Genomic DNA, 53,652 nt, shown 5'->3' on the forward strand with positions numbered 1-53,652 from the left:
ACCGCCACCGGCGTGGTGCGCTTCCAGGGCGGCCACAACGCGGGCCACACACTCGTCATCAACGGTGTGAAGACCGCGTTGCACCTCATTCCCAGCGGCATCATGCGCGCAGGCGTCAAGTGCTACATCGGCAATGGCGTGGTGCTCTCCGTGGGCAAGCTCTTCGAAGAAATCGCCGGCCTGGAGAAGGCCGGCGTCGAAGTGCGTTCGCGCCTGCGCGTGAGCGAAGGCTGTCCGCTGATCCTGCCGTTCCATGCCGCGATCGACATCGCGCGCGAGGCCGCGAAGGTGAAGGCCGGCGCGGAAAAAATCGGGACCACGGGTCGTGGCATCGGCCCGGCCTATGAAGACAAGATCGCCCGCCGTGCGCTGCGCGTGCAAGACCTGAAATACCCCGAACGCTTCGCCGCCAAGCTGCGCGAGCTGCTCGACCTGCACAACCACGTGCTCACCAGCTACCTCCACTCGGCCGACTTTGCCTGGGACGAGAAGCTCAGCGCCTACATGAAAGACGGCGCGATCCAGTTCGAACCGGTGTACGCCGAGGCCATGCAACAGGCCGAACTGCTCAAGCCCATGATCGCCGACGTCTCGCGCGAACTCAACGAAGCGCACAAGGCCGGCGCCAACCTGCTGTTCGAAGGCGCGCAAGGCACGCTGCTCGATATCGACCACGGCACCTACCCCTTCGTCACCTCCAGCAACTGCGTGGCCGGCAACGCCGCCGCCGGCGCGGGCGTGGGCCCGCAACTGCTGCACTACGTGCTCGGGATCACCAAGGCCTATTGCACCCGCGTGGGCGGTGGTCCGTTCCCCACCGAACTGGAATGGGAAAAGGAAGGCACACCGGGCTACCACATGGCCACCGTGGGTGCCGAGAAGGGCGTGACCACCGGTCGCAGCCGCCGCTGCGGCTGGTTCGACGCGGCCTTGCTCAAACGCTCGGCGCAGGTCAACGGCCTCTCGGGCCTGTGCATCACGAAGCTGGACGTGCTCGATGGCCTGAAGGAATTGCGGTTGTGCACCGGCTACGAGCTCGATGGCGAAACCATCGACATCCTGCCCATGAGCGCCGAAGACATCGCGCGCTGCAAACCGATCTACGAAACCCTGCCGGGCTGGAGCGAAACCTCGGTAGGCGTGACCCGTTACGAAGACCTGCCGAAGAACGCGCAGGCCTACCTTACGCGCATTGCCGAGACCACCGGCGTGCCGATCCACATCGTCTCCACCAGCCCGGACCGGGACCACACCATCCTGCTGCAACAGCCCTACCATGGGTGAAACCCCCCAGACCGGCGCGCAGCCGTTTGTGCAGAATCCCCACCGATAGATCGATCCCTCCCCCGGAGTCCGCATGCTGACCGAAGACGGCAAACACCTCTACGTCTCCTACGACGAATACCACAACCTGATCGAGAAGCTCGCGCTCAAGGTCTACCAGTCGGGCTGGGAGTTCGACACCATCCTGTGCCTGGCGCGCGGCGGCATGCGCCCCGGCGACATTCTTTCGCGCATCTTCGACAAGCCGCTGGCCATCATGTCCACCAGTTCCTACCGCGCCGCCGCCGGCACGCAGCAGGGCAACCTGGACATCGCGCGCTACATCACCACGCCCAAGGGCGAGATCGCGGGCAAGGTGTTGCTGGTCGACGATCTGGCCGACTCCGGCCACACGCTCAGGGCCGTGATCGAGATGCTCAAGAACAACTACAAGCCCATCACGGAGATGCGCAGCGCGGTCATCTGGACCAAGCAGTTGTCGACTTTCACCGCAGACTATTCGGTGGAATTCCTGCCCACCAATCCGTGGATCCACCAGCCTTTCGAGGGCTACGACAGCATGCGCCCCGCACAATTGCTGGAAAAGTGGAAACTTTAGAACCGACTGGCTGAATGAACCAAGACGACGACCTGAGCACCCGACTGATCCACCACCCCTACAAGCCCCCGCAGGGCTTCGAGGCGGTTGCTCCGGGTGTGCACAAGGCGTCCACGGTGCTGTTCCCCAACGTCGAGGCGCTGCGCACCTACGACTGGAAGAACAAGAGCGGCTACACCTACGGCCTGCACGGCACACCCACCACCTTCACGCTCGAGGAGCGCATCGCCACCCTCGAAGGTGGCGAGCATTGCATGCTCGCGCCCAGCGGCCTGGCGGTGATCACGTTGGTGGACATGGCCTTGCTGCGCCAGGGCGACGAAGTGCTGCTGCCCAACAACGCCTATGGCCCGGGCACGGTGTTCGCGCAGGTCGAGCTGGCCGCCTGGGGCATCACGCACCGCTTCTACGACGCCCAGGACCCGGCCGACCTGGCGCGCCAGATCGGCCCCGCCACCCGCCTGGTGTGGCTGGAGGCCGCGGGCTCGATCACGCTCGAATACCCCGACATCCCGGCTCTGGTGGCTTGCGTGCGCGAGGCCAATGCCCAGCGCAGCGGCGAGCGCACCATCGTCACCGCGCTGGACAACACCTGGGGCGCGGGCATCGCCTTCAATGCCTTCGAGCTGGGGGTGGACGTGTCGGTGCAGGCGCTCACCAAGTACCCCAGTGGCGGCGCCGACGTGCTCATGGGCTCGGTCGTCACGCGCGATCTCGCCTTGCACCGCAAGATCCTGCTCACCCGCATGCGCCTGGGTACGGGTGTGGGCGCGAACGACGCCGAACTGGTGTTGCGCGGCCTGCCCAGCATGGCGCTGCGCTACCACGCGCAAGACGCCGCCACCCGCGAACTCGCCACCTGGATGCAATCGCAACCCGGCGTGCTGCAGGTGCTGCACCCGGCCTTGCCCGGCTCGCCGGGGCACGAGGCCTGGAAGCGCGATGCCAGCGCCGCCGCCTGCCTGTTCAGTGTGGTGTTCGATGCGTCCGTGACACAGGCGCGCATCGATGCCTTCTGCAACCGCCTGCGCCTGTTCCGGCTGGGCTGGAGCTGGGCCGGCCCGATCAGCCTGTGCGCCACGTACGACCTGGCTTCGCTGCGTACCAGCGGTGGCTGGCAAAACGCCGGGGGTCTGGTACGCTTTGCCGTGGGTCTGGAGTCGGTGGACGGCTTGCGCGCCGACCTGGCGCAGGCTTTGGCCGCGCTGCACGACTGACCCGATTTCTTCACCTCCTGTTTGAAAGACTGATTTGGCCACTCCCAACTACGGATACGAAAAACGCCAGCGCGAGCTTGCCAAGAAGAAAAAGAAAGAGGAGAAGCTCAAAGCCAAGGCTGCTGGGCGCCAACACCCGAACGACGGCGATGCCGCGGGCGAGAATCCCGAGGGCGCGCCCCAGGAACCCGGCGGCTCACCCGACAGCGACGGCAGCGCCTCGAACTGAGCGCGCCGCCCGTGCCCCGCGACCGCTCCTGGCCGTCGCGTTCACGCCATTGGCGGTGGCGTCTCACTGGCGATCAGCGTCTGCGCGGCGCTGGCCAGTGACAGGGGCGAGCGGTCGCGCAGCGCCAGCGGCGCGGCCTGCGCAAATCGCACGAAGTTGCGCCCGATCGATTGGGCGTACGTCGGGTCGTAGTGGCCCTTGAGCAATTCCAGCACCACCTCGGGTGTGCGGCCTTGTCGGACCTTCTCGCTCCACGCCGCCACCACCGCTTTGCCCTTGAGTTCGGTCAACGCGGTCAGCCGCTCGCAGAAGGCGATCGGGTTCTGCACAAAAAAATCGTAGTCTTCCAGCAGCAGCGCCACGCGCTCGGCGTCGTCCAGTTGCAAGTCGATGCAGGGACTGGCCCGCATGGCGTCCATCAGCGCTTCGGGCACGCGCAGATTGCCGACCTTGCGGCTTTCGCTTTCCACGTACACCACACGCGCCGGATCGAAGCCCCGCAGTGCATCCCACACCAGGGATTCGAAACGTTTCTGCCCAGGCTGCGGCAGGCCGGGAATCTGGCCCAGCACCGAGCTGCGGTGGTTGGCCAGCGCCTCCAGGTCGAGCACTTGCGCGCCCTGGTCGGCCAGCGCATGCAGCAGGCGGGTCTTGCCGCTGCCGGTGGGGCCGCAGACCACGCGGTAAGAGAGCCGCTGGGCCAGGGCCGGCAGTGCCATCACCAGGGCCGCGCGCCAGGCCTTGTAGCCCCCTTCGATGAGCGTCACCCGAAAGCCGATGGCGCCCAGGATGGTGGCCAGCGCCCCGCTGCGCTGGCCGCCGCGCCAGCAGTAGACCAGCGGTTGCCAGCCCTTGGGTTTGTCGAGCACCTCGCGCTCCACGTGGGCCGCGATGTTGCGTGCCGCGATCGCCGCCCCACGCTTGCGCGCCTCGAACGGGTTGACCTGCTTGTACAGCGTGCCGATCTCGATGCGCTCCTGGTTGTTCAAAGTGGGCCAGTTCAGCGCGCCCGGCACGTGGTCGAGCGTGTGCTCGGCCTCGGAGCGGGCATCGATGATGGTGTCGAAGTCGGCGAGACGGGCGAGCGCCTCGGTGGCGCTCAGGGTGTGGACGGGCATGCGCCGATTATCCGGCGCGCTGTCCCGCCAATAGCTTGCGCAATTCGGGCCAGACGTTGTCGCGCATGGTGGCCTGCGCGGCCTCGTTGGGGTGGATGCGGTCGGCCTGGAACAACGCGGTCGGGTCCTTCGTGTCTGCCACGCCCTTGAGGAAGAAGGGCACCAGCGCCGTCTTCTCGGCCTTGGCCACGGTCGTGAACACCTCGCGGAATTCCTGGCCGTACTTCGCGCCGTAGTTGGGCGGCATTTCCATGCCCACCAGCAGCACCTTGGCGCCGGTCTCGCGCGAGAGGCGGGCCATGGTGGCCAGGTTCTCGCGCGTCATGTTCAGCGGCAGGCCGCGCAGCGCGTCGTTGCCGCCGAGTTCGATCACCACCAACGCGGGCTTGTGCTGGCGCAGAAGCGCCGGCAGGCGCGAGCGGCCGCCTGAGGTGGTGTCGCCGCTGATGCTGGCGTTGACCACGCGGGCCCGAACTTTTTCCTGTTGCAGTCGCTCTGTCAGCAAGGCCACCCAGCCGGTGCCGCGTTTCAGCCCGTATTCGGCGCTGAGCGAATCGCCCACCACAAGGACGAGCGGATCGGCAGCGGAGGTGTTCTGCGCATGGGTGAAGCCTGAAGACCCGGCCGCGGCCAGTGCGCACAGCGCGGTGGCCAGCGCGTTAAAGTGACGGCGTTTCAACTTGAGAAGTCCTTTCCATGTCCGATGTGATGATCGCGGTCCAGCACGTGTTCAAGTCCGTGACCGACTCCACCGGTTCCCTGACGATTCTGCGCGATATCGATTTCACCTTGCACAAGGGCGAGACGGCCGCCATCGTGGGCGCGTCCGGCTCGGGCAAGAGCACGCTGCTGTCGATCGTTGCGGGTTTGGATACGCCCAGCAGCGGCACAGTTCACATCGATGGGGCCGATTTGTTCGCCATGGACGAGGACCAGCGCGCCGCGCTGCGCGCACAGAAGGTGGGCTTCGTGTTCCAGAGCTTCCAACTGCTGGGCAACCTCACGGCGCTGGAGAACGTGATGCTGCCGTTGGAGTTGGCCGGTCGGCGCGATGCGCGCGCCACCGCCACGCAGATGTTGCAGCGCGTAGGTCTGGGCGAGCGGCTGACCAGCTACCCCAAGGTGCTCTCGGGCGGCGAGCAGCAGCGCGTGGCGCTGGCGCGCGCCTTCGTGGTGCAGCCGGCCGTGCTGCTGGCCGACGAACCCACTGGCAGCCTCGATTTCGCCACCGGCGCCAAGATCATGGAGCTGATGTTTGAGCTGAACCGCGAGCAAGGCACCACGCTGGTCCTGGTGACGCACGACCGCGGCATCGCCGAGCGCTGCGAACGGCGCATCACGATCGAGGCCGGGCAGGTGGCGGCGATCGCCGAGGCCACGCCGGTCTAACGCAGGCGCTGCCACAGCGCGGCCACGTCGCCGTCGACAGCCGCAGCGTGTTCCTGCGTGGCGAGGGATTCGACCAGGCGCTTGACCAGCTCCGCCTTGGGCAGCACCGACCCGAAGAACAGCACCCGATCGCCCCGGCCCACGAGCAGCGTGGGCAAGGTCTCGACATCCAGGTCACCCAGCAGATCGGCTTCGTCCTCGATGTCGAGCCAGCGCCAGCGCACCTGCGGGTGCGCCCGTGCAAGCGCATCGATCACTGGCCGCCAGTCGCGGCAGGTGCCGCACCACTCGGCGCACAGGCAGACGACTTGCATCTCAGTTGTCACCAGTTGTCGTCCCCGAGGTACTGATCGGTCCAAGGGCCGGCGAGCTCGTCTGGCTCTTCGCGCTCCAGGGCGTCGGCATCGTGCGATTCCGTTGCGGCGTTTGTCGTTGGGGTTCCCGCGTTGGTGTTGGTGTTGGTGTTGGTGTTGCTCGAGGGTATGGTCAGCTCATTCCCCTGGCACATCGGCCCGATTGAGAAGGTGCTACTCAGCAATTGCGCGCAGGTGTAGCTGGTGGGGGTGTAAGCGTTTGGAAACCCCTGAAACTGGCCCGGCCGCGAAAAAGGAGCGCTGGGTACCGCGTTCATCGGCATGCGGGGTCCAGCGTCAGATGCGATACCCAGAAGCGAAGCGACAGAGATACCAAGTGTTTTACTTCTCGTTGCGGCGCTACTGCTGTTGCTTGTAGCGATTGGCGGTGGAGGCTGTCGAACCCACTGGGGCGCTGGCACAGCAGAAAAGTTGCCGCTGACCAGTTCCCTCGAGGTGTAGCTGGCGCGGATGTGGGCACTTGGATGTTGCTGGCGTTGGTGTACGTGCAAGAACGACTGCTGGGGCGACGGGTGGGGAGGCATGTTGGTTGGCATGACAACTTCGGAGCCCGATGTCATGCCAAGCAGCGAGGCCACAGATACCCCGTCTAACAACATCGGCGATCCGAAATGACCATTGAGGAAAGTTGCGGGGATGCTGGTAGGTTCTATGTCGTCCGAAGTTCTGGCTTTCTTGTTGGCGTGCTCATGGTCTGCGCCATCGCGTTTGCGTTTGACGTCCTTTTCGTTTTGAAAGGAACGGGTTTCGAACGGATGCAGGCTGTGTGCTGGCCCCCGATGCCGATGTGCATTGCCTTCCAGTGTGATCAAGGCAGCTTGCAAAGTCGAGATCAGCGATCCAGGTTGGGATTTCGCGTGTCTTAATTTTTGTGCCAAAGGCAAAGCGCAATACTCAGGCAGGAGCGCTCCCTTGAGGCTGGAGACGATTGCCGCGCATTCCTTTTGATCCGATTGCGCCGCGTCATGCGCATCACGCAGAACCGCAAAAAGGCGCTGAATTTCTTCATCAATGTCCGAACTCAGCTCGGCAATGCTTCCGTCGCTCATGTTGCTCCAGGGGATTTGCAGCCAACTCAGATAGACCAGAACGGCCTGCAGAGTCCGTGCTCGCCGATCGGGTGTGAGCAGAGCCGCTTGATGTGATGCAACGACTTCGCTTTTTGACTTCTTTAAGGGTATGCAGCGCAGGAGCCGTATCAAGGGCAACGGGTAGCGTCCCTCGCCAAAGTATTGGCAGCCCGCCTTCATGTGCGCCATCACAACGGGGTCGTCGTGTGAAGACATCGCGTTGACGAGCATCTGGGCGGATGGCGAAACGGATGCCCGCATCGATTTGCCGTGGTCATCTTTCTGCAGGAGCAGGAATTCTTCGATTTCCTTGCTCAATGCACGGATACGCTCGTTCAACCGATCCCAGCGACAGTCCGTCAAGGCCTTCTGGATGTCGTCGGCCGCCGTGTTCACAAGCGTGTATGACTGGTTTTTCATTTCCTCCGCTGCCGCGACAATCGACAGTTGCAAATGGAGGTGTGGCGGTGCGGGAAGGGGCGCCGGCTTTTCACTGGGTGCAGGACGCTGAGCGGTCCAATGCCACTGAAGTCGGTATTGGCGTGGCCCGCCCAGGGGGTTTTTCTTGTTCACAATCGTTCCGGGCGGAACAATGTCGCGCAGTTTATCTATCACTTGGTATGTGCAAGCGATGGAGAACCTGCACGCGTTGGCCAGTTCTTGCGCAGACAAGCCGGTATTTCCTGCTTCATGAAGTTTTTGCAGAACATGGAATTGCCGCTCTGTCAGCGGTTTTTCAATACCTTCGATCCACAAGGCCCGGGGGCTCTCCTGAAGAAGGTACTGTCCGGCGGGGTCCAGCGCGATTCTGTTTGCTGTGACAACAGGTTCTTGGCTTTCTGCCATGGGTATGCCGATCTGGGGCTCATTCATGACCCAGGACCTCACCCCCGTTTGTTCGTCTTTTTTGTAACTGATGTTGAACCGCTTGGGTAACTGGCCCATGCATGTGCTGAGATACGCGTCGCTGCGAATGTCAGTAACCTGCATGAGTTCTGCGCAGGTGAACCATGTGCCCTTGTGCTCGTCCAGATAGGTCGCGAGCTCGACGTGCCGTCTCCCCAGGCCCTTGAGTTTCCGTCCCTCGGGACTAGAGATCTCTGCACGCTGCAGTTTGTAGCCGGCGATGACGCGGGTCTGAGCGTTGTGGAGCACCGGGGCGACGCCATGGACGGGCACCGTCTGATCAGAGATAGCTCTGGAAGAGAGCTGCGGCACGCTGTTTTGCGTGGTCGCTGGCGCATGTTGATGCACGTAGGGTGGCCACGGGGGGAGTGCCTGAACGCTTTCTGAGCCCTGTTGGATGGGCTGGTGGACCGGCGCGTTTGGCCGAGGTGCGTGGGGGTCAGCGCGGTGCATTTTGATTCCTCAACGAAGTGGGCTGCCGCTTTGGTCTAGATGGGTGCCGCGACGGTGGGTAACGCGCGCGCCGCCATGGTTCTAACGGCGGCGGCAAGTCGGGCTTCGCAGAGAAGCACCGGTCGGTACGTTGCCGCCGAGCCAAACACCGCCTACACCGGGTACACCACGCAGTTCGGTACCACCACCGGATCGAAGATGCAGTCGCGCGACTTCAGAGCAGGCTATCGCCGTGCTGTTCGCGCCGTTGTGGCAGGGCACGCGAAGATGCGCTGGTCGGTCTAGATCAATCGGGAATCTCCAACGGGTTGTCAGGCCAGCGCAGGTCGGCGAAGCGTGAACCGCAACGCATGAAACGACGCCATCCAGAGGCACCAAGGGACGGCTTGTATGGTTGAGGTGTTGGGGTGGAGGGCCTGGAAGTACGGCTATCGGCTTGGACCGACTGGCGGAGATTGCCCCCACCCCGCCTTTCAGCGTCGATAAGGAACTGAGCGGCACCCAGTAGCGCCGATCTTGAAGCAAGCTAACGCGGCTGGCGGGAATTTCCACCCCAACACTTGCCATTCTTTCTCGCAGGAGGTTGCCATGCAAGAAGTCCATGTGTTCATCGGGGTAGATGTGGCCAAGGCCGAACTCGTCGTCGCCACGGCCTCCCAACCAGGATGCCGCAGCATCGCCAACGAGGTCGGCGCCATCAGCGCCTGGCTGCGTGAGCTACCAGACAACACCCTTGTGGCCATGGAGTCCACCGGGCGCTACCACCAACTGCTCGCCACCCTGGCACACGCAGCGGGTCTGCAGGTGTTCGTGCTCAACGCCCGCGATGTGTTCTTCTACGCCCGCGCCCTGGGCGCTCGGGCCAAGACCGATCGGCTCGATGCCCATGTGATCGCCCGTTACCTTCTTGAACATCATGAGCACCTGCACCCCTGGCAGGCTTGCTGCCCCGCGCTCGCTCAGGTCAACACCCTGCTCGCGCAGCGTTGGACGGTAGTGACCAAACGCACCGCGCTGCACCAGTCGCTACAGGGCTGTGATGCAGCCATCGCTGCCGAGCTAGGGGCCCTGGATGCGGCCTTCGCCACGCTGCTCAAGGCCATGGATGCGCGCATCGCAGCACTGTTCGCAAAGGATGCCCGCTTGGCAGAGCAACGGGCTCTACTGCAAAGCATCGTGGGCGTGGGCGCGCAAAGCAGTGCATTGCTGGCCAGCGTGCTGGCCCAGCTGGACTTTGCCAGCGCCGATGCCTTGGTGGCCTACAGTGGGCTGGACCCGCGTGCCTGTGATTCGGGCCGCAGCCGAGGCCACCGAAGGCTCTCAAAACGCGGACAACCGGCTCTACGACGCCAGATGTACCTCGCCGCCATGTCGGCCTGCCACACCAAGACATTTGAAGCCACTTACAAGGCTTTGCGCCAGCGCGGCCTGAAGACCACCGAAGCCCTCGTTGTACTGGCTCGCAAGCTCCTGCGTATCGCCTTTGCCGTCTGGCGCTCTGGCAAACCATTCGAGCCTCAGCGATATGCACCCAGCGCTTGACTTCTATCCATAGAACCTCCGCCGGCCCAAGGCGGGGCAGGCGGGTGTTTCATCTCAGCGGTCCGCGCATTTGTTGCACGTCCAGCGAGCTCACCGGCTCGGCCTGGTTGCCCCACTGGGTGCGCACATAGCTCAGCACCTCGGCCAGCTCGCTGTCGCTCATCTGCAGCACGAAAGGCGGCATGCCGAAGGGGCGGGGGTGGCCCCGCGTGACCGGCCCGAAGCCGCCATTGAGCACGATCTGCACCAGGTTGGCGGGCGAGGCCATGGTGACCGTGCGGTTGCCGGCCAGCGGCGGGTAGGCGATGGCGCCGTTGTGGCGCACACCCTCACCCTGGGCGCCGTGGCACTGCGCGCAATGCTGTTCGTACTGCTTGGCGCCCGCGCTGAGGGTGCGCGAATCGGGCGCGCTGGGCGCCTGGCGGCGGGTGGTGTGTTCCACCGGCAGTTGCTGGAGGTAGCGCGCCATGGCCTGGAGGTCTTCGGCCTTCCAGTGTTGCGTGCTGTGCTGCACCACCTCGGCCATGGGGCCGCTCACCAGCGCGTCGCGCGCGCGGCCGTCCTTGAACAGCGCCACGATCTCGTCGACCGACCAGTTCTGCACGCCGGCCTCTGCCGGGTCGAGCAGTGAAGGCGCGTACCAGCGCTGCATGGGAATGAGGCCGCCGGAGAGACCGAGCAGGTCGCTTTGACCACCCAGGGCGTCGCGCGGCACGTGGCAGGCGCTGCAGTGGCCAGGGCCGTTGACGAGATAGGCCCCGCGCAACAACTCGGCCGACGAGGCGCCTGGCTGCGGCGGCGTGTAGGCCTCGGCCCGGAAGTACAGCGTGCGCCAGGCCTTGAGCGCGAACTGCGTGTTGTAGGGCCAGCGCAGGTCGTGCGCGGGCACCACCTTGTCGCTGGCGGGCAAGCTGCGGAAGAAGGCGTAGAGCGCGTCGCTGTCTTCGCGCGTGAGGTGCGTGGTGTTGTTGTAAGGGAAGGCCGGGTTGAGCCAGCGGCCATCGCGTGCCTGGCCGTGGTGCAGCGCGCGCCAGAAGTCGTCGGCGCTCCATGCGCCCAGGCCGTCGCTGCCGGGCGTGAGGTTGCTACCGTAGACCGTGCCAAAGGGCGTGACGATGCCCATGCCGCCCGCGAACGGCGTGCCGCCGCGTGCGGTGTGGCAGGCCTGGCAGTTGCCCAGCACCGAGAGGTAGCGCCCACGCTCGATGGTGTGCGGGTCGTTCAGCGGGACCGTGGTGGGTGCGGGTTCGATCGCGATGGGTTGGGCGGGCCAGGCCAGCCAGGCGAACGCGGCCACGCCCGTGAGCACCAATGCGCCCAGTCCTTGTGTGAGTTTGCGGCGCAGGCTCACGGTCGGCCTCCCGTGGGGAGCAACGCGCTGCCGCATTGCAGCGGCAGTGGGGTGGCCGAAGGTGCGACGGCGTGCGCGTCGGCGGGCACGGGCTGGGTGGCCAGCCAGGCGCTCACGGCGGCAATGTCGCTCGCGCCGAGGCCGCGGGCGATGTCGGCCATGCAGTCGGGCGCGTGCGCCTTGCGCAGGCCAGCGCGCCACGCACCGAGCTGGGCGTTGAGGTAGTCGCGCGGCAGGCCGAGCAGGCCCGGGGTGGCTGGCTTCACGCCGGTGAGCGCACTGCCGTGGCAGGCCACGCAGGCGGGCAGGTTGCGCGAGGCGTCACCGCGCAGGGCGAGCTGTTCGCCGCGCTGCAGGTCTTGCGGCGAGGCGTTCACGCGGACCGGAGCGGGGTAGGGCACCTCCATGGCGGCGAAGTGCTCGGCGATCTCCTGCAGGTAGGTGTCGTTCAGTGGGGTGAGCAGGTGCGTCATCAGCGGGTACACGCGCCGGCCGTCGCGAAAGTGCAGCAACTGGTTGTAGAGATAGCCTGCGGGTTTGCCCGCCAGGCGCGGGTAGTAGCCATCGGGCGCGGCGCGGCCCTGGGCGCCATGGCAAGCGGTGCAGGCGAGCAGGCGCTGGGCCATGCTGTCTTCGAAGCGCACGGTTTGCGCGGTGGCCGGCAGCAGCATGCAGCCGGCCGCGAACAACAGGGCTTGCGGCCAATGTCGGCGCGCAGACAAGCGGGAGAGGAAGCTCATGGGGTTCGTGGTGTGGTGGTGGTGGTGAGCGGTCGTGGGTCGGTTCGGTTCCAGTCGGTGGCATGTGGCCAGCAGGCGCTCAAGGCCATGGCCACGGGCGCCACGCGTTCGGGTAGATCCGGGCCGCACAGCCACTCGTCTTCGCGGAAATACACCCGCTCCAACTGGAGTGTGGCGGTGAGCGTGGCTGCGGGCGTGCCGACCCCCGTGTCCGGCACGGGGCCCAGGCCTTCTTCTTCGTTGCGCAGCATCACCCATTGTGGCCTCCCCTCATCGAACCGGACAGGCGCGACCACCGAATAGCCCGCCCACTGCAGATTGGGTGTGAGGATCAGTTCGCCCTGCAGCAGCCAGCCCCGGCCGCTGTCGCGTGCCCGCAGCGCGTCGAACGATGGCGACACGGTGGCCGCGCGCTCACCCGAGAGGAAGTCGGCCAGCCAGTGTTCGCGCAAGGCCACGTTGGGCGACTGCAGCAGCGCCTCGATGGCCAGCCGCTGCGCCCACAGCAGCCGCGCCGCCGCGGGGTGCTGCCGCGCCAGTTCGGCCGCGCCGTGGGCCAGCGCGTCGAGCCCTTGGCCCGACCCGCCCAGATGGGCCGGTACACCACAGCGCAGCAGGCCGCTGTCGACCACCTCGCGCAGCGCATGCAAGCCGGCTTCGGCCGGTGAGATCGTAAGGTTTTGCAGCATGCCATGATCGTGGCCTGCTTTGATCTGATGCGCAAGACGCAGTTTTATTGAAAAATGACCAGATCAGATTGCCAATTGATCTGCTCTGGTCCACCCGCAAAAGCGGGGATCTGATCCGTGGCAGACGGGTCATCTGCGGGGATACTGGCACGATGTTCAAGTGGTTCCAAACCGTGGTGGCGGCACTGGCCCTGGCGGGCTTGCAATGGCTGGGCGACGCGCTGGTGGCGTTCCTGGGTTGGCCTTTGCCGGGTTCTCTGTTGGGCTTGTTGATCCTGTTCGGGGCGCTCGCGTGGCGCGGCAGCGTGCCGCAGAGCCTGGAGGTGGTGACCGCGCCTTTGCTGCGGCACCTCATGCTGTTTCTCATTCCCTCGGTCGCGGCGGTCGGTCTCTACGGCGGGCTGCTGTCGCAACACCTCCTGGTGTTCGTGCTGGCCGCGACTGGGGTGACGGCCTTGACCATCGCGGCCACCGGCTGGACCTTGCACCGGTTGATGCGGGGCCGCCAACCATGAGCACGGTGTTCGTCTGGACCGGCGTGACGCTGGCCGCCTATGGGGTGGCGGCCTGGTGGTACCGGCGCAGCGGCCACCACCTGCTGTGCCTGCCGGTGCTCACCGGTACCGCGCTGGTGTGGGGCGCGTTGGCGCTCGCGCACGTGGACTACCCGGTGTACGCCGAGGCCACGCGCGCGCTGCGCTGGCTCACCGGCCCGGCCATCATCGCGCTGGCCGTGCCGTTGTACCGGCAGGCGGCGCTGCTGCGGCGCATGGCGGGGCCGCTGCTCGGCGCTTTGTTGGCCGGCTGCCTGGTGTCGGTGCTGGGCACGCTCGCGCTGGCCAAGGCCTTGGGCACGCCGCTGCCGTTTGCACTGTCGCTCGCACCCAAGGCCGCCACCATGCCCATCGCCATGCAGGCCGCCGAGGGCGCGGGTGGACTGCCGGCGGTGGCGGCGCTGGCGGTCGTGGCCACGGGCGTACTGGGCACCTTGTTTGCCGCACCGGTGTTGCGCCGCCTGCGGATCGACGACGACATCACGCGCAGCTTCACGCTCGGCCTGGTGGCGCACGCCATCGGCACCGCGCGTGCGCTGCAGACGCAGCCGCAGAGCGTGGCGTTTGCGGCGCTGGCGATGGGTTTGAACGGCGTGGGCACGGCGCTGGTGCTGGCTTTGCTGGTGCGCTAGGTATGTCCAGCGAACGCCTCACCCGCTACCAGCAACTGGCCGAAGAAATCGCCGACGGCATCCGCGCCGGGCTGCTGCGCCCGGGCGAGCGACTGCCTTCGGTGCGCCAGACCTGCGAGCTGCGTGGCGTGAGCCCGTCCACCGTGTTCCAGGCGTATGGCCAGCTCGAATCGCAGGGACTGGTGGAAGCGCGGGCGCGCTCGGGCTTTTTCGTGCGGGCGGCGAAACGGGCCGCGCGCTCGGCCTTGCAGACCGCCCAGCCCAGTGGCGAGGCCACGCCGGTGACCATCAGCGAACTCGTGTTCGAGCTGCTGGGCTCCACGCGCGACGCCGACGTGGTGCCCCTGGGCTCGGCCTTTCCCGCGCCGCACCTGTTCCCGTTCGACGCGCTGGCGCGCAGCGGCGCGCGCGCCATGCGGCGGCTGCCCGCGGCCCGCATCACCGGCGCGCTCACCGCGGGCGACGAGGGCTTGCGCCAGGCCTTGAGACGGCGCTATGCCTTGCACGGCGTGCCGCTGGGCGAAGGCGAACTGGTCATCACCAACGGCGCCATGGAAGCGCTCAACCTGTGCCTGCAAGCCGTGACGAAACCGGGCGATGTGGTGGTGGTGGAGTCGCCCACTTTCTACGCCGCGCTGCAGGCGCTCGAACGGCTGCACCTCAAGGCGGTGGAGGTGGCCACCGACCCGCGCGAAGGCGTGGACCTCGGCGCGCTGGCCGCCTTGCTGGAACGCCAACCTGTGGCGGCCTGCTGGTTCATGCCGAGCTTCCAGAACCCGTTGGGCGCGCTGATGCAGCCCGAGCGCAAACGAGCCTTGGTGGACTTGCTGGCGCGCCACCGCGTGCCGCTGATCGAGGACGATGTGTACGGCGAACTGCACGCAGGCGCGCGCCGCCCGCCACCGGCCAAGGCCTTCGACCGCGAAGGCGGTGTGTTGCATTGCGCGTCGTTCTCCAAATGCCTGGCGCCGGGTTACCGCGTGGGCTGGGCCGCGGCGGGCCGCTATGCGCCGGTGGTGGAGCGGTTGAAGATGTCGAGTTCGCTCGCCACGTCCATCCCGCCGCAGCTGGCGCTGGTCGATTACCTAGAGCAGGGCGGCTTCGACCGCCATCTGCGCCGCCTGCGCGAGGCGCTTGCCGGACAGCAGCAGCAAGCGCTGCGCCTGGTGGAGCGGCACTTTCCAAGTGGCACGCGCGTCACGCGTCCGCTCGGGGGCTACTTTCTCTGGCTGGAGTTGCCGCCGCAGGTGGATGCGCTGGCGCTGCACCACCGCGCGCGGGCGCACAACATCAGCACCGCGCCGGGCGTGCTGTTTTCGCCCGACGGGCGCTTCACGCACCACCTGCGTTTGAACGTCGGGCATCCGGGCGACCCTCGTTTCGACGGGGCGTTGCGGTTGCTGGGTGAGCTGGCGCATCTGGGTTGAAGCCCATGCGCTGTTTTGAGGCTTCGCGTCCTTGCCTACGCAGGGGACCCGACCTCGGACACGGCGGCCCGATGCAGCTCCTTGGCGATCAAGGTCTGCGACCAGGCGGCCGAACTCTCGATCGCCCTCAACGGCAATCTCGCCCTGGAGCGCTTTGGCGCGCCCACCTACGAAGACGAGGCCCCTCATTCCTGGTGCGGCCAGCGCGGATAATCCCCGCATGTCCTCTCCCAAAGTGCTGTTCGGCTTTCACGCCGTGGGTGTGCGCCTCAAGACCGCGCCGCAATCGATCATCGAGATCTACTACGAGCCCACGCGGCGCGACGCGCGCATGCGCCAGTTTCTGGACAAGGCGCGCGACGCCAACGCCCGGCTGATCGAGGCCGACGGCCTGCGCATCGCCAAGCTCGCCGGCAGCCACGGCCACCAGGGCGTGGCGGCGCGGGTGGAAGAGATCAAACAGGTGCGCTCGCTCGATGACTTGCTGGAGCAACTCGAACCCACCGGCATCCCGCCGCTGCTGCTCGTGCTCGACGGCATCACCGACCCGCACAACCTCGGCGCCTGCCTGCGCGTTGCCGATGGTGCTGGCGCGCACGCCGTGATCGCACCCAAGGACCACGCGGCCGGCATCAACGCCACCGTGGCCAAGGTGGCCAGCGGCGCGGCCGAGACCATGCCGTACTTCATGGTCACCAACCTGGCGCGCACGCTGGGCGAACTCAAGGAACGCAACATCTGGGTCATCGGCACCAGCGACGATGCGCCCAAGACGCTCTACCAGGCCGATCTCAAAGGCCCGGTGGCCCTGGTGCTGGGGGCGGAAGGCGCGGGCATGCGCCAGCTCACGCGCAAGACCTGCGACGAACTGGTGAGCATTCCCATGGCGGGCGCGGTCGAGAGCCTGAACGTCTCGGTGGCCAGCGGCGTGTGCCTGTACGAAGCCCTGCGCCAGCGGACTTGAAGACTTGAAATGAGCGACGAGGTTCGCCACTGGATCCAGGAGGCGCGCCACATCGCCGTGCTTACCGGCGCGGGCGTGAGCGCCGAGTCCGGCGTGCCCACGTTTCGCGATGCGCAGACCGGGCTGTGGGCGCGCTTCAACCCGCAAGACCTCGCCACCGAAAGCGCCTTTCGCGCCCACCCGCAACGCGTGTGGGACTGGTACGTGTTTCGGCGCGAGATGATCGCCGCCGTCGAACCCAATGCGGGTCATCGCGCGCTGGCCGATTTCGCGCGCCGCCATCCCGCTCGCATGACGCTGATCACGCAGAACGTCGATGGCCTGCACCAGCGCGGCGGTCACACCGAGGTGGTGGCCTTGCACGGCATCATCGGCGAAGACCGCTGGCTCGACGCGCCGCGCGCTTGTTGCCGCAGCGAATCGATCGAAGCAGGCCGCCCGCCGCGCTGCCGCGTGTGCGGCAACCTGCGCCGCCCGGCCGTGGTGTGGTTCGGTGAGCACCTTCCGCCCGATGCGCTCGAACGCGCCGAACGCGCGGCACGCGATTGCGAGCTGATGCTGGTGGTGGGCACATCGGGTGAGGTGTATCCGGCCGCTGGTTTGGCGTTCACGGCGCACCAGAGCGGCGCGCGCGTGGTCGTGGTCAACCCCGAGCCCACGCCACTGGATGCGATTGCCGAGCGGTGCTTGCGAGAACCCTCGGCGGTATGCCTGCCGCTGTTGCTGGCCTGAGAAGCTGAGCGTCTTTGGCTGAGGCCCGGCGCTGGTCCGCTGAATCATTGGAATGGGCGGTGAGGGACGCCTGAGACGGGATGCGGTGCAAGGCGCAAAGCGCAGCGATACCCGCAGGTATCGCGAGCATTTGCAACGCCGCAGCGCGCCCGTATCGGGTGGACAGCACCGATCCGATTTCAGTGATTCAGTGGACTAGGAACCCAAACGCAGAGGTCGCCACCCAGCAGGGCGAACAAGCCGCATAGACGGCGATGCGGCGCGTCGCACCCGTGTCAGCACAACCACAGGAGGACTTTCATGACCACCAGCGGTACCCCGCCCCGGCTCCCCTCGCCGGGTTCGACCGACCTGCCTTCCGCATCAGACTTGCCGCCCTTGCCTTCCTTGCCAGTCTCGCCTCCGGGGGCGAGATCGCCGTCGCGGCGCTTATCGACCGATGCGTCCGCGGTGAGTTCCTCGGGAGGGAGCTCTCCCAACCCGGGCACAGGCAACGCCAGCCCCGTCGCAGCGGTCACATCTTCCGGAAGGTTCGCGCGCGGCATGAGCATGGTCTCTCCCCGCCCTTCGGGCGAGAACAGCAGCTTCATCCGCATCAGTGGCGGCTTGACGCCGAGGGAGCGCCATGGCGCGAGCACCCCTCGTTCCGACGGGGCGGTGGACGACGCTCCGCCCAGGCACATGGGACCAGTCCCTCTCACCACATCGACGAGCACCGCCCCCAGCGTACGGTTCGCGACCACGACCACCACGACGAGCACCACCGACTTCACGACGACCACCACGACCACCGCAGCGACCACCGCAGCGGCCACGGCGATCGGCACCGACGCCGACAGCAGCACCGGCTCGGAAGCCGAGACGCATTCCGGCACGCACTTCGGCCGGCGTTCCAGCGGCACCACAAGCCGAAGGTTCAGTGGGAGCTCTAGCGCCAACAACAGCCCCAGTCGAACGCCCAGCGGCAACCTCTATAACACCCCTGAGCTGGGGCGCAAGAATCCCGATCGATTTCACGAGTTTCAAGCGCTGGCCAAGCAACGAGACAAGCTGTTGACGGCGTTGCAAGCGGGAAACATGGACGTCCTCTATGCGGTCTGCCTGGTTCTTCCCGATCATGTGCCCTGGGAAGACCACCTGCCGATGCCCGATCCCGAAAAGCTCAGCGGTGACATGACGGCGGTGGCGACCCGGTATACGGATGCGTACGGCGAGCACGACAACTTGTTGGCCTATGCGCAATGGTGCGATGAGCTCCATCTGTGCATGAAGGCGAGCAACGCCGTGATGTCTGGCTCTGAATCTCTGAAAAAAAGCGTTCCTGACGAGGTGAGAGAGCTTTGCGTGGCGCTGCGCCAGATGAACGAGACGGCCGATGAAGCAAGCCTCAAAGAAGCCGCCCGGAGCATCGTGGAGAAGTTGGGGGGCATGACCGCACAGGCGCTCGCTCATCAAACCTATGCCAGCCCGCGCATGATGCTGGAAAAGTGCGAGACGCTCGCCAGGTACTGCGCAAGGCCTGCCTTCGAGGACTTCCGTTCCCAACTGGCGATGGCGGATCGGATGCGAGAGGACTCGCTGACGACATTGCAGCAAGCCATGCGCATGGTGCAACCCAAATGGTCGAGAAAGCTGCGCCTGAGCGACAACGAGCTGGTTGGGCACTGCGTCAACGTCTACGCCCATTTCCTGTCCACGCCCGCGGTGGACCCGGTGCTTCCGTCCGTGACGCGGGAGCAACTGGACGTCATGGCGCAGATGCTGGGCAGATTGCTGGTCCAGTCCAAGAACGACGGACGCAGCGCACTCGAAATCGCTTCGCTGAACCACGTCTGGCAAAGCGTCATGGCGCGGCTGGACGAGTTGAATTGAGCGAGGGCCTGCAACCCGCCTACACCGACATCCCGCCCGACACCTCGATCACCGCGCCGTTGATGTAGCTGGCCTCGTCGCTCGCGAGGAACGCGTACACGTTGGCGATTTCCTCGGGGCGGCCCAGGCGGTGCAGCGGCACGCGGTGCTCCATCTCGGCAATGACCTTGGCGGGAATGGTGTCGAGGATGGGCGTGGCGATGAAGCCCGGTGCCACCGCGTTCACGCGCACGCCCTTGGGCCCGAGTTCGCGGCTCCAGGTCTTGGTAAAGCCGATCACGCCGAACTTGCTCGCGGCGTAGTTGGTCTGGCCGAAGTTGCCGTAGATGCCGACCACGGAGGAGGCGTTGAGGATCACGCCGCTGCCTTGCGCGGTCATGGTGTCGGCCACGGCCTGCGCGCAATGGAACACACCGCGCAGGTTGACGTCGATCACGCGGTCGAATTGCTCGGGTGTCATCTTCTGCAGCCGTGCGTCCTGCGTGATGCCGGCGTTGTTCACCAGCACGTCGATGCGGCCGAAGCGTTCCTTGACCTGGGCGACCACCGCATCGACCATGCCCCGCTGGGTCACGTCCATCACGAAGCCGACGGCGGTAGCGCCCAGCGCCTCGCACTGCTCCACGGCGCTGTCAACGGCCGCTTGCTTGACGTCGCAGACGACGACGATCGCGCCTTCCCGCGCGAACTTGAGCGCGGTGGCCAGGCCGATGCCTTGCGCGGCGCCCGTGATGAGGCTGACTTTTCCTTCGAGTCGTTTCATGAGGTCAATAGGTGGGTTGGTGTTGGCGGATGGCGCTCTTGGTGGCGTCGTTGAGTTCGAAGCCTGTGCCGTAGCGCTTGGCGAGCTCGGCGCAGCGTTTCTCGAACGCGGCGATGCCCATGCCGTAGATGAACTGCAGCGCGCCCCCGGTCCAGGCCGGGAAGCCGATGCCGAAGACCGAGCCGATGTTGCCGTCGTGCGCGCTGGTGAGCACGCCCTCGGCCAGGCAGCGCGCGGTTTCCACCGAGGGGCGCCACAGCAGGCGGTCCTTGATGTCCTGCAGGTCCCAGGCCAGGGTGGGTTTCTCGAAGCGCGTTTTCAATTCGGGCCACAAGTGCTTTTTCTGGCCGGCGGGGTAGTCGTAGAAGCCGCCACCGCCGGTGCGCCCGGGGCGCTTGAATTCCTTGACCATGCGCTCGACCAGCAGCTCGCCGGGCGAGGCGGTGTAACGGCGGCCTTCCTTTGCCAGGTCGGCGCGGGTCTGCTCCAGCACGTGCACCGCGAGCGAGAGCGCGGTTTCGTCCAGCACCGCGAGCGGGCCCACCGGCATGCCGATCTGCAGGGCCGCGTTCTCGATCACCGGCGCGGGAACGCCTTCGCTGAGCAGGGTTGCACCTTCCATCACATAGGTGCCGAAGGTGCGGCTGGTGTAGAAACCGCGCGCGTCGTTGACCACGATGGGCAGCTTGCCCAGGGCCAGCACATAGTCGTAGGCGCGCGCCACGGTCTCGTCGTCGGTCTCCTTGCCGCGGATGATCTCCACCAGCTTCATCTTGTCCACCGGGCTGAAGAAGTGGATGCCGATGAAGCGCTTGGGCCGCGCGCTGGCCTGCGCCAGCCCCGAGATCGGGAGGGTCGACGTGTTGCTGGCGAAGAAGCCACCGGGCGCCAGCAGGGGCTCGGCCTCCTTGGTCACCGCCGCCTTCAACTCGCGGCTCTCGAACACCGCCTCGATGATCAGGTCGCAGCCCTTGAGGTCGCCGAGGTGGTCGGTGGGCAGGATGCGGTCGAGCAGCGCGCGCTGGTCGTAAGGGCTCATCTGGCCCTTGTCCACCCGGGCCTGCGTGAGCTTGTAGCTGTAGGACTTGCCGCGCTCGGCGTTCTCCAGGCTCACGTCTTCCAACACGGTTTGAATGTCCCGGCTGGCTTGCGCATAGGCTATGCCCGCGCCCATCATGCCCGCGCCCAGGATGCCCACTTTGCGGGGCAAGGTGCGCTGTACCTTCTGCGGGCGCGAGCGGCCGCTCTTGATGGCGTTCAGGTCGAAGAAGAACGCATTGATCATGTTCTTCGCCACCGGGCTCACGATGAGTTTGGCGAGGTAGCGGCTCTCGATGCGCAGCGCGGTGTCGTAGTCGACCAGCGCGCCTTCCACCATGGCGGCCAGCGCCGCTTCGGGTGCGGGATACAGGCCGCGCGTCTTCTGTTTGAGCATCGCGGGTGCCACGCTGAGCATGGACGCGATCTTCGGGTTGGCGGGCGTGCCGCCAGGCATCTTGTAGTCCTTCTCGTCCCAGGGTTGGCGCGACTGCGGGTGCGCCGCGATCCATGCCAACGCGGCGGTGCGCAGCGCCAGCGCCACGTCGTCATCGGGCACGACCAGTTCGTGCACCAGGCCCAGCGCCAAGGCCTCGCGCGGGTTGAACAGCTGGCCCTCCAGGATGTAGGGTTGCGCGCCCATCAGCCCGAGCAGGCGCGTCATCTTGGTGATGCCGGTAGCGCCGGGAATGAGCCCCAGCGTGATCTCGGGCAGGCCGAGCTGGATCTTGGGGTTGTCGAGCGCGATGCGGTGGTGGCCCACCAGCGCCACCTCCCAGCCGCCGCCCAGCGCCGCGCCGTTGATGCAGCTCACCACCGGAACGCCGAGCGTCTCCAGCGTGCGGAAGTTCTTCTTGGTCTGTTCGATCTCGGCGAACACGCGCTGCGCGTCGCCGGGTTGCAGGCGCATCGTGCCCTTGAGGTCGGCGCCGGCGAAGAAGGTGCTCTTGGCCGAGGCCAGCACGATGCCCTTGATGTCGGTGCAGTCGCGCATGACCTGCGCAGTGACCGCGGTGAGGTCGGCCTGCCAGTCGGCGCACATGGTGTTGACCTGGGAGCCGGCTTCATCGAAGGTGATGGTGGCGATGCCGTCGGCGAGTTCGTAGCGGATGGTTTTCATGGTTTCGCTTCCAAGGCGCCGAAGGCGCGGCGCGGGGATGGGTCGTCAGACCCTTTCGATGACCGTGGCGATGCCCATGCCACCGCCCACGCACAACGTGGCCAGGCCATAGCGCAACTGCCGGCGGTGCAGCTCGTCGATCAGGGTGCCCAGGATCATCGCGCCGGTTGCGCCCAGCGGATGGCCCATGGCGATCGCGCCACCGTTCACGTTGACCTTCTCATGCGGCACGCCCATTTCCTTCATGAACTTCATCGGTACGGCCGCGAAGGCTTCGTTCACCTCGAACAGGTCGATGTCGTCGATGGACAAGCCAGCCTTCTCCAGCGCTTTGCGCGTGGCCGGCATCGGGCCGGTGAGCATGATGGTCGGGTCCGCGCCCGAGAGCGCCACCGACACGATGCGCGCGCGCGGCGAGAGGCCATGGGTTTTGCCGGCGGCCTCGCTGCCGATCAGCACGGCGGCCGCGCCATCGACGATGCCCGAGGCATTGCCGGCATGGTGCACGTGGTGGATGCGCTCGACCTGCGGGTAGCGCTGCAGCGCCACCGCGTCGAAGCCCATGGCGCCGAGCTGCTCGAACGAAGGCTTCAAGGCCGCCAGGCCGGCCATCGTCGTCTGGGGCTTGATGAATTCGTCCTCGTCCAGAAGGGTCTGGCCCAGGAAGTCCGTGACCGGCACCACCGAATGCCGGAAGTGGCCCGCCGCGCGCGCGGCCGCGGCGCGCTGCTGCGAGGTGAGCGCGAAGGCATCGACGTCTTCGCGCGTGAAGCCTTCGAGCGTGGCGATGAGATCCGCGCCGATGCCCTGGGGCACGAACAAGGTCTCGCTGTTGGTTTGCGGGTCCTGCGCCCAGGCACCGCCGTCCGAGCCGATCGGCACGCGGCTCATGCTCTCCACGCCACCGGCCACCACCAGTTCCTCCCAACCGCTGCGCACCTTCATCGCCGCCATGTTCACCGCTTCCAGGCCGGAAGCGCAGAAACGGTTGAGCTGCACGCCCGCGCAGCGCCAGTCCCAACCGGCTTTGAGCGCGGCCACCTTGGCGATCACCGAGCCTTGCTCGCCGATGGGCGAGACCACGCCCATCACCACGTCGTCCACCGCGCCGGTGTCAAAGCCGTGGCGCTGCTGCAGCTGCTGGAGCACACCGGCGAGCAAGTCGACCGGCTTGACTTCGTGCAGGCTGCCGTCTTTCTTTCCCTTGCCGCGCGGCGTGCGCACGGCATCGAACACGAATGCTTCGCTCATGGGGGTCTCCTGGGGGGATGCGGATAGCGCAGGGCAGTATAGACTTTTGCCAAGCAACTGCTTGGTCAAATTCCGTTCTTCCACGTCTGAAAGGTGACACCGCCATGATCGAACGCAGCCTCTTCAACGCCGACCACGAAGCCTTCCGCGACAGTTTTCGCAAGTTCGTGGACAAGGAAATCGCGCCCTACCACGAAGCCTGGGAAGAGCAGGGCTATGTGGACCGAGCGGTGTGGCACAAGGCTGGCGAGAACGGCTTTCTGTGCATGACGCTACCCGAGGTCTACGGCGGCGCGGATGCCGACAAGCTCTACGCGGTGGTGCAGATGGAGGAGATCGCGCGCGGCGGCTTCAGCGGCATCGGTTTCGGCCTGCACAGCGAGATCGTGGCGCCCTACATTCTTCACTACGGCACCGAGGCGCAGAAACGGCGCTACCTGCCCAGGCTCGCCAGCGGTGAGATGGTGGGTGCCATCGCCATGAGCGAGCCGGCGGCCGGCAGCGACCTGCAGGGCGTGAAGTCCACCGCCTTGAAACAGGCCGATGGCAGCTACCTGCTCAACGGCAGCAAGACCTTCATCACCAACGGCTGGCACGCCGACCTGGTGATCGTCGTCGCCAAGACCGACCCGGGCGCAGGGGCCAAGGGCACCAGCCTGCTGCTGGTCGAACGTGGCATGCCCGGCTTCGAGAAAGGCAAGCGCCTGAAGAAGCTCGGCATGAAGGCGCAGGACACGTCGGAACTCTTCTTCGACAACGTGAGCGTGCCGGCCGAGAACCTGCTCGGCGGTCCGGCGATGGAAGGGCGGGGCTTCATCTGCCTGATGGAGCAACTGCCCTGGGAGCGGCTGCAGATCGCGATCGGCGCGGTGGCCAGCGCGCAGGCCGCGATCGATGGGACCGTGCAATACACGAAGGACCGCAAGGTGTTCGGGCAGACGGTGGCGCAGTTCCAGAACACGCGCTACACGCTGGCCGAGCTGCAGACCGAGGTGCAGGTGGCGCGTGTGTTCGTCGACAAATGTTGCGAGCTGATCGTCGAAGAGAAGCTCGACACCGCCACCGCGAGCATGGCCAAGTACTGGTGCTCCGACCTGCAGTGCAAGGTGATGGACGAGTGCCTGCAACTGCACGGCGGCTACGGCTACATGTGGGAATACCCGATCGCCCGGGCGTACGCCGACGCGCGGGTGCAGCGCATCTACGGCGGCACGAACGAGATCATGAAAGAGGTCATTTCGCGGGGGATGGGGCTGGGCGGGCGGTAGCGGTCTGCGCGGTCGTGCGCGACCCATGGCGGGTGGGTCAGATCGAGACCGTCGTCTTCAGAGCAAGTCCTTCGGGCGCCTCATGGTCGGCCAGCAGCCAGGCGCGGCTGGGGTGTTCAGAGGCCTCCTGGAGCAGCCCGTGCAGAAAGCGCAGCGAAGGCGCGTCGAGCGCTGCGAAGGGCTGGTCGATCAGCGTGAGCGGCGTGCCCGCCGCGAAGGCCGCCGTGAGCCAGACCTTGCGGCGGCTGCCGGTGGAGAGCATGTACATGGGCTTGGCCAGGTGCGGGCCGAGGCCGAAACCTTCCACCAGCTCGGCCATGGCCTCGGCATCGAAGCTGGGGTAGTGGTGGCTCAGGCTGTCCAGGTAGCCCTTGGCCGCGAGCGCGTCGTGGGCCTCGGTCTGCGGGTCGATCCAGAACACCTGGTGGCGGTAGGCGTCGTGCTGGCGGTCCAGCGCAATGCCGTGGATGGCCAGCGTGCCCGCATCGGCGGCCTGTGCGCCGGCAATCAGGCGCAGCAGCGTGCTCTTGCCGCTGCCATCGTCGCCCTGCACCAGGCTCACGCCCGGTGGCAAGTCCAGGTTCAGGCCGTCGAAAAGTGGTGGCGCATCGGGCCAGCCAAAGCGCAGGCCCTTGACGTGCAGGACGGGATCTTCGGTATCGGCGTTCATCTCAATATCCGATCGAGTAGCGCAGGCCCTGGTGGTTGAGCACCGCGCTGCGCTGCCCGATGCTCTCCAGCTTGAAGCCGGGCGAAATGTCCTGCCCCTCCTGCATCACCTTGCCATTGACGATCAGCATGCGCAGCGCGGGGTTCTTGGAATAGGTGGAGCCGCTGACGTTGACCTGCGGCAGTTGCGCCCGGGCTTCGGGGGTGAGTTCGGCGAAACTGCGCACCGTGGCGGCGCTGGCGGCGCTGGCGGCGCTGGCGGCCGGTGGGGCTGGCGTTGGCGCGACGGCGGGGGCGGCTGGAGCGGTCTTGGGAGCGGCGGCAGTGACCGAAGGTGAGGTCGCTGCGGCCCTCGGCGCACGCGCCTTGGGGGGCTCCGGGCGCGGTGGGTTCAGGATGGGCCGCACCGGCGCGGCAGCGGCCGCTGATGGCGGCGCGGGGGCTGGCGCAGGAGTCGGGGTGGCCTCGGCCAGAACAGGCTCAGGGGAGGGGGGCGGAGACGGTGCCGCCACGGGCGCAGGCGGGGCCACGGGTGCGTCGTGTGTGCGGTTCCACCACCAGAGCGCGACCGCGACCATCAGCAGCCCGAGGATGGCGAGGGCCAGGAGGGTCGGGCGGTGGCGCGCTGCGCGGGTGGTCTTGCGCTGGACCGGCGGCACGACCTGGCTGTGCAGGCCGGGCACTGCGCCGCGTTCGCGTTCGGCGTCTGCGCGTTGAAGGGCGTCGAGGATGTAGGACATCGGGCGGTTCCGGGTCAGAGGCCGGTGTTGGACAGCCGGGGTTCGTCCACGCCACTGGCGAGGTTCACCTGCATGAAGGTGATGGGGCCCGCGATGCCAGCCGCCGAGATGCCATGGGTGCGCTGGAACGACTGGATGCGGGCGGTGAGCTGGCTCTCCGAAGGCGGCACCTTGCCGGCGGACTGCAGGCTGGCGATGCGCTCGCCGAGCCAGTCGGCGGCGGGTCCGCTGCGGCCATCCACCAGGCGTTCGGTCTGGCCGGGTGGCGTGCGCCACAGGGTGGCGAAGTCGCCTTGCCAAAGGTCGTTGAGTTCGGAAAGCGGCAGGCGCCAGCGTTGCTCGCCGATCTGCAGGGTGGCCTGCTCGCCGCTGAGCGCGGTGAGCAAGACCAGGCCCTGGCGCTGATCTCCCGATCGCAGGGTGAGGATGCCCGGGCGGTCGAGCTGGCGCAGGCCGTTGAGCGACATGCGGTCGGTGCGGTAGCACTGCAGCTGGGCTGCCTGGGCCGCGGTGCAGGGGTCGTCCGAGGCCAGCGCCTGGCCCCAGAGGTGGCCTAGCTCACGCCAGGCTTCGTTCTCGGTCTTGAGCAGGGCCGAAGCGTCCGGTGGACCTGGGCGTGGCTCGGGGCGGGGCGGCGGGGCGGCCGTGGGTGTGGCCGGCGGCACTGCCGGGCTGGCGGCCGCAGGCTGCGCCACCTCGGGCGTCGCCGAGGCCTCGATGGGCTGGGCGCCATGGCTCCAGAGCCAGAACAGGCCGCCTGTGGCCAGCACGCCCATCAACAGGCCTGCGCCCAACAGGCCGATCGCGCTCGACGAAGTGGCGGCGCGTGCCGGGGCTCGGCGCTGTGCCTTGGCGGCCGGTGCATCGGTTTCGAACACCTCGCGCGCGGCCTTGTCCACCACCGCGCGTTCCACGCGCGGCTGGTTCGTGGCGTAGGCGCCGAGCAGCGCGCGGCCGCAGAGCAGATTCACGCGGCGCGGCACGCCGCGCGTGATCTCGTGGATGCGTTTGAGGGCGGCGCCGGAAAACGGCAGCGGACCGCGCAGGCCGGCGACCTGCATGCGGTGGTGGATGTACTGCTGGGTCTCGGCCTCGTTGAGGGCGCTCAGGTGAAAGCGCGCGATCACGCGCTGGGCCAGTTGTTCGAGTTCGGGCCGGGCCAGGGCTTCGCGCAGTTCCGGCTGGCCGATCAGGATGATCTGCAGCAGCTTGCGCTCGTTCGTCTCCAGGTTGGTGAGCAGGCGCAGCTGTTCCAGCACGTGGATGGTGAGGTTCTGCGCCTCGTCGATGATGAGCACGTTGTGCTCGCCTCTGGCGTGGCTTTGCAGCAGGTACTCGTTGAGCGGATCGAGGTAGTCCTTGATCGTGGCCGGGCCGATGCCTTCGTGCCGCACGTCCACGTGGAACTCGCGGCAGATGGTCTTGAGCAGATCGCTGACGGTGAGCTTCGGGTTGAAGATGTAGGCGACGCGGCACTGCGCTGGAATCTGTTCGAGGAAACAGCGGCAGATGGTGGTTTTGCCGGCGCCGATCTCGCCACTGAGCAGCACGAAGCCGCCACCACCCTGAATGCCATACAGCAGATGCGCCAGCGCCTCGCGGTGGCGCTCGCTCATGAAGAGGTAGCGCGGATCGGGCGCGATGGAGAACGGGTCTTGCTTCAACCCGAAGAATTCGGCGTACATGCCCCGGAGCATAACGGGGCCGCCGGGCGCGCACAACGGCGCCCGGCCCGCTCAGGCAGAGCGGTGGCGTGGCCCGATCAGGCCGCCAATGCCATGTTGCGTTGCGAGCCGGAGGCGGGGTATTTGGCAGTGGACGATTCCGAGCACTGGATGTCGCCCGAGAGCTGGCCGCCTTCCTCGATCACGACCTTGCCGTAGTGGATCTTGCCCGTGACCTTGCCGGTGGCGTAGATCACCAGCTTCTGGCGCACGGTGAGGTTGCCGTCGAACACGCCATGGATTTCGGCGATGTCGATTTCGGCGGAGCCTTTGAATTCGCCTTGTTGTGCGATCTGGATGACGCGCGAGTCCATCGTCGCTTCGACCAGACCTTCCACCACGAGCGTGTCGCAATCGGTGATCTCGACGCCCTTGAGCTTGATGTTGGGGCCGACGGTGAGCTTGCTGCCGCCTTCGGGCGTCGAGCTGGTAGGGGCGCTGCTGGTCACGGGCCTGGCCGTTTCGACCTCGGGCGCGGAGGCGGTGGGTGTGGGGCTGGCCGGCTGTGCGCTGCCAGTGGACTGACCATAACGTGGCGTGGCCATGCCGCTGTTCAGGGTTTTGGGTTGATCGTCTCGTTTGCCAAAGTGCAGTGCCATGCCAGCTCCTTCTATGAATGAAGCGGCCATGCTAAAGGCCGTGCCTCTTACATTCCGGTGGGTTCCGTAAGAGGGGTAACGAGATGAACCGCGATCGGGGCGGGCGCGTGCTGCCCGCTGTGTCTTGCAGGTGTCGCATGCACTGGCTTGCGCGGCACACGCGCGGCGCACGGGCGGCCACAGCTGGAAACATTTTTTGACGCTCTGCTGGAATAGGCCTGGACACGCGGGGGCACTCAGTAGCCCTGAACGCGCCCTGAAACGGGGGCGGCCGGTAAAATCACGGGTTTTCACGCGCCCGCGCTCCGGGTCTGTGCCAGCCCCCATGAACGCCCCCCTCGACGTCTCCTTCTTCGCGCGCGCCGCGAAGCCCATCACCAGCTACCGCCCGTATTGGGCCAAGCGGTTCGGCGTCGCGCCCTTCCTGCCGATGAGCCGCGCCGAAATGGAACAGCTCGGCTGGGACAGCTGCGACATCATTCTGGTGACGGGAGACGCCTATGTGGACCACCCCAGCTTCGGCATGGCCGTGGTCGGGCGGGTGCTGGAGGCGCAGGGCTTCCGGGTCGGCATCATCGCCCAGCCCGACTGGCAAAGCGCCGAGGCCTTCAAGGCGCTGGGCAAACCGAACCTGTTCTGGGGCGTGACCGCCGGGAACATGGATTCGATGATCAACCGCTACACGGCGGACCGCAAGATCCGCAGCGACGACGCCTATACCCCGGGCGATGTGGGCGGCAAGCGGCCCGACCGCGCGGCCATCGTGTACAGCCAGCGCTGCCGCGAAGCCTTCAAGGACGTGCCCATCGTGCTCGGCGGCATCGAAGGCAGCCTGCGCCGCATCGCCCACTACGACTACTGGAGCGACAAGGTGCGCCGCAGTGTGGTGGTGGACAGCAAGTGCGATCTGCTGCTGTATGGCAACGCGGAACGCGCCTTGGTCGAGGTGGCGCACCGCATCGCCGCGCGCGAACCCATCGAGCACATCACCGACGTGCGCGGCACGGCCTTCGTGCGCCGGCCGGGCGACCCGACGGCCGAGGGCTGGATCGAAATCGATTCGAGCGAGGTGGATGCGCCGGGGCGTGTGGACAGCCACATCAACCCTTACATGACGACGAGCGAGCAGGCGCAGTCGCAAGGTCAGACCTGTGCAAAGGAAGAGGGCGAAGGCGTGGCCCCGGCCGAAGCGAACCCGGCGATCCAGACGCTGAAGTTCGTGCCCAACCCCGCGCTGCAAGGCAAGGGCAAGCTCAGGGTGCCGCCGCGCGATCGCTCGGTGATCCGCTTGCCGAGCTACGAACAGGTGCGCAGCGACGCCGTGCTCTACGCCCATGCCAACCGCGTGCTGCACGTCGAAGCCAACCCGGGCAATGCGCGCGCGCTGGTGCAGGCGCACGGCGAGGGCGCGACCGCACGCGACGTGTGGATCAACCCACCGCCGATTCCGCTGACCACGGCCGAGATGGACCACGTGTTCGACCTGCCTTACGCGCGCAGCCCGCACCCGGCCTATGCCGACGAACACGGCCAGCACGACGGCGCGACCAAGATCCCGGCCTGGGAAATGATCCGCTTCAGCGTGAACATCATGCGTGGCTGCTTCGGCGGCTGCACCTTCTGCTCGATCACCGAGCACGAGGGCCGCATCATCCAGAGCCGCTCGGAAGAGTCCATCATCAAGGAAGTGGAAGACATCCGCGACAAGGTCGAAGGCTTCACCGGGGTGATCTCCGACCTGGGTGGCCCCACGGCCAACATGTACCGCCTCGGTTGCAAGTCGCCCGAGATCGAGGCCGCCTGCCGCAAGCCCAGCTGCGTGTACCCGGGCATCTGCTCCAACCTGCACACCGACCACGGCCCGCTGATCAAGATCTACCGCCGCGCGCGCGAACTGCGCGGCATCAAGAAGATCCTGATCGGCTCGGGCCTGCGTTACGACCTGGCGGTGAAGAGCCCCGAGTACGTGAAGGAGTTGGTGCAGCATCACGTGGGCGGCTATCTCAAGATCGCGCCGGAGCACACCGAGGGCGGGCCGCTGTCGAAAATGATGAAGCCCGGCATCGGCACCTACGACCGCTTCAAGCAGCTGTTCGAGAAATTCAGCGAGGAGGCGGGCAAGAAGCAGTACCTCATTCCGTACTTCATCGCCGCGCACCCGGGCACCAGCGACGAGGACATGATGAACCTCGCGGTCTGGCTCAAGAAGAACGGTTTTCGGGCGGACCAGGTGCAGACCTTCTACCCCAGCCCCATGGCGACCGCGACGGCGATGTACCACACCAGCCTGAACCCGCTCAAGGGCATTCACCGCGACGAGCGCGCCGAGCGCGTGGACATCGTGCGCGGCGACAAGCGCCGCCGCCTGCACAAGGCCTTCTTGCGTTACCACGACCCGAACAACTGGCCCCTGCTGCGCGAGGCGCTGAAAACCCTGGGCCGCGCCGATCTCATCGGCAACGGCAAGCACCACCTCATCCCCACCTTCCAGCCCATGACGGATGGCAGCTACCAGAGCGCGCGGCGCAAGAACAGCACGCCGGTGGGCAAGGGTGGCAGCGGCAGTGCGCCGCGCAAAGGCAGCCTGCTGACGCAGCACACCGGGCTGCCGCCGCGCGTGAGCGGTGCCAAGCCTGTTGCCTCGGGCAAACGAAAGCCGCGCTGACGCTATCGCAGGCTTGGCCAGAGCAGCCAGCCGAGCAACGCGCCGATGTTCACCGCCACCGTGCCCCAATAGACCGCGCGAAACGGTTGCTTGACGGTCTTGTGGCGCAGGATCTGCTGCGCGAACCACGCGCCCGGCCAGCCACCTGCCACCGCCAGCGCGTGCAACTGTTGCTCGGGCACTCGCAGCGTGTCGTTCACGGCCGCGTCCTTGTCGCGCCAGTAGAAATAGAACGTGGCCAGGTTGAGCAGCACCACCGCCGTGAGGATCACCCACGGGAAGCGGCCCATGCCGATGCCCACCAGCCAGAGCAGCAGCCAGAATCCGATGAGGGCCAGGCCGATCCACAAGGGACGCTCTTCGCGCTTCTTCTGCCATTGCGAGCGCGAGCGCGCCGGCGCCTGCCGAGGCGGCAGCAGCGCGGCTTCGGCGGGCATGGGGGGCGGCTGCACGGGCGCCGCAGGGACGATGGTGTTGCGCGCCGGTTCGACCGACAGCCCACGCGGCCCCTTGCCGCCCACGTGGATGTCCTCGAACATGACCTTCAAGCCCTCGCTGGGCTTGGCCGGGCCGCTGTAGTCGCGCAGATGGAAGAAGACGTCGGCGGGAATGTCGGGGCAGCGGATGAAGCCAAAGGCCTTCTCGCTGTCCCAACGCACGACGGTGCCCTGTTTTTTCATGATCGGGTACCTACCTAGTCAATGGAATGGCCGCTGGGTTGCGATGCTATCCCAAATGGCGCAAAATGCGCCAACCAGGAGATTTTCATGTCGTCGACCAGCAGCAGTGCATTTTCCTCGGTCAAGTTGCCCGCCGGGCTCGTGCGGCAGGCGCGCGAAGCGGCACAACCCCAGCGCCGCTCGGTGGCGGGCCAGATCGAATATTGGGCCACCTTGGGCCGCATCGCCGAAGAAACCGGCCTGACCGTCCTTGAAGCGCGCGAGGCCATCGCCCGGTACGACGTCCAGGCACAGCGTGCCGAGTCGGCCGACCCCATGGATGCGATCGAAACCCGCTTTCTTGCCGCGGAGTCGAATGGTCGCCTGGCCCAGGCCGTGCGCGATACCGTGCAAAGCAACCGCCACAAGACCACGGCAGCCCGTCGCGCTGCGTGAGCCTGCAGCCCGTCTTCTATCTGCTGGCCGGTCCCAACGGGGCCGGCAAGTCCACGTTGTACCGGGCCGCCTTGGCCACCGACCTGATTCCGCAGGAGGCCGAGTTCGTCAACGCCGATCTGTACGAAGCGGCGCACTTGCAGCACGTCACCCATCCCGTCAAGCGCTCGAAGATGGCACGCCAATGGGCGGACGAGCGCCGTGCGGCCTGTCTGGCCGCAGGCGACTCCTTTGTCAGTGAGACGGTGTTCTCCCACCCCTCCAAGCTGGAATTGCTCAAGGCCGCCAAGGCGGCGGGTTTTGCCGTCGTCTTGCTGGTGGTTTGCGTGGACGACCCCCGGCATCTGCTGGCGCGTGTGCAGCAGCGTGAGCTCGAAGGCGGGCACAGCGTGCCACCGGAGCGCATCCTGGCGCGCTACCCCCGCACCCTGGCCAACCTGGCGCAAGCCGTTGGTTTGGTCGACATGGCGCTGCTGTATGACACCTCGGGTCCGCGCAACCGCGTCGTGCAGCCACCGCGCCTGGTGGCACGCTGCCGAAGCGGGGCGGTGCGCTGGAAGAACCCGGTGCGCTGGCCCGCTTGGGCAGAGCGCTTGTTGGCCGACGTGCCTCCCGCCAACCCCCATTGAACCGTCTCTCTACAGTGCGCCCATGTCCGACGAATCGCAGATCGAAATCCCCCCGTCCTTCATCGAGCTCTACCTCGCGCCCGGGCGTCAGAAACCCAGCCTGCCGCGCGCCGAATTGGCCGCGCGCTACGAGCTGTGCGAGGACATGGCGCAGATGCTCACCGAGACCGCGCGCCAGATGGAGTTCGGCCTGGGCATCACCGAAGACGATGTGCTCGCACGCTGCCAACAGGGCCTGCGCGTCGAACCCACGGTGGTGAGCGAGGCCGAGTCGGGGTGGGTGGTGCGGCGGCTGGCCGAGTTGCTCGATTGGCGAGCGCCTGGTCCACCGAATCAGCGGACGAGCGACGCCTGAGGCGCGTTCAGGCGATGTCGAAGGCGTGGAAGCCGAAGCGGCCGGATCGACGGTCGGCGAAGTAGCGCTCCAGCGTTTCCTTGACGGTGCGAAACGCGATCTCGTCCCAGGGAATCTGCTCTTCGGTGAAGAGCCGCGCCTCGATGGTTTCGTGGCCGGGGTTGAACTGGTCGCTGAGCAAGCGGGCGCGGTAGTACATGTGCACCTGGCCCACGCGCGCCACGTTCATCAGGGTGAAGAGGTCGCCGATCTCGTACTGCGCTCCGGCCTCTTCGTCGGTCTCGCGTGCCGCGCCCTCGGCCGTGGTTTCGCTCAGTTCCATGAAGCCGGCCGGCAGCGTCCACTTACCCCAACGCGGTTCGATGTTGCGCTTGCACAGCAACACGCGGTCAGCGGCATCGCCCCACACCGGCACTGTCCCCACCACGATCAGCGGGTTGTCGTAGTGCACGAGATGGCAGGTGGGGCAGACGGCGCGGATGCGGGTGTCGCCGTCATCGGGCAGGCGCATGTCGACGGCGGTACCGCAGTCGCGGCAGTGTTTGGCAGGGGAGCGCAGCATCGCGGCAGTTTACTGAGTTTCACCGACGGATCCAGCATTGAAAGCGGCTGGGAACCCTGGAATTTGACGGGTTACAGACCGCGACAACTGAAGGCCGGGTTGCATCGCGCGCCAACCTGCTGGTTTGTTTTCCGTTCACCCCACCGCCCGGAGAAATCACCCCATGGCCCAGGTCAACGTCACGCGACCCACACACAAGCCCGTATCCCCTGACTCGGTAAAAGACATCGGCATCCCCTGGAAGACCATCGCCGCAGGCTCTGGGCGCAAGGGTCTGAGCCGTGTTCACGGTGCGCTCAAGGCCGGCGGTTCGACACTCTTCTATGCGGTGGACGACGCAGAGGCTGGGAGGGCGGGCATGGGACGCGCCACCAGTACACCAGTGGCCATGGCTCGCAACAAGCTGGCTGCGGAGCTTCACAAAGGAGCCAAGGCCAATCTCGATCTGGTCGAGAAATTCCTCAAGCAGCTGTGCAAAGAAAACAAGAGGACCTGTGACGGCAACGAGCCCCATGCGCTGCATCTCTACATGGGCTTCGATGAGGTGGACGTGACGGACCGCGCGCAAGCAGCAGGACTGTTGCGGCAATTGAAAGATGCTGCCGGTCGCCTGCAAGAATTTTCGAGGAGCGCCGATTGCAATCAGATGCTGCATTGGGTGGCCGAGGCGTGGGAGGCTCATGCCAAGCTGTTGGAAGCGGGATTGCCGCAGAGCGACACCACGAGCGCGCGTACGGACACCGTGGCGCATGACGATGCCACGGGCCGCAAGCGTGGGGAGTCGCAAACCATGACCACGAAGGAATCTTCGGCAACGCGTGCGCCGAAGTCGCCCAAAGCCCCTGAGTTGGAACGATCCCCGCTGGGACTGCGCAATGCGCAGGAGATTCTTCGGCGGACGTCCTTGCGTGACCAACTCTTGGACGCACTGCAACAGCGAGACACTTCGGCCATTGCGGAGGTGCTGTCTCAAATTCCGGAGGGCGTGACGGCTCTGGAGGCGTACTTGCCCGAACCGGTGGCCAACCGCCACTACCAAGATCTGCATCAGTCAGTGAGGGCTTATGCCGCCATGGCACAGCCATCGCAGAGCCTGACGGCCTTTGTGGACTACTGCCAATACCGTGAGAAGGCGCGCCTTTACGTACAGCAGCACATGGAGGAGCAGCCCGACACATTTCTGTCATACGAGCTGCGCATGCGCGACATTTGCACAGAGCTCAACGATCTGCATGAGGTCGACGTCAAGAGTCGCTTCACAACACTGGCTTTGAAGATGAAGTTCGCCCAACAGCAATCCAGATCGATGGACGAGCATCTGGCCGATCAGCCCTTCGCGTCGATCGAGAGCATTCTGCAAAAGTGCGCGATTCTGCTCGACCATCGAGACAACCCGTCTGTGCGGGCATTTCGCGACGCCGCCAAAGCTGCACTGCGGGTGCGCACGCAGGCGGGCCCGCGTATGCGTGTCGCGCTTCTCGTGAACCCGGTGGATGTGCGCGAGGTCCGAAAATCGGCCAAGAAACTATTCGCCCACGCCATGACCACGATGCCGTCCTATCCCCTTGGCGACGATGTCCCCCGAGACCAGCTTGTTTCCATGCGAGAAAAAATTCAATCGCTACTGTTGGAGTGGGAAGCCGACGATTCGGTCAACCCATTGAACATCTTTGTACTTCGTTGGATCGATCAAAATTTGGGCAATGCGCTGTAGAGCGGGGTGTCATCGATTCGAAGCAAGAGCGCTGCGTAAAAAAACCGGGCAGGTGCCCGGTTTTTTTGTCTGTGCAGAAACGGTCCTCAAGCCTTCTTGCCGTGCTTGACGATCAGGGCCTTGGCCGTCTCCAGCAGCTTCTTGCCGTCGAAGCCGCGCTTGTCCATGTCCTGCACCCACTCCACTTCCACCAGACGGGCCTTGCGCTTGAACTCCTGCGCTTCGGCCGCCGGGATGGTGTAGATGTTGTTGCCTTGCTTGACGGCCTGCGCGCGCGCGGGAGCGTCGCCGGCCTGTTGCACCTTGCCCAGCCAGCCCGAGGTTTCGATGCCGGAGTTCTTGTCGATGATGGCCTTGAGGTCCGGCGGCAGTGACGCGTATTTGGCCTTGTTCATGCCCATCACGAAGGTGGTGGTGTAGAGCGCGCCCCCGGCGGGTGCAAATTCGCTGTGGAACTTGGTGAGTTCGTGCACCTTCACCGACGGCACCACTTCCCAGGGGATCACGCAGCCATCGATGACGCCTTTGGACAGCGCATCGGGAATCTGCGGCAGAGGCATGCCCACGGGGATGGCACCGAGGTAGCCCAGCATCTTGGTGATCTGGCGCGTGGGACCGCGCACCTTGGAGCCACGCAGGTCTTCTGCGGTCTTCACCTGCTTGCTGCGCATGTGGAACATGCCGGGGCCGTGCACCTGCAGCGCGATGGGCTGGATTTCCTTGTACTCGTCGGGCGCCATCGTGGTGATGTATTCCCAGAACGCGCGCGAGGTGGCTTCGGCGTTGTTCATCATGAACGGGAGCTCGAACACCTCGGTGCGTGGGAAGCGGCCCGGGGTGTTGCCCGGCAGTGTCCAGGAGATGTCCACCACACCGTCGCGCGCCTGGTCGAACAGCTGCAACGGCGTGCCCCCCAGTTGCATGGCGGGGTAGGCTTCGAATTTGATGCGCCCGCCCGAGTCCTTCTCGACCTTGTCCATCCAGGCCTTGTGCATGTTGAGCCACACGTTGGACTGTGGCGCCATGAAGGTGTGGAACTTGAGCGTGACGCTCTGCTGGGCCAGGCCCGTGAGCGCGGGTGCGCCCAGGGCAACGGCGGCACCGGATTGGAGCAGGGTTCTGCGCTGGATCATCGGAAGGCTCTCCTGAAAGGGATAGAAAGATGAGAGCAGATTACGCCAGCCCACGCTGGCGCTACCACAGGTCTTACCCTTGAATGGGCGCGAATCGGCGGGCTTCAGGCGACCTTCACCGCAATGGGCGTGAGGCCGTCCACGCCACCTTGCATGAGGTCGCCAGCGACCACCGCGTTCACGCCTTCCGGCGTGCCGGTGTAGATCAGGTCGCCCGGTTGCAGCTCCCAGGCGGCAGAGAGATGTTCGATGGTTTCGGCCACGCTCCAGATCAGCTTGGCCACGGTGCTGCGCTGGCGGTCGGCGCCGTTGACCTGCAGCCAGATCGGGGCTTGGTTGACCTCCCCGGCCTGCGCGGTGGGCGTGATGGGGCCGATGGGCGCAGAAGCATCGAAGGCCTTGCCGATGCACCAGGGGCGGCCCTGCTTCTTCATGTCGTTCTGCAGGTCGCGCCGCGTCATGTCCAGGCCCACGGCGTAGCCATAGATGTGCTTCGCGGCGTCGGCCGCCTTGATGTTCCTGCCGCCGGTGCCAATGGCGACCACGAGTTCGATTTCGTGGTGCAGGTTGGCGGTAAGGCTGGGGTAGGGAATGGTGGCGGTCTGGCCGGCGTCGACGACGACGATGGCGTCGGCCGGCTTGAGGAAGAAGAACGGCGGTTCGCGGCCGGTGAAGCCCATCTCCTTGGCATGCTCTTCGTAGTTGCGGCCCACGCAGTAGATGCGGTGGACCGGGAAGCGCTCGGCGCGGCCCACGACAGGCACGCTCACGGTGGCGGGAGGGGTGAAGGTGAAGCGACTGTCTGACATGGATGCCCTGGTCTCGCGTGGTGGTTCGGGGGTGTCAGTTTGCCATGGGGTGCGTGGCCTGGCTCAGGTGCGGGCGAAGTACTCGCGCCGTTCGAAGTCGGTCTTGTCCTCGGCCTGCGCGTGGCGCTCGAGTTCGCTTTGCTTGATGCGGCAGAAGTAGCGCACCACTTCCTCGCCCAGGGACTGGCACAAGGCCGTGTCCGCGCGCAGCGCATCGAGCCCTTCACCCAGCGAAGACGGCAGCTTCTGATGGTCCGCCGCGTAGGGCGAATCGGTCCCCGGTGGCGGCAGCACAGCGCGCGCGAGGCCGTCGAGCCCGGCGTGGATCTGCGCGGCGATGTAGAGGTACGGGTTGGCCGCGGGCTCGCCCACGCGGTTCTCGATGCGGGTGGCGTTGTCGCCGGCCGCACCGACCACGCGCAACATGGCGCCGCGGTTGTCCTGCCCCCAGAGCGCGGCCTGTGGTGCGAGCGCGTTGGGGCGAAAGCGCGCGAAGCCGTTGATGGTGGGTGTGCACAGCACGGTCATGCCGCGCGCATGCGAGAGCAGTCCCGCGAGCCAGTGCGCACCGGCGGCGGAGAGGGTGTGGGTGGCATCGGCGCGCGTGCTGCCCTCGGCCGGCGCTTCGCGCACGCAGGCATTGCGGCCGTTGTCCAGGTCCACCAGGGACTGGTGCAGGTGCCAGCCGCTGGACATGATGTTCGGAAACGGCGGGCGGCACATGAAGGTGGCGTGGTAGCCCGCGCGGCGCAGCGCCTGGCGCACGCCATTGCGGAACAGCACCATCTGGTCGGCGGTGGTCAGCGCGTCGGTGGCGTCGAACACCGCTTCCACCTGGCTCGGGCCGAGTTCGATTTCCAGCGATTGCAGCGGCAGGCCCAGCGCCTGCGCGGTGCGCTGCACGATGCGCAGCGGCTCGTCGCTCAGGTCGATCATCGCGTCGGCCTGCAGGTTGTAGCCGGGGTGGATCATTTCCACCGCCGGCGGCAGGCCGGGCCAGGCGGCGAGCTCGGGGTCGAGTTGCGGGCGGGTGTCGGTGATGCGGTAGATGTGGAATTCGACTTCGAGGCCGGTCTTCAGGCCATAGCCGGCATGCCCCAATTGCTCCAGCGCGTTCTGCAGCACGCGCCGCGTGTCCAGCGGCACGGGCGTGCCATCGGCGAACCAGGGCTGGCAGCGCAACCAGCCGGTGCGCTCCTGCCAGGGCAGGATGGTGAAGCTCTGTGGATCGGGCACGAGCATGAGGTTGGCCGCGCCCTTGAATCCGGGCAGATCGTCGGTGCCGCCGGGCTCGAACACCTTCCAGGCCGTGCGATCGGCGGTGTCCTTGAGCATGAGCGTGCCCACCATGCCTACGCCATCGCGCAGCGCACGCACGGCGGCCTTGGCGGTGAGGGTCTTGCCGCGCAGCATGCCGTGCGCATCGCACCAACCAAAGCGCACGAGCTCGATGCCGCTGGATTCAATGAGTTTGGCGACGCGCTTGCACTCGACTTCGCGGGTGTGATCGTGGATGCCGCAACGTTCGGCGAACGTTCCGGTCATTTCGCGCCCGCCGTTTCCACGGCGGCGCGTTCGGCGTGCCAGGGCGCGCCTTCGCGCTTGTGGCGCACCTCGTCCTGCCACCAGGCTTGCCAGGTCTGCGCGGGGGCGATGCCGTCGACCGTGTCCGGCCCGCTGATGGACGCGTGCAGGGCGGGGTCGGCGACACCGGGCGGCGTGCCGCCTTGTTCCACCACATCCATCGCCTGCTGCAACATGCGCCGGTGCGTGACGATCACCTTGTCCGTGGTGCCCAGGTGCTCGCGCGTGCGGTCCTGGATCGGCCCCATGCTCTCGCAGGCCCACTGGTCGTGCACGTTGATGTCGTCCTCGCCCATGCCGAGGTAGGTGCGGGTCTGCTGCTCTTCGGCGTTGAAGCCCCAGTGGTTGTGGCGGCCGGACTTGGGGATGTAGTCGGGCAGGGTCACGGCCTGCAGGCGCGGCGTGCGCATTGCGTCCTTGTCGACCGGGCCGGTGAAGCTGGTGAAGAAGGCGTACCAGTAGTTGTGCGTGTCGTCGACCGGCACGTGCATCTGCGTGATCGTCATGGTCTCGGAGAGCGGGATCACGAAGGTCTGCGGGAACACGGCGTTGGTCACGCGCACGTGGGTGAGTTCGTCGGTCATGGGCCGCAGCGCGGTCAGCTGCAGGCCGTAGGGCTTGGCTTCGAAGCTGATGATGGGCTGGCCAAACTCGCGCATCACGCGCGTCATGGGCCAGCGCTCGCCGCCCACGTCGCCCGCGCTGGCACCGCGGAACTGCTTGCCATAGCTGTCGTCGAGCGAGCCGTCGTTGAAGAAGCGGTGCAGGTAGGAGGCGTGCGCCGGGTCGATGCCCACTTCCAGCGATTGCAGCCAGTTGCAGTGCCACAGGCCCTTGAAGGCAAAGGTGTGGCTCTCGGGCGCGGTGAAGCAGTCGAGCTCGGGGAAGGGCGGGGGTGTCATGCCTTCGGGGCCGAACCAGCCAAAGAGCACACCGCTGCGTTGCAGCAGCGGGTAGCTGCGTTGCTGGATGCGGGTGCACATCGTGCTGCCGGCGGGTTCGCCCGGGGTTTCGGTGCACTGGCCGGTGACGTCGAACTTCCAGCCGTGGAAAGGGCAGCGCAGGCCGTCGCCTTCGTTGCGGCCGAAGGCGAGGTCGGCGCCGCGGTGGGGGCAATCGCGGTCGAGCAGCCCGAAGCGGCCTTGTGCGTCGCGGAACAGCACGAAGTTCTGGCCCAGCACGCGCACTGCCTTCACCGGGCGCACCGCCATCTGCGGGTCCAGCGCGGGGTCGAATTCGTCCAGCAGGGCGACAGGCTGCCAGTAGCGGCGCAGCAGTTCGCCACCGGGCGTGCCCGGTCCGACTTGGGTCAGGCGCTGGTTGAGTTCGGCTTTCATGGGGGAGATCTCCGGCGGTAAAACGGGGTGGGGTATGTAAATGGTATCCCGTTTTTAAAATTCGGTGTACATTTTTGCCATGAACCTGCAAGACACCGTGTTGATGCAACTGCGCGACCTGATCCTGAGCGGTCAGTTCGAGCCCGGCCACCGACTGGCCGAACAGCAACTCGCCGAGCGTCTGGGCGCGTCACGCACGCCGGTGCGTGCGGCCCTGGTCACGCTGGAGCAGGAAGGGCTGGTGGAGGCCAACGAGACCGGCAAGTACCTGGTGCGCCAGTTCACCGCGCAGGAAGTGACCGATGCCATCGCGGTGCGCGGCCACCTCGAAGGCATGGCGGCGCGGCTGGTGGCCGAGCATGGCGTGTCGCGCCAGTTGCAGAGCCAGCTTCAGAGCGTGCTGGACGAGGGGGACCGCCTGCTGGCCGACAACCCGCTCACGATCGAGAGTTATGCGGCTTATGCGGTGATGAACGACCGCTTCCACGCGCTCCTCCTCGACGCCTGCGGCAACCGCGCCCTGCAGCGCGCCGTGGCGTTGAACGACAAGCTGCCGTTCGCGCCGGCTTCGGCCATGTTGCCCATGCAAGGCGCGGTGGCGATGGACCGCGATTGGATGCTCTACGCGCACCGCCAGCACCACATGCTGTTCGCCGCGCTGCTGCGCGGCGAGAGCGCGCGTGCGCAGGCGTTGGCCACCGAGCACACCGAAGTGGCGCAGATGAACATGCGCCTGGCGCTGGAGCGGCGTGCCGAATCGGAGCAGTACATGCCGGGCATCCGCCTGGTCGTGGGGTGAATTCGAAACACCCCTCTGCGCCGCTGCGCGGCTTCCCCCCTCTGTAGCGCGCCTTCGGCGCTTCGAGGGGGGGACGGCATCTTGGGCCGGCGCAGCCGTCCCTCGATGCCTCTGGAACGATGCACGCTCGCGTGCGGCATGTGCACTTGCACAAAATGACGCGTCTGCCATGAGCCCATGGCAATTGATTTTTCAAGGCGTACCCCGATGACCGCTCTCTTCGAACCCATCACCGCTGGCCAACTGGCCTTGTCCAACCGCATCGTCATGGCGCCACTCACGCGCAACCGCGCGCCCAACGCGGTGCCCACGCCGCTCATGGCCAAGTACTACGAACAGCGCGCCAGCGCCGGCCTGCTGATCACCGAAGCCACCGCCATCAGCCACCAGGGCCAGGGTTATGCCGACGTGCCGGGGCTGTATGCGCCCGAGCAGATCGAAGGCTGGAAGCGCGTGACGGCCGCCGTGCACCGCGCTGGCGGCAAGATCGTGACCCAACTCTGGCACGTGGGCCGCGTCTCGCACACCGAGCTGCAGCCTGGCGGCGGCGCACCGGTCGCGCCCTCGGCGATCGCGGCCAAGACCAAGACGGTCTTGATCAAGGACGGTATCCCGACCTTCGTCGAAACCTCGACACCGCGCGCGCTCGAACTCGAAGAGTTGCCCGGCATCGTCGAGGACTACCGCAAGGCCGCGCTGGCGGCCATCGAAGCCGGCTTTGACGGTGTGGAGATCCACGCGGCCAACGGCTACTTGATCGACCAGTTCCTCAAGACCGGCAGCAATCAGCGCGCCGATGCGTACGGCGGCTCGGTGGAAAACCGCGCGCGCCTGCTGCTCGAGGTGGCGAAGGCCGTGGCGGACGCCATCGGCGGTGGCCGCACCGGCATTCGCCTCTCGCCGGTGACCCCGGCGAACGACGTGGTCGATGCCGATCCGCAGCCGCTTTTCACGTATGTGTTGCAGCAGCTCGCTCCGCTGGGCCTCGCGTACGTGCACTTGATTGAAGGCGCGACCGGCGGCCCCCGCAAGATCGCCGATCGCCCGTTCGACTATGCCACCTTGCGCGCCGCGTACCACGCCGCCGGCGGCAAAGCCGCCTGGATGGTCAACAACGGCTACGACCTGACGCTGGCGAAGAAGGCCTTGAACGACGGCGCCGACCTCGTTGCTTTCGGCAAAAGCTACATCGCCAATCCCGACCTCGTCACGCGCCTGAAGCAGGGCGGCCCGTTCAACGCGCCCGACAAGTCCACCTTCTACGGCGGTGGCGAGAAGGGCTATACCGATTACCCGGCCTTGGTGGCATAGCCGCTGCATGCGGTTTATCCTCGGCCGCATGAAGCTCTACAACTACTTCCGCTCTTCGGCCTCGTTCCGCGTGCGCATCGCGCTCGAGCTCAAAGGCATGGCGTACGACTACGTGCCCGTGCACATCGCGCGTGGCGACCACAAATTGCCCGCGTTCGCCGACAAGGCGGTGGAAGGCCTGGTGCCGCTGCTCGAACTGGACGACGGCACGCACCTGACGCAGTCGATGGCGATCATCGAGTACCTCGACGAGGTGCAGCCCGCGCCCGCGCTGCTGCCCGCCGACGCGCTCGGCCGCGCCCGGGTGCGCGCGCTGTCGCAGATCGTGGCCTGCGAGATCCACCCACTCAACAACCTGCGCGTGCTCAAGTACTTGGTGAAGGAACTCAAGGTGGAGGACGAGCCGAAGAACGTCTGGTACCGCCATTGGGTGCGCACCGGGCTGGCGGCCTTCGAGCGCCAGCTGGCCCTGCAGCCCCAGTCCGCCTATTGCTTCGGCGACACGCCCACCCTGGCCGACTGCTGCCTGGTCCCGCAGATCTTCAACGCCCAGCGCTTCAACACCGATCTGAGCGGCCTGCCACGCACCATGGCGGCGTTCGACGCCTGCATGGCGTTGTCCGCATTCCAGAAGGCCCAACCGTCGGCCTGTCCGGACGCCGAGGCCTGAGCATGTTGCTGGCCGCTGATGGTCTCGTGCCCGATTGGCCTGCGCCACCGGGGGTGAGGGCCGTGTTCACCACCCGCGCCGGTGGTGTGTCGGTGGCGCCCTTCGACAGCTTCAACCTCGGCGACCACGTGCGCGACGAGCCTCTGGCCGTGGCGGGCAACCGCGAGCGGCTCGCGGCCTTCACCGCGCCGGCACGCCCGGTGTTCCTGCAGCAGGTGCACGGCACCAAAGTCGTGCGGCTCTCTCCCAGCACGGCGAACGGCACCATGGCCGATGGTTGCGTGGCCACGGGGCCGGGCGTGGTGGCCACCATCCTGGTGGCGGACTGTTTGCCGGTGTTGCTGGCGCATGCCTCGGGCACAGCGGTGGCGGCGGCCCACGCGGGCTGGCGCGGCGCACTCAGTGGCGTGATCGAGGAAACCGTGCGCGCGTTGCGCGAGGCCGCGGGCGAGGGCGAGGTGATGGCCTGGCTCGGGCCCTGCATCGGCCCGCAGGCCTTCGAAGTGGGCGCCGAGGTATGTGGGGCCTTCGTGGAAGAGGACCACGCCGCGGCCGCCCATTTCTGGCCCACGGGGGATGACAAGTACCTGGCCGATCTGCCCGCGCTGGCGCGGCGGCGCCTGAGCGCGGTGGGCGTGACCGACGTGCATGGCAACGACGGCAGCGCTCAGTGGTGCACCGTGACGCAGGCCTCAAGGTTCTTTTCGCACCGGCGCGACGCCGCCCGTCTCGGCAGCACGGGGCGCATGGCTGCGTGCATCTGGCTCGGCTGAGGCCGCGGCTTCGACATCGGCCTGCCGTTGTGCCTGCTGCTGCGCCAGCTCGGCCGCCTCGCGTGCCTTGATGGCCTTGCGCCGGTGCGGCGTGGCCATCAGGTAAACCACCAGCACAACCGGCAGCAAACCGTAAAGAAAAAAGGTCACAATGGCGCCGAGAACAGAGCCCGTGGAGTTGCTGGCTTCGGCCACCGACATCATGAGCACCACGTACATCCAACCGATCACCACCAGATACACGACATTCCTTGCAGCCCGGATTCTGATTTCGGACCGCGGGAAGACAGCCTGAAAACCCCTGGGGAAGATCCGGAAAGCGCTTCCACGGGGCCGCCCATATTAAGCTGCACGCAATACCTCGGGAGAAGCGCATGACGTCAGAAAAAAAACCATCCACGGACTGGCTGGAGAACGCACAGCATTTCCAGCAGAACCTGGTCCAGCAATGGATGCAGATGGCGCAGGCCTTCCCAGGCGCGGCGGCTTCGGCGGGCGCCCACGACCCGTTCGCGGCCTTCAAGGCCTTCATGCCACCTTCTGGCGCGGCCAATCCCTTCGGCATGGCCATGCCCACGGGCACCGCGGCATTCCCCGGCTTGCCCGCTCTGGGTGAGCTGTTCAGCAAGGCCACCCATGGCCAGGCGGTCCGCTTCGATCCGGCCCAGTTGCTGGAGATCCAGAACCACTACCTCAAGGAATTCACCGGCCTGTGGAACCAGGGCCCCCACGTGAAGCCGCCGGGCGACCGCCGCTTCGCCGCCGAAGCCTGGAGCACCAATCCCATGGCGGCCTTCACCGCCGCGGCCTACCTGCTCAACGCGCGCACCCTCATGTCCATGGCCGACGCGGTGCAGGGCGACGCCAAGACCCGCTCGCGCGTGCGCTTTGCGGTGCAGCAGTGGATCGACGCCAGCGCGCCGAGCAACTTCCTCGTCTTCAACGCCGAGGCGCAGAAGAAGGCCATCGACACGCAGGGCGAGAGCATCGCCAAGGGCATGGCCAACCTGCTGCACGACATGAAGCAGGGCCATGTCTCCATGACGGACGAGAGCGTGTTCGAGGTCGGCAGGAACGTGGCCACCACCGAAGGCGCGGTGGTGTTCGAGAACGAACTGTTCCAGCTCATCGAATACAAGCCGCTCACGGCCAAGGTGTACGAGCGGCCCTTCCTGCTCGTGCCGCCGTGCATCAACAAGTTCTACATCCTCGATCTGCAGCCGGAGAACTCGCTGATCCGCTACTGTGTGGAACAGGGACACCGCACGTTTGTGGTGAGTTGGCGCAATCCGGACGAGTCGCTGTCGCACAAGACCTGGGACGACTACATCGAAGACGCGGTCATCAAGGCCATTGGGGTCACGCAGGACATCGCCGGCGCCGAGAACATCAACGCCCTGGGTTTCTGCGTGGGCGGCACCATGCTGGGCACGGCGCTGGCGGTGCTGGCCGCGCGCGGCGAGGAGCCGGTGCACAGCGCGACCCTGCTCACCACGTTTCTCGACTTCACCGACACCGGCATTCTCGACGTGTTCATCGACGAGAACTTCGTGCAATACCGCGAGATGCAGTTCGCCGACGGCGGCCTCATGCCCGGGCGCGATCTCGCCGCCACCTTCAGCTTCCTGCGCCCGAACGACCTGGTGTGGAACTACGTGGTGGGCAACTACCTCAAGGGCGAAACCCCGCCGCCGTTCGACCTGCTGTACTGGAACTCCGATACCACCAACCTGCCGGGCCCGTACTACGCCTGGTACCTGCGCCAGATGTACCTGGAGAACAACCTGGTCCAACCCGGGAAGGTCACGGTGTGCGGCGAGAAAATCGATTTCCGTCAGGTCAAGCTGCCGGTCTACATCTACGGCTCGCGCGAAGACCACATCGTGCCGATCGGCGGCTCCTACGCCAGCACGCAGATCTTCCCGGGCAAGAAGCGTTTCGTGATGGGGGCCTCGGGCCACATCGCGGGGGTGATCAATCCCGCGTCGAAGAACAAGCGCAGCCACTGGATCGGCCCGGCGGGCAAGTTTCCCGCCGATGTGAACGACTGGGTCAGCAGCGCCACCGAGCACCCCGGCAGCTGGTGGACCGACTGGTCCGCCTGGCTCAAGCCCCTGGCTGGCAAGCAAATTGCTGCGCCGAAAGCGTATGGCAAAGCGAAGAAGTACAGCGCCATCGAGCCCGCGCCTGGGCGCTATGTCAAAGCCAAGGCTTGAAACCTTTTTTATTGAACCCGCAGGAGACCCCATGGAAGACATCGTCATCGTTTCAGCCGCCCGCACCGCCGTGGGCAAGTTCGGCGGCTCGCTGGCCAAGACGCCGGCCACCGAACTGGGCAGCATCGTCATCAAGGCTCTGCTGGAGCGCACGGGCCTGCCGGCCGACGCGATCGGTGAAGTGATCATGGGCCAGGTGCTGGCCGCGGGCGTGGGCCAGAACCCGGCCCGCCAGGCCATGATGAAAGCCGGCGTGGCCAAGGAAACGCCGGCGCTCACCATCAACGCCGTCTGCGGCTCCGGCCTCAAGGCTGTCATGCTCGCCGCGCAGGCCGTGGCCTGGGGCGACAGCGAGATCGTGATCGCCGGTGGCCAGGAGAACATGAGCGCCTCGCCGCACGTGCTCAACGGCAGCCGCGACGGCCAGCGCATGGGCGACTGGAAGATGACCGACACCATGATCGTCGACGGCCTGTGGGACGTCTACAACCAGTACCACATGGGCATCACCGCCGAGAACGTGGCCAAGGAACACGGCATCAGCCGCGACGCGCAAGACGCGCTGGCGCTGGGCAGCCAGCAGAAGGCCAGTGCCGCGCAGGATGCCGGCAAGTTCAAGGACGAGATCGTCGGCGTGAGCATTCCGCAACGCAAGGGCGACCCGGTGGTGTTCGACGCCGACGAGTTCATCAACAAGAAGACCAGCGCCGAAGCCCTGGCGGGCCTGCGTCCGGCGTTCGACAAGGCCGGCTCGGTCACGGCGGGCAATGCCTCCGGCATCAACGACGGCGCGGCCGCGGTGATGGTGATGACGGCCAAGAAGGCGGCCGCGCTCGGCCTCAAGCCGCTGGCGCGCATTGCCGCTTTCGGCACCAGCGGCCTGGACCCGGCCACCATGGGCATGGGCCCGGTGCCGGCGTCGAAGAAGGCGCTGGCGCGCGCCGGCTGGAAGACCAGCGACGTGGACCTGTTCGAACTCAACGAAGCCTTCGCCGCGCAAGCCTGCGCGGTGAACAAGGCGCTGGACATCGACCCCGCGCGGGTGAATGTCAACGGCGGCGCGATCGCCATTGGCCACCCGATTGGCGCCTCCGGCTGCCGCGTGCTGGTGACGCTGCTGCATGAAATGCAGCGCCGCGACGCCAAAAAGGGTCTGGCCGCGTTGTGCATTGGCGGCGGCATGGGGGTTTCCCTCGCGGTCGAGCGCTGAATTCACGGTTAAATCGCATCGGATTGCCGGAGGGGAGGGCCTTCCGGCTCCCACATCGCCTAGAAGGCAACAGGAGCAAATGAATGAGCAAAAAAGTCGCATACGTCACCGGCGGGATGGGGGGCATCGGCACGGCGATCTGCCAGCGGCTGCACAAGGAGGGGTTCACCGTCATTGCAGGCTGTGGCCCCACGCGCGACTTCAAGAAATGGCTGGACGAGCAGAAGGCGCTGGGCTATGAGTTCCACGCCTCGGTCGGCAATGTCGGCGACTGGGACTCCACTGTCGAAGCCTTCAGCAAGACCAAGGCCGAGCACGGCACCATCGACGTGCTGGTGAACAACGCCGGCATCACCCGCGATCGCATGTTCCTGAAGATGTCGCGCGAAGACTGGGACGCGGTGATCGAGACCAACCTCAACTCCATGTTCAACGTGACCAAGCAGGTCGTGGCCGACATGGTGGAAAAGGGCTGGGGCCGCATCATCAACATCAGTTCTGTCAACGGTGAGAAGGGCCAGGCCGGCCAGACCAACTACTCGGCCGCCAAGGCCGGCATGCACGGCTTCTCGATGGCGCTGGCGCAGGAACTGGCCACCAAGGGCGTGACGGTGAACACCGTGAGCCCGGGCTACATCGGCACCGACATGGTCAAGGCGATCCGCCCTGACGTGCTGGACAAGATCGTGGCCACGGTGCCGGTCAAGCGCCTGGGCGAGCCGAGCGAGATCGCATCCATCATTGCCTGGCTGGCGAGCGAGGAGGGCGGCTACGCCACTGGGGCGGACTTCTCGGTCAACGGTGGTTTGCACATGGGGTGAATGAGAGCCCCCCCGCGCCGCCTGCGGCGTCACCCCCCAGGGGGCAGCACTGCCGGCCGGCGAAGCCGGACCGGCGTCGCCTCTGGATGGGGCGCTGGCGCCACTCGCATGAGAACCCGCTTCGGCGGGTTTTTTGTTTTGTGCAGGTCTCTCGGATGCGGGAGGCTTGTGCGCAGAAGTGCTGGTGTAAATTCGACCGCTCCCCACCACCTCTCGCGACCAGGAGTTTTCGGCCGATGCCGCACAGTGTTTCATTGATCAACACCATTGCAGCGGGCCTGGGTCTGGCGCTGGTCCTTGGCTTTCTGGCGGCCAAGGTGCGCCTGCCCGCGTTGGTGGGGTATCTGCTGGCGGGCGTGATCATCGGCCCGTTCACGCCCGGCTTTGTGGCCGACGCGGAGATCGCCGCGCAACTGGCCGAGATCGGCGTGATGCTGCTGATGTTCGGCGTGGGGCTGCACTTCTCGCTGGAAGACCTGCTGTCGGTGCGCAAGATCGCCTTGCCAGGCGCCGTGGTGCAGATGGCGGTGGCCACGCTCATGGGCATGGCCATGGCCATGTGGTGGTGGGACTGGACGCTGGGCAGTGCGCTGGTGTTCGGTGTGTCGCTGTCGGTGGCCAGCACCGTGGTGCTGTTGCGCGCGCTGGAGAGCCTGGGCATTCTGGATTCGTTCACCGGCCGCATCGCGGTGGGCTGGCTGGTGGTGGAAGACCTGGCCATGGTGCTGGTGCTCGTGCTGCTGCCGCCGCTGGCGGGTTTCCTGGGTGGCAAGGGGTCCGATAGCGACCTGGTCTCGATCTGGCGCACGCTGGGTTTCACGCTGCTGCAGGTGGGTGGCTTTGTGGCGCTGATGCTGGTGGTGGGGCGGCGTGTCTTTCCCTGGTTGCTCTGGCAGGTCACGCGCACCGGTTCGCGCGAACTGTTCACGTTGTGCGTGGTGGCGGCGGCGGTGAGCATCGCGTTTGCCTCGGCCGCGCTGTTCGGGGTGTCGTTTGCACTCGGTGCCTTCTTCGCCGGCATGGTGTTGCGCGAGTCCGAGTTCAGTCACCGCGCCGCCGAAGAGTCGCTGCCCCTGCGCGACGCGTTCGCTGTGCTGTTCTTCGTGTCGGTGGGCATGCTGTTCAACCCCATCGTGCTGATCGAGCGGCCGCTGCAGGTGCTGGGCGTGGTGCTGATCATCGTCGTGGGCAAGTCGGTGGCGGCGGCGGCGCTGGTGGTGGCGCTGCGCTATCCGCTCAACACCGCGCTGACCGTGTCGGCCAGCCTGGCGCAGATCGGCGAGTTCTCGTTCATCCTGGTGGGCCTGGGTGCGGCGCTCGGCCTGCTGCCGCCCGAAGGCCAGAGCCTGGTGCTGGCCGGCGCGCTCATCTCCATTGCCACCAACCCGCTGTGGTTCAAGGCCATCAACCCCTTGCAGGAATGGCTGCGCAAGAATTCGGAGTTCGCCCGCAGACTGGAGCAGCGCGACGATCCGCTGGCCGAGCTGCCCACGACCACGCACGAAAAGTTTCTCTCGCGCCAGGTGGTGCTGGTGGGCTATGGGCGGGTGGGACGGCGCATTGCCGCCGCGCTGGAGGCGCAGCACCTGCCCTACGTGGTGGCCGAGGAGAACCGCGACATCGTGGAGCGCTTGCGCGAACAGGGCGTTGCCGCCGTATTCGGTGATGCGGCCGATCCGGCCGTGCTGATCCAGGCCCACATCGCGCGCGCTGGCATGCTGGTGATCGCCACGCCCGACACGCTCAACGTGCGCCAGATGATCGCCACCGCGCGCACGCTCAACCCCGAGATCCTCACCGTGGTGCGCACGCACAGCGAGGAGGAGGCCACCTTGCTGGAAAAGGAGGTGGCCGGCAAGGTGTTCCTGGGCGAGGAGGAACTGGCGCAGTCGATGACGCACTACGTGCTCGAACACTCGCAAGTGGCCAGCGCCGCTCGCCGCTCGGTCGCCTGAAGGCGACCGGGCAGGTCCTGGCAACAGGCTCCTACGCGCCTGCGGGCGCTTGTCCGACACGCGCCCCGCTTCAGTGGTCCCATGATCGCCTCAACATTCAAGGAGGCGCATCATGGCTTTGACCCCGTCCCCCGTCATCGACGATCTCGTCCCCGTGGCGGCAACCCCTCACGCGGTTTCCTGGCCCGCCATCTTTGCCGGGGCTGCGGGGGCTGCGGCGCTCTCGCTGATCTTGTTGGTGCTGGGAACCGGTCTGGGTCTTTCTTCCGTATCGCCCTGGGTGCAACAGGGCGTGAGCGCCACGACTTTTGGCGTGAGCACCATCGTCTGGATCTGCTTCACGCAAATCGTCGCCTCGGGCATGGGCGGTTACCTCGCGGGGCGGCTGCGCACGCGTTGGGTCGACACGCAGGTCGACGAGATCTACTTTCGCGACACGGCGCACGGCTTTCTCGCCTGGGCGGTGGCATCGCTGGCGACCGCGGCGTTGTTGACCTCGGTCATCGCTTCCATCGTGGGCGGCGGCGCGCAGGCCGGCGCCACGGTGGCGGCCGCAGGCATGTCGGCTGCGGGCAGCGTGACGTCACAGGCCGCAGACAAACAGGATGACCGCTCCCAAGATCTGGGCTACTTCGTCCACGGGCTGTTTCGGGAGGTGACGTCGCCGAATGCCACCCCAGGAGCCGCCTCAACACCCGCCGCCGCAGTGGCTCCATCGGCGCCAAGTCCCTCGGGTGCCGCACCGTCCGAGGGCGCCGCATCCTCCTCGCTGCCGGCCACCCAGGTGCAACCGTTGCCCTCTCCGTTGCCTGCCAGCGCCGCCACGCCGCTGCCGGCCGCCCCGTCGGCCGAGCCCCCCATTGGCGAGGCGACCGGCATCTTTCTCAACGCACTCAAGGATGGCTCGCTGCCCGCGGACGACGTTTCCTATCTGGGCCAGAGGGTCGCCGAGCACACGGGCCTGAATGCGGCCGACGCACAAAAACGCGTGACCGACGCCTTTGCCCGTGTGCAGATCGCGACGCGCGAAGCCGAAACCACAGCGCGCGCTGCGGCCGATGAAGCGCGCGCTGCCTCGGCCAAGGGTGCGTTGTGGCTCTTCCTGTCGCTGTTGTTCGGCGCCTTCTTTGCGAGCCTGGCTGCGACCTTCGGTGGGCGCCAGCGCGACGCCTTCTAACACCCCTCCCACGTTCAGGAGACCACCATGCGTTCCTTGCTCTTGTTCTTTCTCGGCGTGCCGATCCCCTTCATCATCCTGATCGCCCTGCTGTTCTGACGGCGCACGTCACACCGCCTTCGCGGTGGGCAGAGAAACCGGTGGTGTGCCCTGTTTGAACATCTTGGCCAACTGGTGGCGAAGTTCGGGAGAATCCTGGTGGCCGTGCACCGCCACAGCGTGCTGCACGGCCACCTCCAGAAGCTCCTTGGGCGTGTCCGCGCTGATCGCAACGCTGCAATGCGAGTCGCTGGGGAATTCGCGGCAATCGATGTATTGGCGCGTCATGGTGTGTCCTTTCGTGTCGTTCAGAGATGGCCTTCGCGCCCATGGCGTTGCTGCAGGTGAGTGCCTATACTGAGCAGGCTGCCGGCGCACGAAACGGTATGGTCCGACCAGCCGTGACCAGGCGCCAATACGCAGCAATGCGTATGCCCCCTCCAGACAGGTCGCGCGATGAACCATCTCACTCGCCATGACTACGCCGCCGCCTTGCGGCTGCTGGGGCGCATCGAGTCGCAGGCCGACGATGTCGAGGCATTCGCACGCGCCGCGGTGCTGGCACTGAACGGCTATGTGGCTTGCGAACGCACGACGCTGTCGGTCAGCATCGTGCAAACCCGCCACCGCCAGAGGGTGGGTGTGCGGCTGGGCGAGGATGAGCACGCCATGGTCGTGCCGCTGTGCGTGGATGGAAACTCCCTCGTGAGCCTGGTTCTGAGCCGCAGCAAGCAGGACTTTGCGCAGCGCGATCGCGAGCGGCTCGAACTGCTGCGGCCCCACCTGGCCTTCCTGTACGGCCACGCCTGTCGTGCCGCTGCGCGCGCGTCGGCAGGCGCTTCGGCAATGCCGCAGGCACCGCTGCTGCCCGAACCCGCGCTCAGCGCACTCACGCTGCGCGAGCGCGACGTGCTGCAGTGGCTGGCCTGTGGCAAGACCGATGCAGACATTGCCGCGCTGCTGTCCATCAGCCCGCGCACCGTGCACAAGCACCTGGAGCACATCTACGTGAAGCTCGGGGTGGAGACGCGCACCGCAGCGGTGATGCGAGTCATGGCGCCGCGTCCATAGAGCGGGTATACGGCTTCACTCCGCCCGAAGTCTCCCTACGAGCGGAGGGCGTCCGGACTCGGCGAAAATAGCGGGCTTGTTTGCTGGGCTTGAGCCCTCGGGCGCAGGAAGCCCTTATCGATGAACCCACACGAAGACCCACAGCCCGCGATAGCTTATTCGCCCTGGCGGCTTTCCGTCGCTCCGATGATGGATCGTTGCGAAAAGTCAACGCCTGTGCGGGTTCCTGCAGGGTCGTGTGCTATCTGTGTGCATTGACAGGAGGAAGCAGATTGAGCGTCGCCGCTTCAGGTGGCTAAAGTCTTAAGCCAGCCGACGACTTAGCGCAGGGCCGCCACTTGAACGGCACATAAATGCCGCTGCGGCGGATCCTCTGCTTATTTGATCAGCTTGCGCACGGCCGTAGAGCGCGGTGCATTTGGCAGTCGTCCATTCTTCGGCGAGAACCATTTACGAGTGTCATCGTCAAGTGACTTCTTTGCCTCAGCTAGAAAATCAGGATTCTCAAAGAGCGCTTGCAACTCAGCCACCATGCGCATCATGTTGGTGGTGGGCATGACGATCGTCGCAACAGGGCGGGGGTAGTCAGAGTCGTCGTCCTCTATCACTCCTAGCGTGATTTTGACGTTGTATGGGCCAGCCTGGATTCCGGCCGGCTGGTCAGCGTAGATCGATTGAATGCCGTCCATGGAGAACGGCGTCTGGCCGTCGTGGGCTTTCGTTTTCTTGGTAGCCATCAATATCACTCCATTCTGTTTCAAAAGGCATTGCACACTGTTCCGCCTCGCCTAAGCGTTCGCTTTCGTAGGCCAGCTGTGAGTAGGATACAAACTTGACACTCAGTGCACAGTCGAAGATCTTGGCGATCTTCGCTAGCGTTTCAAGGCTATGGTTCCCATAGCTTGGATCTTCCAGCCTGGACACGGCGGACTGTTGCGTACCAAGGAGCTTGGCAAGTTCGCGTTGGGACATTCCGCGGAACTCCCGATTTAGGCGAATCTGCCACGCAACGCCTTGTTCGATGGCCGCGTCCATGTACGCCTCACGATACTCTCTATCAACCCATTTTGGACGACTTGCCAAAGCAGGGCGAACGCGCCGATTCGGTTGATAGAAGTGGGTGTCAACAGACAGACTCGCCGTTGCAACTTGCGCAAAGACTTTCGAATGGGCCTGTTCGTCGAACGAAATCTTTGTCGCAAAAAGCCCTGTGTTCTTGTGCCAAGTTTTCGTAGTCGTTTGGGTGATAGACGTCGTCTTTTTCATAGCCATCCAAGGTCATAGCGAAGGCGTGATGCGCGCGGAAAAAGTGGCCAAAGACGCGCAGCTGCTGAGAACTGGAGTCCTTAAATCGTATCACATATGTGTGATCGCCAATCTTGCTGGCCGGATTC

The 53,652-nt window shown here is 66.1% G+C and carries 55 protein-coding genes (2 of these 55 running past the window's edge); 29 read left to right on the forward strand and 26 right to left on the reverse strand.

From position 1 onward, the window contains the following. From F9K07_RS13445 to F9K07_RS13460, 4 genes are all read left to right on the forward strand, one after another. On the forward strand, positions 1–1,284 hold the 3' portion of the coding sequence (locus F9K07_RS13445) for an adenylosuccinate synthase (RefSeq protein WP_159593862.1). The gene continues 105 nt to the left of window position 1, outside the view; only the last 1,284 of its 1,389 coding nucleotides appear in the window; the start codon falls outside the window, past its left edge; it ends in the stop codon at positions 1,282–1,284. 73 nt (positions 1,285–1,357) lie between these two features. Beyond that, positions 1,358–1,882, forward strand: a complete 525-nt coding sequence (locus F9K07_RS13450) for a phosphoribosyltransferase (RefSeq protein WP_159593864.1) — start codon at positions 1,358–1,360, stop codon at positions 1,880–1,882. Positions 1,883–1,896: 14 nt separating this feature from the next. Then, the gene (locus F9K07_RS13455; protein ID WP_159593866.1) at positions 1,897–3,099 is read left to right on the forward strand and encodes a PLP-dependent transferase; all 1,203 of its coding nucleotides are present in this window, start codon (positions 1,897–1,899) and stop codon (positions 3,097–3,099) included. A 34-nt stretch (positions 3,100–3,133) separates the two neighbouring features. After that, positions 3,134–3,328 carry a hypothetical protein gene (locus F9K07_RS13460; protein ID WP_159593868.1) on the forward strand — a complete coding sequence of 65 codons (195 nt, stop codon included), beginning with the start codon at positions 3,134–3,136 and terminating at the stop codon, positions 3,326–3,328. Between the two features lie 41 nt (positions 3,329–3,369). On the opposite strand, the gene mnmH is transcribed toward F9K07_RS13460, so the two are convergent. Continuing rightward, positions 3,370–4,446 carry a tRNA 2-selenouridine(34) synthase MnmH gene (mnmH, locus tag F9K07_RS13465; protein WP_159593870.1) on the reverse strand — a complete coding sequence of 359 codons (1,077 nt, stop codon included), beginning with the start codon at positions 4,444–4,446 and terminating at the stop codon, positions 3,370–3,372. A gap of 7 nt (positions 4,447–4,453) precedes the next feature. Continuing rightward, positions 4,454–5,125, reverse strand: a complete 672-nt coding sequence (locus tag F9K07_RS13470) for an arylesterase (protein ID WP_159593872.1) — start codon at positions 5,123–5,125, stop codon at positions 4,454–4,456. A 17-nt stretch (positions 5,126–5,142) separates the two neighbouring features. Between F9K07_RS13470 and F9K07_RS13475 the strand changes: the two genes are divergently transcribed. After that, entirely contained in the window at positions 5,143–5,835 is a 693-nt protein-coding gene (locus F9K07_RS13475) for an ABC transporter ATP-binding protein (RefSeq protein WP_159593874.1), read from the forward strand. On the opposite strand, the gene F9K07_RS13480 is transcribed toward F9K07_RS13475, so the two are convergent. After that, positions 5,832–6,149, reverse strand: coding sequence for a thioredoxin family protein (locus tag F9K07_RS13480; protein WP_159593876.1), 318 nt, complete (start codon positions 6,147–6,149; stop codon positions 5,832–5,834). The two genes, F9K07_RS13475 and F9K07_RS13480, sit on opposite strands and share 4 nt — an antisense overlap. An 8-nt stretch (positions 6,150–6,157) precedes the next feature. Next, positions 6,158–8,533, reverse strand: coding sequence for a hypothetical protein (locus F9K07_RS13485; RefSeq protein ID WP_159593878.1), 2,376 nt, complete (start codon positions 8,531–8,533; stop codon positions 6,158–6,160). Positions 8,534–9,226: 693 nt separating this feature from the next. On the opposite strand from F9K07_RS13485, the gene F9K07_RS13490 reads away from it, so the two are divergent. After that, positions 9,227–10,180 carry an IS110 family transposase gene (locus F9K07_RS13490; RefSeq protein WP_159593437.1) on the forward strand — a complete coding sequence of 318 codons (954 nt, stop codon included), beginning with the start codon at positions 9,227–9,229 and terminating at the stop codon, positions 10,178–10,180. Positions 10,181–10,229: 49 nt separating this feature from the next. Here the strand turns inward: F9K07_RS13490 and F9K07_RS13495 are convergent, their stop codons facing one another. The 3 genes from F9K07_RS13495 to F9K07_RS13505 are packed head-to-tail and all read right to left on the reverse strand — an operon-like array spanning position 10,230 to position 12,960. Next, positions 10,230–11,531 (reverse strand): cytochrome c, encoded by a 1,302-nt coding sequence (locus tag F9K07_RS13495; RefSeq protein ID WP_236581955.1) that lies wholly within the window; start codon positions 11,529–11,531, stop codon positions 10,230–10,232. Further along, positions 11,528–12,271 (reverse strand): c-type cytochrome, encoded by a 744-nt coding sequence (locus F9K07_RS13500; RefSeq protein ID WP_159593882.1) that lies wholly within the window; start codon positions 12,269–12,271, stop codon positions 11,528–11,530. The genes F9K07_RS13495 and F9K07_RS13500 overlap by 4 nt, the downstream gene beginning before the upstream one ends. Further along, positions 12,268–12,960, reverse strand: coding sequence for an acyl-CoA dehydrogenase family protein (locus F9K07_RS13505; protein WP_159593884.1), 693 nt, complete (start codon positions 12,958–12,960; stop codon positions 12,268–12,270). The genes F9K07_RS13500 and F9K07_RS13505 overlap by 4 nt, the downstream gene beginning before the upstream one ends. 152 nt (positions 12,961–13,112) lie before the next feature. Between F9K07_RS13505 and F9K07_RS13510 the strand changes: the two genes are divergently transcribed. The 6 genes from F9K07_RS13510 (at position 13,113) to F9K07_RS13530 (ending at position 17,269) form a co-directional block, all read left to right on the forward strand. Continuing rightward, entirely contained in the window at positions 13,113–13,475 is a 363-nt protein-coding gene (locus F9K07_RS13510; RefSeq protein WP_159593886.1) for a CidA/LrgA family protein, read from the forward strand. After that, on the forward strand, positions 13,472–14,146 hold the full coding sequence (locus F9K07_RS13515) for an LrgB family protein (RefSeq protein ID WP_159593888.1): 675 nt from the start codon (positions 13,472–13,474) through the stop codon (positions 14,144–14,146). Before F9K07_RS13510 ends, F9K07_RS13515 begins: the two co-directional genes overlap by 4 nt. Before the next feature lie 2 nt (positions 14,147–14,148). Further along, positions 14,149–15,573 carry an aminotransferase-like domain-containing protein gene (locus F9K07_RS13520; protein WP_159593890.1) on the forward strand — a complete coding sequence of 475 codons (1,425 nt, stop codon included), beginning with the start codon at positions 14,149–14,151 and terminating at the stop codon, positions 15,571–15,573. A gap of 81 nt (positions 15,574–15,654) precedes the next feature. Continuing rightward, a complete protein-coding gene (locus F9K07_RS32090) occupies positions 15,655–15,786 on the forward strand; it encodes a hypothetical protein (RefSeq protein ID WP_268894757.1) in 132 nt (43 codons plus the stop codon). Positions 15,787–15,793: 7 nt separating this feature from the next. Continuing rightward, entirely contained in the window at positions 15,794–16,537 is a 744-nt protein-coding gene (gene rlmB / locus F9K07_RS13525) for a 23S rRNA (guanosine(2251)-2'-O)-methyltransferase RlmB (RefSeq protein WP_159593892.1), read from the forward strand. Positions 16,538–16,546: 9 nt separating this feature from the next. Then, complete coding sequence (locus F9K07_RS13530) at positions 16,547–17,269, forward strand: SIR2 family NAD-dependent protein deacylase (RefSeq protein ID WP_159593894.1); 723 nt, start codon at positions 16,547–16,549, stop codon at positions 17,267–17,269. Positions 17,270–17,544: 275 nt separating this feature from the next. Here F9K07_RS13530 and F9K07_RS13535 read toward each other — a convergent pair whose 3' ends face one another. Continuing rightward, positions 17,545–18,174: a hypothetical protein gene (locus F9K07_RS13535; RefSeq protein ID WP_159593896.1), complete on the reverse strand. Its 630-nt coding sequence runs from the start codon at positions 18,172–18,174 to the stop codon at positions 17,545–17,547. A 148-nt stretch (positions 18,175–18,322) separates the two neighbouring features. Between F9K07_RS13535 and F9K07_RS13540 the strand changes: the two genes are divergently transcribed. Further along, positions 18,323–19,141, forward strand: a complete 819-nt coding sequence (locus tag F9K07_RS13540) for a hypothetical protein (RefSeq protein ID WP_159593898.1) — start codon at positions 18,323–18,325, stop codon at positions 19,139–19,141. Between the two features lie 19 nt (positions 19,142–19,160). On the opposite strand, the gene fabG is transcribed toward F9K07_RS13540, so the two are convergent. The 3 genes from fabG to F9K07_RS13555 are packed head-to-tail and all read right to left on the reverse strand — an operon-like array spanning position 19,161 to position 23,313. After that, positions 19,161–19,904: a 3-oxoacyl-ACP reductase FabG gene (fabG, locus tag F9K07_RS13545; protein WP_159593900.1), complete on the reverse strand. Its 744-nt coding sequence runs from the start codon at positions 19,902–19,904 to the stop codon at positions 19,161–19,163. 4 nt (positions 19,905–19,908) lie between these two features. Next, positions 19,909–22,062 carry a 3-hydroxyacyl-CoA dehydrogenase NAD-binding domain-containing protein gene (locus F9K07_RS13550; protein ID WP_159593902.1) on the reverse strand — a complete coding sequence of 718 codons (2,154 nt, stop codon included), beginning with the start codon at positions 22,060–22,062 and terminating at the stop codon, positions 19,909–19,911. A 45-nt stretch (positions 22,063–22,107) separates the two neighbouring features. Then, positions 22,108–23,313: an acetyl-CoA C-acetyltransferase gene (locus F9K07_RS13555; protein WP_159593904.1), complete on the reverse strand. Its 1,206-nt coding sequence runs from the start codon at positions 23,311–23,313 to the stop codon at positions 22,108–22,110. 104 nt (positions 23,314–23,417) lie between these two features. On the opposite strand from F9K07_RS13555, the gene F9K07_RS13560 reads away from it, so the two are divergent. Next, positions 23,418–24,581: an acyl-CoA dehydrogenase family protein gene (locus F9K07_RS13560; protein WP_159593906.1), complete on the forward strand. Its 1,164-nt coding sequence runs from the start codon at positions 23,418–23,420 to the stop codon at positions 24,579–24,581. 37 nt (positions 24,582–24,618) lie between these two features. Here F9K07_RS13560 and F9K07_RS13565 read toward each other — a convergent pair whose 3' ends face one another. From F9K07_RS13565 to F9K07_RS13580, 4 genes are all read right to left on the reverse strand, one after another. Next, positions 24,619–25,251: an ABC transporter ATP-binding protein gene (locus F9K07_RS13565; protein WP_159593908.1), complete on the reverse strand. Its 633-nt coding sequence runs from the start codon at positions 25,249–25,251 to the stop codon at positions 24,619–24,621. A 1-nt stretch (position 25,252) separates the two neighbouring features. After that, the gene (locus F9K07_RS13570; RefSeq protein WP_159593910.1) at positions 25,253–25,990 is read right to left on the reverse strand and encodes a general secretion pathway protein GspB; all 738 of its coding nucleotides are present in this window, start codon (positions 25,988–25,990) and stop codon (positions 25,253–25,255) included. Between the two features lie 14 nt (positions 25,991–26,004). Continuing rightward, positions 26,005–27,675, reverse strand: a complete 1,671-nt coding sequence (locus F9K07_RS13575) for an ExeA family protein (RefSeq protein WP_159593912.1) — start codon at positions 27,673–27,675, stop codon at positions 26,005–26,007. A 77-nt stretch (positions 27,676–27,752) separates the two neighbouring features. Beyond that, on the reverse strand, positions 27,753–28,313 hold the full coding sequence (locus tag F9K07_RS13580; protein ID WP_159593914.1) for a bactofilin family protein: 561 nt from the start codon (positions 28,311–28,313) through the stop codon (positions 27,753–27,755). Positions 28,314–28,638: 325 nt separating this feature from the next. Here F9K07_RS13580 and F9K07_RS13585 point away from each other — a divergent pair, with 325 nt between their 5' ends. Further along, a complete protein-coding gene (locus tag F9K07_RS13585) occupies positions 28,639–30,978 on the forward strand; it encodes a YgiQ family radical SAM protein (protein WP_159593916.1) in 2,340 nt (779 codons plus the stop codon). A gap of 2 nt (positions 30,979–30,980) precedes the next feature. Here F9K07_RS13585 and F9K07_RS13590 read toward each other — a convergent pair whose 3' ends face one another. Beyond that, positions 30,981–31,658, reverse strand: a complete 678-nt coding sequence (locus F9K07_RS13590) for a DUF1294 domain-containing protein (protein ID WP_159593918.1) — start codon at positions 31,656–31,658, stop codon at positions 30,981–30,983. An 87-nt stretch (positions 31,659–31,745) separates the two neighbouring features. Between F9K07_RS13590 and F9K07_RS13595 the strand changes: the two genes are divergently transcribed. From F9K07_RS13595 to F9K07_RS13605, 3 genes are read left to right on the forward strand one after another with little or no spacing between them, the layout of a single operon-like run. Next, the gene (locus F9K07_RS13595; protein WP_159593920.1) at positions 31,746–32,093 is read left to right on the forward strand and encodes a TA system antitoxin ParD family protein; all 348 of its coding nucleotides are present in this window, start codon (positions 31,746–31,748) and stop codon (positions 32,091–32,093) included. Beyond that, positions 32,090–32,722 carry a zeta toxin family protein gene (locus tag F9K07_RS13600; protein WP_159593922.1) on the forward strand — a complete coding sequence of 211 codons (633 nt, stop codon included), beginning with the start codon at positions 32,090–32,092 and terminating at the stop codon, positions 32,720–32,722. Before F9K07_RS13595 ends, F9K07_RS13600 begins: the two co-directional genes overlap by 4 nt. Positions 32,723–32,744: 22 nt before the next feature. Then, a complete protein-coding gene (locus tag F9K07_RS13605; RefSeq protein ID WP_159593924.1) occupies positions 32,745–33,077 on the forward strand; it encodes an ATPase with chaperone activity in 333 nt (110 codons plus the stop codon). Between the two features lie 7 nt (positions 33,078–33,084). Here the strand turns inward: F9K07_RS13605 and F9K07_RS13610 are convergent, their stop codons facing one another. Then, positions 33,085–33,639, reverse strand: coding sequence for an NUDIX hydrolase (locus F9K07_RS13610; RefSeq protein ID WP_159593926.1), 555 nt, complete (start codon positions 33,637–33,639; stop codon positions 33,085–33,087). Between the two features lie 163 nt (positions 33,640–33,802). Between F9K07_RS13610 and F9K07_RS13615 the strand changes: the two genes are divergently transcribed. Then, positions 33,803–35,353 (forward strand): hypothetical protein, encoded by a 1,551-nt coding sequence (locus tag F9K07_RS13615; RefSeq protein ID WP_159593928.1) that lies wholly within the window; start codon positions 33,803–33,805, stop codon positions 35,351–35,353. Positions 35,354–35,439: 86 nt separating this feature from the next. On the opposite strand, the gene F9K07_RS13620 is transcribed toward F9K07_RS13615, so the two are convergent. The 4 genes from F9K07_RS13620 to F9K07_RS13635 all read right to left on the reverse strand — a co-directional run bounded on the left by F9K07_RS13620 (position 35,440) and on the right by F9K07_RS13635 (position 40,216). Continuing rightward, complete coding sequence (locus tag F9K07_RS13620) at positions 35,440–36,486, reverse strand: TRAP transporter substrate-binding protein (RefSeq protein WP_159593930.1); 1,047 nt, start codon at positions 36,484–36,486, stop codon at positions 35,440–35,442. A 104-nt stretch (positions 36,487–36,590) separates the two neighbouring features. Then, positions 36,591–37,295: a fumarylacetoacetate hydrolase family protein gene (locus F9K07_RS13625; protein WP_159593932.1), complete on the reverse strand. Its 705-nt coding sequence runs from the start codon at positions 37,293–37,295 to the stop codon at positions 36,591–36,593. Positions 37,296–37,358: 63 nt separating this feature from the next. Beyond that, a complete protein-coding gene (locus tag F9K07_RS13630) occupies positions 37,359–38,840 on the reverse strand; it encodes a glutamine synthetase family protein (protein WP_159593934.1) in 1,482 nt (493 codons plus the stop codon). Then, complete coding sequence (locus tag F9K07_RS13635; protein WP_159593936.1) at positions 38,837–40,216, reverse strand: Rieske 2Fe-2S domain-containing protein; 1,380 nt, start codon at positions 40,214–40,216, stop codon at positions 38,837–38,839. The genes F9K07_RS13630 and F9K07_RS13635 overlap by 4 nt, the downstream gene beginning before the upstream one ends. A 79-nt stretch (positions 40,217–40,295) precedes the next feature. On the opposite strand from F9K07_RS13635, the gene F9K07_RS13640 reads away from it, so the two are divergent. The 4 genes from F9K07_RS13640 to pgeF all read left to right on the forward strand — a co-directional run bounded on the left by F9K07_RS13640 (position 40,296) and on the right by pgeF (position 43,769). After that, the gene (locus F9K07_RS13640; RefSeq protein ID WP_159593938.1) at positions 40,296–41,015 is read left to right on the forward strand and encodes a GntR family transcriptional regulator; all 720 of its coding nucleotides are present in this window, start codon (positions 40,296–40,298) and stop codon (positions 41,013–41,015) included. Positions 41,016–41,222: 207 nt separating this feature from the next. Then, complete coding sequence (locus F9K07_RS13645) at positions 41,223–42,326, forward strand: alkene reductase (RefSeq protein ID WP_159593940.1); 1,104 nt, start codon at positions 41,223–41,225, stop codon at positions 42,324–42,326. Positions 42,327–42,354: 28 nt separating this feature from the next. Beyond that, entirely contained in the window at positions 42,355–42,996 is a 642-nt protein-coding gene (gene maiA, locus F9K07_RS13650) for a maleylacetoacetate isomerase (protein WP_159596926.1), read from the forward strand. A gap of 2 nt (positions 42,997–42,998) precedes the next feature. After that, positions 42,999–43,769 (forward strand): peptidoglycan editing factor PgeF, encoded by a 771-nt coding sequence (gene pgeF / locus F9K07_RS13655; RefSeq protein WP_159593942.1) that lies wholly within the window; start codon positions 42,999–43,001, stop codon positions 43,767–43,769. Here pgeF and F9K07_RS13660 read toward each other — a convergent pair. Further along, on the reverse strand, positions 43,689–44,012 hold the full coding sequence (locus F9K07_RS13660; RefSeq protein WP_159593944.1) for a hypothetical protein: 324 nt from the start codon (positions 44,010–44,012) through the stop codon (positions 43,689–43,691). The genes pgeF and F9K07_RS13660 overlap by 81 nt on opposite strands. 131 nt (positions 44,013–44,143) lie before the next feature. Here F9K07_RS13660 and F9K07_RS13665 point away from each other — a divergent pair, with 131 nt between their 5' ends. The 5 genes from F9K07_RS13665 (at position 44,144) to F9K07_RS13685 (ending at position 51,148) form a co-directional block, all read left to right on the forward strand. Beyond that, positions 44,144–45,985 (forward strand): PHA/PHB synthase family protein, encoded by a 1,842-nt coding sequence (locus F9K07_RS13665; RefSeq protein ID WP_236581956.1) that lies wholly within the window; start codon positions 44,144–44,146, stop codon positions 45,983–45,985. A 31-nt stretch (positions 45,986–46,016) separates the two neighbouring features. After that, positions 46,017–47,195 carry an acetyl-CoA C-acetyltransferase gene (locus tag F9K07_RS13670; protein ID WP_159593946.1) on the forward strand — a complete coding sequence of 393 codons (1,179 nt, stop codon included), beginning with the start codon at positions 46,017–46,019 and terminating at the stop codon, positions 47,193–47,195. An 83-nt stretch (positions 47,196–47,278) separates the two neighbouring features. Further along, positions 47,279–48,016 (forward strand): acetoacetyl-CoA reductase, encoded by a 738-nt coding sequence (gene phbB / locus F9K07_RS13675; protein WP_159593948.1) that lies wholly within the window; start codon positions 47,279–47,281, stop codon positions 48,014–48,016. Between the two features lie 236 nt (positions 48,017–48,252). Then, entirely contained in the window at positions 48,253–49,971 is a 1,719-nt protein-coding gene (ybaL, locus tag F9K07_RS13680) for a YbaL family putative K(+) efflux transporter (RefSeq protein ID WP_159593950.1), read from the forward strand. A 112-nt stretch (positions 49,972–50,083) separates the two neighbouring features. Then, on the forward strand, positions 50,084–51,148 hold the full coding sequence (locus tag F9K07_RS13685) for a hypothetical protein (protein ID WP_159593952.1): 1,065 nt from the start codon (positions 50,084–50,086) through the stop codon (positions 51,146–51,148). A 108-nt stretch (positions 51,149–51,256) separates the two neighbouring features. Here F9K07_RS13685 and F9K07_RS13690 read toward each other — a convergent pair whose 3' ends face one another. Further along, positions 51,257–51,475 (reverse strand): DUF1059 domain-containing protein, encoded by a 219-nt coding sequence (locus F9K07_RS13690; RefSeq protein ID WP_159593954.1) that lies wholly within the window; start codon positions 51,473–51,475, stop codon positions 51,257–51,259. A gap of 168 nt (positions 51,476–51,643) precedes the next feature. Here F9K07_RS13690 and F9K07_RS32275 point away from each other — a divergent pair, with 168 nt between their 5' ends. Then, positions 51,644–52,258: a helix-turn-helix transcriptional regulator gene (locus F9K07_RS32275; protein WP_442907427.1), complete on the forward strand. Its 615-nt coding sequence runs from the start codon at positions 51,644–51,646 to the stop codon at positions 52,256–52,258. A gap of 377 nt (positions 52,259–52,635) precedes the next feature. Here the strand turns inward: F9K07_RS32275 and F9K07_RS13700 are convergent, their stop codons facing one another. From F9K07_RS13700 to F9K07_RS31855, 3 genes are all read right to left on the reverse strand, one after another. Then, positions 52,636–52,995 (reverse strand): hypothetical protein, encoded by a 360-nt coding sequence (locus F9K07_RS13700; protein WP_201451617.1) that lies wholly within the window; start codon positions 52,993–52,995, stop codon positions 52,636–52,638. Next, positions 52,919–53,293 carry a helix-turn-helix domain-containing protein gene (locus tag F9K07_RS32280; RefSeq protein WP_159596928.1) on the reverse strand — a complete coding sequence of 125 codons (375 nt, stop codon included), beginning with the start codon at positions 53,291–53,293 and terminating at the stop codon, positions 52,919–52,921. The genes F9K07_RS13700 and F9K07_RS32280 overlap by 77 nt, the downstream gene beginning before the upstream one ends. A gap of 88 nt (positions 53,294–53,381) precedes the next feature. Next, positions 53,382–53,652 carry the 3' portion of a hypothetical protein gene (locus F9K07_RS31855; protein ID WP_236581957.1) on the reverse strand. Its footprint extends 236 nt past the window's final position, so 271 of the gene's 507 nt are visible here — the last part of the coding sequence; the start codon falls outside the window, past its right edge; it ends in the stop codon at positions 53,382–53,384.

The organism is Hydrogenophaga sp. BPS33, assembly GCF_009859475.1.
Taxonomy (GTDB): domain Bacteria; phylum Pseudomonadota; class Gammaproteobacteria; order Burkholderiales; family Burkholderiaceae_C; genus Hydrogenophaga.

What these genes read in the sequence shown, in the direction of transcription:
- F9K07_RS13625 (WP_159593932.1), bottom strand. Translation starts at nt 37,295, where the DNA reads ATGTCAGACAGTCGCTTCACCTTCACCCCTCCCGCCACCGTGAGCGTG.
- fabG (WP_159593900.1), bottom strand. Translation starts at nt 19,904, where the DNA reads ATGAAACGACTCGAAGGAAAAGTCAGCCTCATCACGGGCGCCGCGCAA.
- F9K07_RS13665 (WP_236581956.1), top strand. Translation starts at nt 44,144, where the DNA reads ATGACGTCAGAAAAAAAACCATCCACGGACTGGCTGGAGAACGCACAG.
- F9K07_RS13645 (WP_159593940.1), top strand. Translation starts at nt 41,223, where the DNA reads ATGACCGCTCTCTTCGAACCCATCACCGCTGGCCAACTGGCCTTGTCC.
- F9K07_RS13515 (WP_159593888.1), top strand. Translation starts at nt 13,472, where the DNA reads ATGAGCACGGTGTTCGTCTGGACCGGCGTGACGCTGGCCGCCTATGGG.
- F9K07_RS13690 (WP_159593954.1), bottom strand. Translation starts at nt 51,475, where the DNA reads ATGACGCGCCAATACATCGATTGCCGCGAATTCCCCAGCGACTCGCAT.
- F9K07_RS13590 (WP_159593918.1), bottom strand. Translation starts at nt 31,658, where the DNA reads ATGAAAAAACAGGGCACCGTCGTGCGTTGGGACAGCGAGAAGGCCTTT.
- F9K07_RS13500 (WP_159593882.1), bottom strand. Translation starts at nt 12,271, where the DNA reads ATGAGCTTCCTCTCCCGCTTGTCTGCGCGCCGACATTGGCCGCAAGCC.
- F9K07_RS13605 (WP_159593924.1), top strand. Translation starts at nt 32,745, where the DNA reads ATGTCCGACGAATCGCAGATCGAAATCCCCCCGTCCTTCATCGAGCTC.
- mnmH (WP_159593870.1), bottom strand. Translation starts at nt 4,446, where the DNA reads ATGCCCGTCCACACCCTGAGCGCCACCGAGGCGCTCGCCCGTCTCGCC.
- phbB (WP_159593948.1), top strand. Translation starts at nt 47,279, where the DNA reads ATGAGCAAAAAAGTCGCATACGTCACCGGCGGGATGGGGGGCATCGGC.
- F9K07_RS13620 (WP_159593930.1), bottom strand. Translation starts at nt 36,486, where the DNA reads ATGATCCAGCGCAGAACCCTGCTCCAATCCGGTGCCGCCGTTGCCCTG.
- F9K07_RS13615 (WP_159593928.1), top strand. Translation starts at nt 33,803, where the DNA reads ATGGCCCAGGTCAACGTCACGCGACCCACACACAAGCCCGTATCCCCT.
- F9K07_RS13490 (WP_159593437.1), top strand. Translation starts at nt 9,227, where the DNA reads ATGCAAGAAGTCCATGTGTTCATCGGGGTAGATGTGGCCAAGGCCGAA.
- F9K07_RS13505 (WP_159593884.1), bottom strand. Translation starts at nt 12,960, where the DNA reads ATGCTGCAAAACCTTACGATCTCACCGGCCGAAGCCGGCTTGCATGCG.
- F9K07_RS13640 (WP_159593938.1), top strand. Translation starts at nt 40,296, where the DNA reads ATGAACCTGCAAGACACCGTGTTGATGCAACTGCGCGACCTGATCCTG.
- F9K07_RS32275 (WP_442907427.1), top strand. Translation starts at nt 51,644, where the DNA reads ATGAACCATCTCACTCGCCATGACTACGCCGCCGCCTTGCGGCTGCTG.
- F9K07_RS13450 (WP_159593864.1), top strand. Translation starts at nt 1,358, where the DNA reads ATGCTGACCGAAGACGGCAAACACCTCTACGTCTCCTACGACGAATAC.
- F9K07_RS13575 (WP_159593912.1), bottom strand. Translation starts at nt 27,675, where the DNA reads ATGTACGCCGAATTCTTCGGGTTGAAGCAAGACCCGTTCTCCATCGCG.
- ybaL (WP_159593950.1), top strand. Translation starts at nt 48,253, where the DNA reads ATGCCGCACAGTGTTTCATTGATCAACACCATTGCAGCGGGCCTGGGT.
- F9K07_RS32280 (WP_159596928.1), bottom strand. Translation starts at nt 53,293, where the DNA reads ATGGACGCGGCCATCGAACAAGGCGTTGCGTGGCAGATTCGCCTAAAT.
- F9K07_RS13475 (WP_159593874.1), top strand. Translation starts at nt 5,143, where the DNA reads ATGTCCGATGTGATGATCGCGGTCCAGCACGTGTTCAAGTCCGTGACC.
- F9K07_RS13630 (WP_159593934.1), bottom strand. Translation starts at nt 38,840, where the DNA reads ATGACCGGAACGTTCGCCGAACGTTGCGGCATCCACGATCACACCCGC.
- F9K07_RS13510 (WP_159593886.1), top strand. Translation starts at nt 13,113, where the DNA reads ATGTTCAAGTGGTTCCAAACCGTGGTGGCGGCACTGGCCCTGGCGGGC.
- F9K07_RS13610 (WP_159593926.1), bottom strand. Translation starts at nt 33,639, where the DNA reads ATGCTGCGCTCCCCTGCCAAACACTGCCGCGACTGCGGTACCGCCGTC.
- F9K07_RS13670 (WP_159593946.1), top strand. Translation starts at nt 46,017, where the DNA reads ATGGAAGACATCGTCATCGTTTCAGCCGCCCGCACCGCCGTGGGCAAG.
- F9K07_RS13565 (WP_159593908.1), bottom strand. Translation starts at nt 25,251, where the DNA reads ATGAACGCCGATACCGAAGATCCCGTCCTGCACGTCAAGGGCCTGCGC.
- F9K07_RS13585 (WP_159593916.1), top strand. Translation starts at nt 28,639, where the DNA reads ATGAACGCCCCCCTCGACGTCTCCTTCTTCGCGCGCGCCGCGAAGCCC.
- F9K07_RS13685 (WP_159593952.1), top strand. Translation starts at nt 50,084, where the DNA reads ATGGCTTTGACCCCGTCCCCCGTCATCGACGATCTCGTCCCCGTGGCG.
- F9K07_RS13530 (WP_159593894.1), top strand. Translation starts at nt 16,547, where the DNA reads ATGAGCGACGAGGTTCGCCACTGGATCCAGGAGGCGCGCCACATCGCC.
- F9K07_RS13550 (WP_159593902.1), bottom strand. Translation starts at nt 22,062, where the DNA reads ATGAAAACCATCCGCTACGAACTCGCCGACGGCATCGCCACCATCACC.
- F9K07_RS13595 (WP_159593920.1), top strand. Translation starts at nt 31,746, where the DNA reads ATGTCGTCGACCAGCAGCAGTGCATTTTCCTCGGTCAAGTTGCCCGCC.
- F9K07_RS13520 (WP_159593890.1), top strand. Translation starts at nt 14,149, where the DNA reads ATGTCCAGCGAACGCCTCACCCGCTACCAGCAACTGGCCGAAGAAATC.
- pgeF (WP_159593942.1), top strand. Translation starts at nt 42,999, where the DNA reads ATGTTGCTGGCCGCTGATGGTCTCGTGCCCGATTGGCCTGCGCCACCG.
- F9K07_RS13480 (WP_159593876.1), bottom strand. Translation starts at nt 6,149, where the DNA reads ATGCAAGTCGTCTGCCTGTGCGCCGAGTGGTGCGGCACCTGCCGCGAC.
- F9K07_RS13560 (WP_159593906.1), top strand. Translation starts at nt 23,418, where the DNA reads ATGATCGAACGCAGCCTCTTCAACGCCGACCACGAAGCCTTCCGCGAC.
- F9K07_RS13635 (WP_159593936.1), bottom strand. Translation starts at nt 40,216, where the DNA reads ATGAAAGCCGAACTCAACCAGCGCCTGACCCAAGTCGGACCGGGCACG.
- rlmB (WP_159593892.1), top strand. Translation starts at nt 15,794, where the DNA reads ATGTCCTCTCCCAAAGTGCTGTTCGGCTTTCACGCCGTGGGTGTGCGC.
- F9K07_RS13455 (WP_159593866.1), top strand. Translation starts at nt 1,897, where the DNA reads ATGAACCAAGACGACGACCTGAGCACCCGACTGATCCACCACCCCTAC.
- F9K07_RS13700 (WP_201451617.1), bottom strand. Translation starts at nt 52,995, where the DNA reads ATGGCTACCAAGAAAACGAAAGCCCACGACGGCCAGACGCCGTTCTCC.
- F9K07_RS13555 (WP_159593904.1), bottom strand. Translation starts at nt 23,313, where the DNA reads ATGAGCGAAGCATTCGTGTTCGATGCCGTGCGCACGCCGCGCGGCAAG.
- F9K07_RS13580 (WP_159593914.1), bottom strand. Translation starts at nt 28,313, where the DNA reads ATGGCACTGCACTTTGGCAAACGAGACGATCAACCCAAAACCCTGAAC.
- F9K07_RS13570 (WP_159593910.1), bottom strand. Translation starts at nt 25,990, where the DNA reads ATGTCCTACATCCTCGACGCCCTTCAACGCGCAGACGCCGAACGCGAA.
- maiA (WP_159596926.1), top strand. Translation starts at nt 42,355, where the DNA reads ATGAAGCTCTACAACTACTTCCGCTCTTCGGCCTCGTTCCGCGTGCGC.